This window comes from Paenibacillus glycanilyticus, from assembly GCF_051200795.1.
Lineage (GTDB): Bacteria > Bacillota > Bacilli > Paenibacillales > Paenibacillaceae > Pristimantibacillus > Pristimantibacillus glycanilyticus.
On sequence record NZ_CP195155.1, the window covers coordinates 5,882,396 to 5,939,539 of the forward strand.

57 protein-coding genes (2 of these 57 only partly in view) are annotated in these 57,144 nt (G+C 51.3%); 12 read left to right on the top strand and 45 right to left on the bottom strand.

Features of this window, described 5'->3' with window-relative positions; genetic code table 11:
• The 9 genes from ACR9FF_RS26485 to ACR9FF_RS26525 all read right to left on the bottom strand — a co-directional run.
• Positions 1-329 carry the start of an FAD-dependent oxidoreductase gene (locus ACR9FF_RS26485; protein ID WP_435166562.1) on the bottom strand. The gene continues 1,306 nt to the left of window position 1, outside the view, so 329 of the gene's 1,635 nt are visible here — the first part of the coding sequence; it begins with the start codon at positions 327-329; its stop codon lies beyond the left edge, outside the window.
• Between the two features lie 60 nt (positions 330-389).
• On the bottom strand, positions 390-884 hold the full coding sequence (locus tag ACR9FF_RS26490) for an alpha/beta hydrolase family protein (RefSeq protein ID WP_435172226.1): 495 nt from the start codon (positions 882-884) through the stop codon (positions 390-392).
• Positions 866-1,183, bottom strand: a complete 318-nt coding sequence (locus ACR9FF_RS26495) for a hypothetical protein (RefSeq protein ID WP_435166564.1) — start codon at positions 1,181-1,183, stop codon at positions 866-868. The genes ACR9FF_RS26490 and ACR9FF_RS26495 overlap by 19 nt, the downstream gene beginning before the upstream one ends.
• Positions 1,184-1,214: 31 nt before the next feature.
• Entirely contained in the window at positions 1,215-2,288 is a 1,074-nt protein-coding gene (locus ACR9FF_RS26500; RefSeq protein WP_435166567.1) for an ABC transporter substrate-binding protein, read from the bottom strand.
• Between the two features lie 38 nt (positions 2,289-2,326).
• A complete protein-coding gene (locus ACR9FF_RS26505; protein WP_127492734.1) occupies positions 2,327-2,659 on the bottom strand; it encodes a 4Fe-4S dicluster domain-containing protein in 333 nt (110 codons plus the stop codon).
• A complete protein-coding gene (locus ACR9FF_RS26510; RefSeq protein ID WP_435166570.1) occupies positions 2,656-4,275 on the bottom strand; it encodes an FAD-binding protein in 1,620 nt (539 codons plus the stop codon). Before ACR9FF_RS26510 ends, ACR9FF_RS26505 begins: the two co-directional genes overlap by 4 nt.
• A gap of 98 nt (positions 4,276-4,373) precedes the next feature.
• Complete coding sequence (locus tag ACR9FF_RS26515) at positions 4,374-5,264, bottom strand: ABC transporter permease (protein WP_435166573.1); 891 nt, start codon at positions 5,262-5,264, stop codon at positions 4,374-4,376.
• Between the two features lie 18 nt (positions 5,265-5,282).
• Positions 5,283-6,080 carry an ABC transporter permease gene (locus ACR9FF_RS26520; protein WP_435166576.1) on the bottom strand — a complete coding sequence of 266 codons (798 nt, stop codon included), beginning with the start codon at positions 6,078-6,080 and terminating at the stop codon, positions 5,283-5,285.
• 220 nt (positions 6,081-6,300) lie between these two features.
• Positions 6,301-7,752: an MDR family MFS transporter gene (locus ACR9FF_RS26525; protein WP_127492725.1), complete on the bottom strand. Its 1,452-nt coding sequence runs from the start codon at positions 7,750-7,752 to the stop codon at positions 6,301-6,303.
• Between the two features lie 178 nt (positions 7,753-7,930).
• Between ACR9FF_RS26525 and ACR9FF_RS26530 the strand changes: the two genes are divergently transcribed.
• The gene (locus ACR9FF_RS26530) at positions 7,931-8,617 is read left to right on the top strand and encodes a TetR/AcrR family transcriptional regulator (RefSeq protein WP_435166579.1); all 687 of its coding nucleotides are present in this window, start codon (positions 7,931-7,933) and stop codon (positions 8,615-8,617) included.
• Positions 8,618-8,692: 75 nt separating this feature from the next.
• Here the strand turns inward: ACR9FF_RS26530 and ACR9FF_RS26535 are convergent, their stop codons facing one another.
• From ACR9FF_RS26535 to ACR9FF_RS26545, 3 genes are all read right to left on the bottom strand, one after another.
• Positions 8,693-9,373, bottom strand: a complete 681-nt coding sequence (locus tag ACR9FF_RS26535; protein ID WP_435166582.1) for an SdpI family protein — start codon at positions 9,371-9,373, stop codon at positions 8,693-8,695.
• A gap of 7 nt (positions 9,374-9,380) precedes the next feature.
• On the bottom strand, positions 9,381-9,647 hold the full coding sequence (locus ACR9FF_RS26540) for an autorepressor SdpR family transcription factor (RefSeq protein WP_015847019.1): 267 nt from the start codon (positions 9,645-9,647) through the stop codon (positions 9,381-9,383).
• Positions 9,648-9,804: 157 nt separating this feature from the next.
• A complete protein-coding gene (locus ACR9FF_RS26545) occupies positions 9,805-10,497 on the bottom strand; it encodes a TetR/AcrR family transcriptional regulator (protein WP_248758770.1) in 693 nt (230 codons plus the stop codon).
• Positions 10,498-10,631: 134 nt separating this feature from the next.
• On the opposite strand from ACR9FF_RS26545, the gene ACR9FF_RS26550 reads away from it, so the two are divergent.
• Positions 10,632-11,984 carry an MATE family efflux transporter gene (locus ACR9FF_RS26550; protein WP_435166587.1) on the top strand — a complete coding sequence of 451 codons (1,353 nt, stop codon included), beginning with the start codon at positions 10,632-10,634 and terminating at the stop codon, positions 11,982-11,984.
• A gap of 75 nt (positions 11,985-12,059) precedes the next feature.
• Here ACR9FF_RS26550 and ACR9FF_RS26555 read toward each other — a convergent pair whose 3' ends face one another.
• The 4 genes from ACR9FF_RS26555 to ACR9FF_RS26570 are packed head-to-tail and all read right to left on the bottom strand — an operon-like array spanning position 12,060 to position 14,830.
• The gene (locus tag ACR9FF_RS26555; protein WP_435166590.1) at positions 12,060-12,827 is read right to left on the bottom strand and encodes an ABC transporter permease; all 768 of its coding nucleotides are present in this window, start codon (positions 12,825-12,827) and stop codon (positions 12,060-12,062) included.
• Positions 12,828-13,589, bottom strand: a complete 762-nt coding sequence (locus ACR9FF_RS26560) for an ABC transporter ATP-binding protein (RefSeq protein ID WP_435166593.1) — start codon at positions 13,587-13,589, stop codon at positions 12,828-12,830.
• Between the two features lie 28 nt (positions 13,590-13,617).
• Positions 13,618-14,487 (bottom strand): pentapeptide repeat-containing protein, encoded by an 870-nt coding sequence (locus ACR9FF_RS26565; RefSeq protein WP_127492712.1) that lies wholly within the window; start codon positions 14,485-14,487, stop codon positions 13,618-13,620.
• A gap of 13 nt (positions 14,488-14,500) precedes the next feature.
• Positions 14,501-14,830: a PadR family transcriptional regulator gene (locus ACR9FF_RS26570; protein WP_127492710.1), complete on the bottom strand. Its 330-nt coding sequence runs from the start codon at positions 14,828-14,830 to the stop codon at positions 14,501-14,503.
• A gap of 265 nt (positions 14,831-15,095) precedes the next feature.
• Between ACR9FF_RS26570 and ACR9FF_RS26575 the strand changes: the two genes are divergently transcribed.
• Entirely contained in the window at positions 15,096-16,382 is a 1,287-nt protein-coding gene (locus ACR9FF_RS26575; RefSeq protein WP_127492708.1) for a galactokinase, read from the top strand.
• A 75-nt stretch (positions 16,383-16,457) separates the two neighbouring features.
• Positions 16,458-16,862, top strand: coding sequence for a VOC family protein (locus ACR9FF_RS26580; RefSeq protein ID WP_435166598.1), 405 nt, complete (start codon positions 16,458-16,460; stop codon positions 16,860-16,862).
• A gap of 97 nt (positions 16,863-16,959) precedes the next feature.
• Here the strand turns inward: ACR9FF_RS26580 and ACR9FF_RS26585 are convergent, their stop codons facing one another.
• Positions 16,960-18,354, bottom strand: coding sequence for an ABC transporter substrate-binding protein (locus ACR9FF_RS26585; RefSeq protein WP_435166601.1), 1,395 nt, complete (start codon positions 18,352-18,354; stop codon positions 16,960-16,962).
• Positions 18,355-18,525: 171 nt separating this feature from the next.
• On the opposite strand from ACR9FF_RS26585, the gene ACR9FF_RS26590 reads away from it, so the two are divergent.
• A complete protein-coding gene (locus tag ACR9FF_RS26590; RefSeq protein WP_164775394.1) occupies positions 18,526-18,681 on the top strand; it encodes a hypothetical protein in 156 nt (51 codons plus the stop codon).
• 59 nt (positions 18,682-18,740) lie between these two features.
• Here ACR9FF_RS26590 and ACR9FF_RS26595 read toward each other — a convergent pair whose 3' ends face one another.
• From ACR9FF_RS26595 to ACR9FF_RS26635, 9 genes are all read right to left on the bottom strand, one after another.
• Positions 18,741-19,196 carry a DinB family protein gene (locus ACR9FF_RS26595; protein WP_435166604.1) on the bottom strand — a complete coding sequence of 152 codons (456 nt, stop codon included), beginning with the start codon at positions 19,194-19,196 and terminating at the stop codon, positions 18,741-18,743.
• A 29-nt stretch (positions 19,197-19,225) separates the two neighbouring features.
• Complete coding sequence (gene msrA, locus ACR9FF_RS26600) at positions 19,226-20,338, bottom strand: peptide-methionine (S)-S-oxide reductase MsrA (RefSeq protein WP_435166607.1); 1,113 nt, start codon at positions 20,336-20,338, stop codon at positions 19,226-19,228.
• A gap of 163 nt (positions 20,339-20,501) precedes the next feature.
• The gene (locus tag ACR9FF_RS26605; protein ID WP_201007730.1) at positions 20,502-21,164 is read right to left on the bottom strand and encodes a response regulator; all 663 of its coding nucleotides are present in this window, start codon (positions 21,162-21,164) and stop codon (positions 20,502-20,504) included.
• Positions 21,161-22,387, bottom strand: a complete 1,227-nt coding sequence (locus ACR9FF_RS26610; RefSeq protein WP_435166610.1) for a sensor histidine kinase — start codon at positions 22,385-22,387, stop codon at positions 21,161-21,163. The genes ACR9FF_RS26605 and ACR9FF_RS26610 overlap by 4 nt, the downstream gene beginning before the upstream one ends.
• A gap of 157 nt (positions 22,388-22,544) precedes the next feature.
• The gene (locus tag ACR9FF_RS26615) at positions 22,545-26,639 is read right to left on the bottom strand and encodes a galactose-binding domain-containing protein (protein WP_435166613.1); all 4,095 of its coding nucleotides are present in this window, start codon (positions 26,637-26,639) and stop codon (positions 22,545-22,547) included.
• A gap of 351 nt (positions 26,640-26,990) precedes the next feature.
• The gene (locus tag ACR9FF_RS26620) at positions 26,991-27,272 is read right to left on the bottom strand and encodes a lipid-A-disaccharide synthase N-terminal domain-containing protein (RefSeq protein ID WP_164775392.1); all 282 of its coding nucleotides are present in this window, start codon (positions 27,270-27,272) and stop codon (positions 26,991-26,993) included.
• Between the two features lie 44 nt (positions 27,273-27,316).
• The gene (locus ACR9FF_RS26625) at positions 27,317-28,024 is read right to left on the bottom strand and encodes a glycosyltransferase family 2 protein (RefSeq protein ID WP_435166617.1); all 708 of its coding nucleotides are present in this window, start codon (positions 28,022-28,024) and stop codon (positions 27,317-27,319) included.
• Positions 28,017-29,054 (bottom strand): GDP-mannose 4,6-dehydratase, encoded by a 1,038-nt coding sequence (locus ACR9FF_RS26630; protein ID WP_435166620.1) that lies wholly within the window; start codon positions 29,052-29,054, stop codon positions 28,017-28,019. The genes ACR9FF_RS26625 and ACR9FF_RS26630 overlap by 8 nt, the downstream gene beginning before the upstream one ends.
• On the bottom strand, positions 29,051-30,409 hold the full coding sequence (locus ACR9FF_RS26635) for a UDP-glucose dehydrogenase family protein (RefSeq protein ID WP_435166623.1): 1,359 nt from the start codon (positions 30,407-30,409) through the stop codon (positions 29,051-29,053). Before ACR9FF_RS26635 ends, ACR9FF_RS26630 begins: the two co-directional genes overlap by 4 nt.
• A 122-nt stretch (positions 30,410-30,531) precedes the next feature.
• Between ACR9FF_RS26635 and ACR9FF_RS26640 the strand changes: the two genes are divergently transcribed.
• Entirely contained in the window at positions 30,532-30,981 is a 450-nt protein-coding gene (locus tag ACR9FF_RS26640) for a MarR family winged helix-turn-helix transcriptional regulator (protein WP_127492683.1), read from the top strand.
• Positions 30,982-31,096: 115 nt separating this feature from the next.
• Here ACR9FF_RS26640 and ACR9FF_RS26645 read toward each other — a convergent pair whose 3' ends face one another.
• Positions 31,097-32,221, bottom strand: coding sequence for a nucleotidyltransferase family protein (locus ACR9FF_RS26645; RefSeq protein ID WP_435166627.1), 1,125 nt, complete (start codon positions 32,219-32,221; stop codon positions 31,097-31,099).
• 150 nt (positions 32,222-32,371) lie between these two features.
• Here ACR9FF_RS26645 and ACR9FF_RS26650 point away from each other — a divergent pair, with 150 nt between their 5' ends.
• The gene (locus tag ACR9FF_RS26650; RefSeq protein WP_435166630.1) at positions 32,372-32,875 is read left to right on the top strand and encodes a Crp/Fnr family transcriptional regulator; all 504 of its coding nucleotides are present in this window, start codon (positions 32,372-32,374) and stop codon (positions 32,873-32,875) included.
• Between the two features lie 14 nt (positions 32,876-32,889).
• Here the strand turns inward: ACR9FF_RS26650 and hmpA are convergent, their stop codons facing one another.
• Entirely contained in the window at positions 32,890-34,128 is a 1,239-nt protein-coding gene (hmpA, locus tag ACR9FF_RS26655; protein ID WP_435166633.1) for an NO-inducible flavohemoprotein, read from the bottom strand.
• Between the two features lie 411 nt (positions 34,129-34,539).
• Here hmpA and ACR9FF_RS26660 point away from each other — a divergent pair, with 411 nt between their 5' ends.
• Positions 34,540-35,580 carry an AAA family ATPase gene (locus ACR9FF_RS26660; RefSeq protein WP_435166636.1) on the top strand — a complete coding sequence of 347 codons (1,041 nt, stop codon included), beginning with the start codon at positions 34,540-34,542 and terminating at the stop codon, positions 35,578-35,580.
• 18 nt (positions 35,581-35,598) lie between these two features.
• Positions 35,599-37,410: a vWA domain-containing protein gene (locus tag ACR9FF_RS26665; protein WP_435166639.1), complete on the top strand. Its 1,812-nt coding sequence runs from the start codon at positions 35,599-35,601 to the stop codon at positions 37,408-37,410.
• A gap of 43 nt (positions 37,411-37,453) precedes the next feature.
• On the opposite strand, the gene ACR9FF_RS26670 is transcribed toward ACR9FF_RS26665, so the two are convergent.
• Both ACR9FF_RS26670 and ACR9FF_RS26675 read right to left on the bottom strand, forming a co-directional pair.
• Complete coding sequence (locus ACR9FF_RS26670) at positions 37,454-37,978, bottom strand: hypothetical protein (protein ID WP_435166642.1); 525 nt, start codon at positions 37,976-37,978, stop codon at positions 37,454-37,456.
• Between the two features lie 22 nt (positions 37,979-38,000).
• Complete coding sequence (locus ACR9FF_RS26675; protein WP_435166645.1) at positions 38,001-38,441, bottom strand: GNAT family N-acetyltransferase; 441 nt, start codon at positions 38,439-38,441, stop codon at positions 38,001-38,003.
• Positions 38,442-38,588: 147 nt separating this feature from the next.
• On the opposite strand from ACR9FF_RS26675, the gene ACR9FF_RS26680 reads away from it, so the two are divergent.
• Entirely contained in the window at positions 38,589-39,185 is a 597-nt protein-coding gene (locus ACR9FF_RS26680; protein ID WP_435166648.1) for a YdeI/OmpD-associated family protein, read from the top strand.
• 3 nt (positions 39,186-39,188) lie between these two features.
• Entirely contained in the window at positions 39,189-39,983 is a 795-nt protein-coding gene (locus ACR9FF_RS26685; RefSeq protein WP_435166651.1) for a Nif3-like dinuclear metal center hexameric protein, read from the top strand.
• A gap of 269 nt (positions 39,984-40,252) precedes the next feature.
• Here ACR9FF_RS26685 and ACR9FF_RS26690 read toward each other — a convergent pair whose 3' ends face one another.
• Entirely contained in the window at positions 40,253-40,675 is a 423-nt protein-coding gene (locus ACR9FF_RS26690) for a universal stress protein (protein ID WP_435166654.1), read from the bottom strand.
• Positions 40,676-40,879: 204 nt separating this feature from the next.
• Here ACR9FF_RS26690 and ACR9FF_RS26695 point away from each other — a divergent pair, with 204 nt between their 5' ends.
• Positions 40,880-41,344 (top strand): GyrI-like domain-containing protein, encoded by a 465-nt coding sequence (locus ACR9FF_RS26695; RefSeq protein WP_435166657.1) that lies wholly within the window; start codon positions 40,880-40,882, stop codon positions 41,342-41,344.
• 59 nt (positions 41,345-41,403) lie between these two features.
• Here ACR9FF_RS26695 and ACR9FF_RS26700 read toward each other — a convergent pair whose 3' ends face one another.
• The 14 genes from ACR9FF_RS26700 to ACR9FF_RS26765 form a co-directional block, all read right to left on the bottom strand.
• Complete coding sequence (locus ACR9FF_RS26700; protein WP_201007743.1) at positions 41,404-43,023, bottom strand: extracellular solute-binding protein; 1,620 nt, start codon at positions 43,021-43,023, stop codon at positions 41,404-41,406.
• Positions 43,024-43,095: 72 nt separating this feature from the next.
• Positions 43,096-44,010, bottom strand: coding sequence for a carbohydrate ABC transporter permease (locus ACR9FF_RS26705; protein ID WP_201007744.1), 915 nt, complete (start codon positions 44,008-44,010; stop codon positions 43,096-43,098).
• An 11-nt stretch (positions 44,011-44,021) separates the two neighbouring features.
• The gene (locus ACR9FF_RS26710) at positions 44,022-44,987 is read right to left on the bottom strand and encodes an ABC transporter permease (RefSeq protein ID WP_201007745.1); all 966 of its coding nucleotides are present in this window, start codon (positions 44,985-44,987) and stop codon (positions 44,022-44,024) included.
• 52 nt (positions 44,988-45,039) lie between these two features.
• Positions 45,040-47,817, bottom strand: a complete 2,778-nt coding sequence (locus ACR9FF_RS26715; RefSeq protein ID WP_435166662.1) for a beta-galactosidase — start codon at positions 47,815-47,817, stop codon at positions 45,040-45,042.
• 259 nt (positions 47,818-48,076) lie between these two features.
• On the bottom strand, positions 48,077-49,159 hold the full coding sequence (locus tag ACR9FF_RS26720; RefSeq protein ID WP_435166665.1) for a LacI family DNA-binding transcriptional regulator: 1,083 nt from the start codon (positions 49,157-49,159) through the stop codon (positions 48,077-48,079).
• A 187-nt stretch (positions 49,160-49,346) separates the two neighbouring features.
• Positions 49,347-50,186 carry an ammonia-dependent NAD(+) synthetase gene (gene nadE / locus ACR9FF_RS26725; RefSeq protein ID WP_127492646.1) on the bottom strand — a complete coding sequence of 280 codons (840 nt, stop codon included), beginning with the start codon at positions 50,184-50,186 and terminating at the stop codon, positions 49,347-49,349.
• 22 nt (positions 50,187-50,208) lie between these two features.
• On the bottom strand, positions 50,209-50,835 hold the full coding sequence (gene nadD / locus ACR9FF_RS26730; RefSeq protein WP_127492644.1) for a nicotinate-nucleotide adenylyltransferase: 627 nt from the start codon (positions 50,833-50,835) through the stop codon (positions 50,209-50,211).
• On the bottom strand, positions 50,832-52,331 hold the full coding sequence (locus tag ACR9FF_RS26735; protein ID WP_435166668.1) for a nicotinate phosphoribosyltransferase: 1,500 nt from the start codon (positions 52,329-52,331) through the stop codon (positions 50,832-50,834). The genes nadD and ACR9FF_RS26735 overlap by 4 nt, the downstream gene beginning before the upstream one ends.
• 26 nt (positions 52,332-52,357) lie before the next feature.
• Positions 52,358-53,284 carry a hypothetical protein gene (locus tag ACR9FF_RS26740; protein ID WP_435166671.1) on the bottom strand — a complete coding sequence of 309 codons (927 nt, stop codon included), beginning with the start codon at positions 53,282-53,284 and terminating at the stop codon, positions 52,358-52,360.
• A gap of 81 nt (positions 53,285-53,365) precedes the next feature.
• Positions 53,366-54,157 carry an NUDIX domain-containing protein gene (locus ACR9FF_RS26745; RefSeq protein WP_317981163.1) on the bottom strand — a complete coding sequence of 264 codons (792 nt, stop codon included), beginning with the start codon at positions 54,155-54,157 and terminating at the stop codon, positions 53,366-53,368.
• Between the two features lie 104 nt (positions 54,158-54,261).
• Positions 54,262-55,419 carry a GerAB/ArcD/ProY family transporter gene (locus ACR9FF_RS26750; protein ID WP_435166674.1) on the bottom strand — a complete coding sequence of 386 codons (1,158 nt, stop codon included), beginning with the start codon at positions 55,417-55,419 and terminating at the stop codon, positions 54,262-54,264.
• 28 nt (positions 55,420-55,447) lie between these two features.
• Positions 55,448-55,672: a hypothetical protein gene (locus ACR9FF_RS26755; RefSeq protein ID WP_435166677.1), complete on the bottom strand. Its 225-nt coding sequence runs from the start codon at positions 55,670-55,672 to the stop codon at positions 55,448-55,450.
• A gap of 17 nt (positions 55,673-55,689) precedes the next feature.
• On the bottom strand, positions 55,690-56,871 hold the full coding sequence (locus ACR9FF_RS26760; RefSeq protein ID WP_435166680.1) for a Ger(x)C family spore germination protein: 1,182 nt from the start codon (positions 56,869-56,871) through the stop codon (positions 55,690-55,692).
• A gap of 12 nt (positions 56,872-56,883) precedes the next feature.
• Positions 56,884-57,144 carry the 3' end of a spore germination protein gene (locus ACR9FF_RS26765; RefSeq protein WP_435166683.1) on the bottom strand. The gene runs 1,290 nt beyond the window's last position, so the window shows 261 of its 1,551 coding nt (coding positions 1,291-1,551); the start codon falls outside the window, past its right edge; it ends in the stop codon at positions 56,884-56,886.

The window sequence follows — 57,144 nt, forward strand, 5'->3', positions numbered from 1 at the left end:
CGAACGAACGGATAGCCCCACTGCTCGATCAGCTCCATATTGGTATATACCTGGTCAAGCACCCGGTGAATCCATGCCGGCTCCGCCAAATACCCGCCCTGCTTCATTCGCTCTTCCACGGCACGCTTTCTCATTTCTTCGTCAGACGGCAAATAAAGCAGATTCGTGCCTCCCGGAGCCGTTGCACCGCTGCTGCCAAGGAAACCCTTGTCTGCCAGTACGACCTTGGCGCCGTTAGTGGCCGCGCTCCAAGCCGCCCAAGCTCCGGCTGGACCGCCGCCAATCACAAGCACATCCGCGGTCAGCCGCCGCCCTGCTGAATCACTCATCTTCCTTCCTCCTTATCCCATGAAAAGAGGCACTTGAATTTCTTCAAGCGCCTTTCTCTCTTATAGCAGCTTCTCTGCGAAAAAGTTAATCGTCGCCTGCAGCGCCGTTTGGAGCTGTGCGTTTGCGCCTCCATACGGATGTACCGTATTAAAGGTATGGTCGGCTCCTTGCACCAGCACATATTGCTGATGCGGAGCTTCTTCTTGGAAATAGCGCAGCTGCTCCAGCAGCGGCTCCCGGTCCAGATCTCCCTGCACAATCAAGGCAGGAAGCTGCAGTCCGGTAAAAGCTTCGCGAATGTTGAAGCGAGCTTCATTCCTCTGCCAATCCTCCTGGACCGTCAGATCCAGCAGGCTGACCGTTTCGCCGGCCGGCAGGTGGCGGGATGGGGGAGGTCCTCCATTCCACACCGCCAATGCCGCTATTTGTTCCGGCTTCTCGCTGGCCGTCAAAATGCTGCTTCCGCCTGCTCTGCTGTGGCCAAGCAGCCCAACCTTTGTCCGGTCGGCCGCTTGAGGCTGCGGCAAATCGCCGTTCAATACCGCTCGAAGCACCGTCTCCAAATCTTCAAGCTCCTGGGAGAAGGTTGATGCGGCTGCAATCGACGCTTCCTCCAAGCCGTCTTCCCTGGCAGCAATACGGGAGAAATTGTAGCTGACCGCATAGAAGCTTCAGCCAAACGGCTCGTCACCTCCGGCCAGAATGCCCAGTCCTTATACCCTCTAAAGCCATGACTTACGATAATAACCGGATGCGGCTTGCCGTCATCCAACGTTTTCACTTCGCCCTGCAAACGGATGCCCTTGCTTGAATACAACGTAAAGGACTGGACGGTCAGCGTATCTTTTCCCATATAACAATTCCTCTCCTATCCGATCAATCGGTTACTTCACTTCCCAATCCTCGATCTTGTAATCCTTTTTCGCCAGCCCTTCCTCTACAAGGAAGTCCTTCGTCCCCGTAATCCGCGTAATCCCTTCCGCCGGGAACGGCTCAACTGTAATATCGCTGATCGGGCTTACCTTCTTCGCCAGGTCTACGGTCGTTTTGTTCAGATCGGCAATAAACTGGTAATATTCATCTTCATGTTGCTTTAAATCCTCCAGCGCTTTTTGACGAGCTTCGTTCCACACTTTAGGGAAATCCGGGAATTTCTTCAGGTAGCTCTCCGATACAACCGTTACGCCCGTGCCATGCAGCTCCGGATGCTTGGTGGAATCGTCGATCAGCGTATACCCTTGGCCAAGCAGCTTCTGCGCGGTATAACCCGTGTTGGTCATCGCATCCACGTCGCCTTTAGCAAGCGCTGCTTGAGCGTCCGGGATAAGCATATGGACAAGCTTGTAGTCCGTCACGCCGGCTTGCTTCAGCAGACCAACAACGTAACGGTGCATGTAGGAGCCCTTTTGAATCGCAATCGTCTTGCCCTTCAGCTCTTCGACCGTCTTTGGTCCGTTTGGTCCCGAAATCAAGTAACCGATATTGGTAACCGTCGTTTGATTGATCAGTCTAGTCTTTGCCCCGGAAGCAGCCGCAATAATGGCCGGAGTATCGCCCAAGCCGCCAAAATCAAGACGTCCGCTGATTAGCGATTCCGTCTGGTCAGGACCGTTCGGGAAGCCCGTCAGCTTTACTTCCTCGATGCCGTATTTTTTCAATTCCGCTTGAATGATGCCTTTATAAAAGCCCCAGCCTTCCGCTCCGCCGGGAAGATTCTTATCATTGCTTCCGATGTAACCATAGTTGAGAACGGTCGGCACTTTGCTGTCCTTGTCCGCCGCAGCTGCCGTCTCCGTTCCCGTTGACGCGCTGGCACCGGTATTTGCGCTGTCCTTCGCGTTCCCATTCGAGCTATTGTTGGCTCCGCAAGCCTGCAGCCATGCCGTTGCCATAATCAGCACCGCGATCAGTGCTAGTCTAACCGGTCCGCGTAATCCTCTTTGTTTTTCTCTGCTCATTTGAAACAGACCCCTCTCGGCAATTAAGTATGTGTTGGTTAAAACTTTGCAAACTTCGATAATTGGTACATATAATCATGCGATGCGACCGGCGTCCTGCCTTTGCCCCAGCCGACCTTCTCCCGGTATCCGCCAAGCAGACCCTGCCGCTCCGCTTCCTGCTCGGTAATGCCGATAAGCTGCTCCGAATCCGGCGCAACGTACAATGCGTCAACCGGGCAGTACAGCTCGCACATAAAGCAGGTCTGGCATTCGTCCTGCCTGGCGATAACGGGAATCCCGTCATCGCCCCGGTCGAATACGTTCGTCGGGCATACCGATACGCATTGATTGCAGGATACGCACCGGCTCTCACTGACAACCTCAATCATGGTGCAATAACCTCCTTCTCGGTACGCGCTTCTTCATGGACGGCTTCCGACTTCACCCACACTTGATCCAACCCGCCGCTAATGAGCCGGTAATGCTGGCCGGCATCCTGCGTTGGGAAGTCTTCGCGCTTATGCATGCCGCGGGTCTCCGTCCGGGCAAGCGCGGAATTGTACATCCATCTTGCGGTTGCGGTCATGGCCTGCGCTTCGCGTGCTTTCACCCCGCCTGCCGAACGCTCCACCGCCTGATTCCGCTGATCCTTCCACAGTCCGTCAAGCCGCTGCAGCGAGCCCTTCAGCCCTTGCTCCGTACGGAACAAGTTGCGGTCGTACGGCGCTACTTCCTCCTGCACGGCGCGGACAATCTCCTCCGTCTTCCTCGGAGACGCTGCAGCCGTGCTCGTAATAATCGAAGTAGAAGCACTTTGCAGCTTGCGTCCCGCCGCATGCTCGCCAAGCTTTTTCGCATAAGCGGCCGCGCCTTCCCCGGCAAAAGAACCCGAAGACATCGCCCATGCCGCATTATGACTGCCTCCGCCGGTAAAACCGCCGCAGATCAGCTCGCGTGTTGCCGCATCGCCCGCTGCGTAGAGGCCAGGCACCGAAGTGGCGCATGTCTCGTCGGTAATGCGGATACCGCCAGTTCCGCGGACCGTGCCTTCCAGCCTCAGCGTTACCGGGAACAAATCGGTGAACGGATCAATTCCTCGGCGGTCGAACGGAAGGAAGAAGTTCGTCTGGTTCACCCGCAGCAGCGGCTTGATCTCCTCCGGAGCAAGATCCAGCTTGGCGTATACCTGTTGGCCTTCCAGCAGCTTGCGGGCGATAATAGAGCGGCCGCGCTTCGAACCCGCTCCCTCTACCGGCGTTCCGTCCTCATAATAGAAGGAGGCATAGGAGTAATAGGCGGTTTTCGTCACCGAGGAAAACGTCGGGCTAATCGCATAAGCGTTCGAGAATTCCATGCCCGACAGCTGGGCGCCCGTCTCCGCCGCGAGCAAGTAACCGTCGCCGGTCAGCACGTTGCAGCCAAGCGCCTTGCTTAAGAACGCGCAGCCGCCGGTTGCGATCACAACGGCTCCGACATGCACGGTCCAGGCATCGCCCGTTTGCGTTTGCACGCCGGACGCGCCGCCAACGCCGTGTTCATCCACAAGCAGCTCGAGAGCGGGACTATGATCCAAAATTTTGACGCCCGCTTTTTTCACCAGCTTGCGCATCAGACGCATATACTCGGGGCCTTGGAGTCCCCGCTTGTGAAGCTCGCCGTCATCATCCTTCGGAAAAGGATATCCGGCATGGCCAAGCCGGTTCATATTCTCGTACGTCCGGTCAAGCACCCGGTCCATCCAGCGGTGCTCGGCAAGCCTGCCGCCCATTTCGTAACGGCTGGCTTTCGCCTCCTCGCGCAGCCGATCCTCCGGCTTCACATACCAGACGCCGGTGCCCGAAGGTGCCGTAGCCCCGCTTGAGCCGCAATAGCCTTTGTCGGCCAGAATAACCTTCGCGCCTTGCGAAGCCGCCGTAATGGCCGCCCATGTTCCCGCGGGCCCGCCTCCGATGACAAGAACATCCGCTTGCAATTGAATAGCACCGTTTGGCATTACTATCGACATTTCGTTTTTCCCCCTCGAATAATTAATTGAATATTTCGACTTTTTATCGAGTAAAACAGCCGCTCCGGCGACAACAGCGCGGGAATGCCGTTTAAGCATTAGCCCTTATAGCTGTCTCGCCAGTTCAGCCAGCGAATCTCAACGCTCTTCATAACGGAATCAATGAGCTTGCCGATTACCGCGAATATAATAATGCCAACGAAAATAACGGAGGTTTCCGAGTTCTGTTTGGCCTCATTGATAAGGAAGCCAATGCCGGACCGGGAGCCGATCAGCTCCGCAACGACAAGACCAATCCAGGATACCGCAAGCGAGATCCGCACCCCGATCAGAATATCGGGAAGTGCAGCCGGAAGAATGAGCCTGGTCAGCCGCTTGAGCGGACTGAAGCCCAGAATGCGCGACACTTCGAACAGCTTATTGTCCACATTGCGGATGCCGAGGAACGTGTTGATATAGAGCGGGAAAAACGAGCCGGATACGATAATGGCGATTTTGGACGTTTCCCCGAAGCCAAACCACAGGATAATAAGCGGAGCAATGGCGAGATGCGGGACAAGCCGTAACACTTGAATGCTTGGATCAAGCAGGTATTGGGCTTTCCGGAACAGCCCTGTCAATAAGCCGAACAGGAGTCCCGCGGCCCCTCCGATCAGGAAGCCTAGTCCGGCCCGCCCCATGCTGACGAGCAGATGATGGAGAAGATTTTCCGAGGTGGCCAGCGTCCCGAATGCTTGAAGAATCGAGGCCGGCGACGGCATAAACATAGGCGAGATATACCCGGCCGAAGCAGCGATCTGCCACAAAGCAAGAAGCGCGGCCGGAATCGCCGCCCCTATCGCGATGTCTTTCAGGACGGCTGCCGCAAGCTTGGTTGACCAGCGCCGCTTACGCTTTGCAGCTCCTTTTTCAGCGGTTCTCTCCCCTCCGGCAAGCCCCGCTTCCGGTGCCGCTTGGGGAGAAACAATCGCTTCAAGTGAATTGCTCATGATTTCCTTGCCTCCCTTCTAGCCGTTGTAACGATCCTTCCATCTGAGCAGCCGACGCTCGATCAAGGCGAGCAGCGTGTCGGTGAACAGCCCAAGAGCGGCGAAGATAAAGATGCCTACGAAGACCACCGGCGTATCCGCAAATTGGCGGGCATCCGACATCATGTAACCAATCCCGGAGGTTGAAGCAATCAGCTCCGCAACGACCAGGCCAAGCCAGGATAATCCGATCGACAAGCGTGCGCCCAGGATAATATTAGGCAGAGCCGCCGGCAGGATCAGCCTTGTAATCTGCTTAAAACGGCTGAAGCCCAGCACTCTTGCCACTTCGAACAGCTTATTGTCCACATTGCGGATTCCGAGAAACGTATTGATGTAAAGCGGGAAAAAGGCGCTTTTGGCAATCAGCAGCACTTTAGATTCCTCGCCAATGCCGAACCATAAAATAAACAGCGGCACAACGGCAAGGCTTGGGATCATCCGGATCATCTGAATCGTGGGATCAAGCAGCTTTTCCGTTCGTCGGAACAAGCCAACCGCAAGGCCAAACAGCAAGGCCAGCGAGCCGCCAAGCGCGAAACCAAGCAAAGCCCTCGTCACGCTAATCTGGATATTCGACCATAGGTTGCCTGACGATGCCAAGGAAACGCCGGCCTCCGCAATCGTATAAGGAGTCGGGAACAGCAGCTCCGAAATATAGCCGTAATGCCCAAGCACCTGCCATATGACCAGCAGCGTTACCGGAAATACAAGCGCAAGCCCCGTTAACGTCAGCTTGCCCGGCGTTTTCCCTGCCGCCGCAGCTTGACTGCTCATCTTGATCACCACTTTCCTCTAAAATAAAAAAGAGGCATCCTCATATAAAATAAGAGAATGCCTCCGTTAGAACGGTGGGACGTTTTATTAATTTCGTTAATTCCTATTGATTAACTGTGGTATAAGAGTAGCATGGGGATTTTACACTGTCAATACATCGCGGAAAATTCCTCGTATGCAAAAAAAGCATCACGGCTTTAATGGCCATGATGCTTTTTCATTAAGCTGCGGCTGCAGCGTTTTTGGAACGTTTCGCTTGTTTGCGGATGATAAGGGTGAACGGAATCGCGATAACCGCGATGTAAGTCGCAATCGTAAAGACGTCATTTACGCTAAGCGTAAAAGCGAACAGCGGAATGACCTTTGCGTTTTCCGTGCCGGCTTGCGTCAGATCGGACACATGCGTAATGGTATGGGAAGCGAGCAGCGACGTGAACAAGGCGATTGCAAAGGAGCCGCCTACGTTACGCACCCAGTTGGTAACCGAGGAGGCATGCCCCACCATTTGCGGCGGAATTTCTTCCATGCCGGCCGTGCTTGTTGCGGCAGCGGCAAACGACACGCCAAGGTTACGGACCGCCATCCAGAAAATGACGTAAAAATGCGAGCTGTCCGTATGCAGATGAGTCATCTCGTAGCTGCCGAGAATAATAAGCACAAGCCCGCCGATCGTCATCCACTTGGCTCCGACGCGCGGATACAGCTTGCCGGCAATCGGCATAGCGAGCGCCATGACAAGAGACGACGGCAGCAGAATAAGCCCCGTGTCCATCGGCGTGATTTGCTGCACATTTTGCAGGAATAACGGAACAAGCAGGGTGCCCGAATACAGGCTGATCGTAATAATCGTGTTGGCTACCAACGTAATCGAGAAGCGGTAGTTGCCGAACACTCTCAGGTTAAGCAACGGATTCTGCGTTCTAAGCTCATGCCAGATAAAGAGCACCAGCATAACCGCTCCGAGACCAAACAAGCCAAGCACCTTTGCGGAATCCCAGCCCCATTGCCGCCCTTCGCTCAGGGCAAGCAGCAGCGCTACGCTGCTGAGCACAACGGTTGTAAGGCCAAGCTTATCCAGAACCTTAGCCGTTCCGATTCTAACATCCGGAATCATCGCGATAATAAACAGGATCGCCACGATGCCGATTGGCACGTTCATGAAGAAAATCCAGCGCCAGTCGAACTGCTGAATGAGCCAGCCGCTGAGCGTAGGGCCGAATGCCGGCGCAAGCATGCCGGACAAACCCCAGATACTAACGGCAAACGGTTGTTTTTCCTTCGGAATGATCTGAAAAATAATGGTCATGGTCGCAGGCATAACAAGCCCCGTAAAGATGCCTTGGATAATCCGGAAGGCAATCAGCGAACCGGCATTCCAGGAAAAGCCGCACAATAAGGAGAAAATAACAAACCCGATCATGGCATACAGATAGACGTTCTTGTAGCCGAATTTATCCCCCAAATAACCCGACAACGGCGCGATCGTTCCCAAGGAAAGCATAAAGCCCGTCAAGGTCCACTGCACCGTGCTCAGGTCCGAGTGGAAATCCTGCATAAAGATCGTAAGCGCGACATTAATGGTGCTGATCCCGAGAATACTCAGGAAGGCGCCAAAAAATATGGCAATCATAATCGGCCAGAACCGGATATTCTGGCTGGATGATGTATTCATTTGTTCCTCTTCTCCTATCTCTTATGGCCGAATGGCCTACTGTAGAAATGATCATACTGCAAAAAGTAGCCAAAGTAAACTCATTTACATAAAATTAGTTTAGTTTGACTATTTGGTTCATTTCATTATCCGGCATAATCGTGTATACTCTTACATAGGAAGAGAGGTTGGAACCTTTATGGATACAACGGGTGAAACGCAAAGCTGCAGATATACCGATGAAACGACCAAAAACAAATATGTCGCCAAGCTGTTGCATCCCATAAAGTCAAACGGCTTTCAGGGACTTCGCATGGATGACATCGCCAAGGCGATGGATCTGTCCAAGGCGACATTATATAAATATTTTCCTTCTCGCGACGAGATCATTGAGAGGCTGACAGACCTTTATATTAAATATGCAGTTTGCGATGAAGCAAAGCTGATGGAAGGAAGCCCCGAGGCTTATATCAAGGGCTTTCAGTCCACCTTCTCGCAGACGCTTATTATTGCGAACTACGGCACGGAGCCCTTTTTCCAGGATTTGCGCGAAATCTATCCGCAGCTGCTGGCCTCGATCGAAGTATCGATCAGTGACCGCAACGGGCGGCTTCGGGCGTTCTACGAACGGGGCATGGCCGAAGGGTATATGAACGATTTGAATGCGATGCTTATCATCCTGCAAGACGAGCTTATGTTCCAGAAGCTGCTCGACCCGCATTATTTGATGAGACACAATCTCACGCTTCGGGGCGCCATTTGGGATTACTACCAGATCAAGAAGCAGCAGCTGTTCAAGCCAGACGTGCTTGCCCAGATTAACGATGAAGCGATGTCGGAGAAGGTGGATTCCCTGGTTCGGAAAATTACGTACGGGGTCTCTTAAACAGCAAATGCAGCAAACGAATAAAGGCAGCTATCGGATTCATCACCCGGCAGCTGCCTTTTAAATTTCCCTTATTTACGATTTCTTTTTCGCTCCCGTATACAACAGATAAGAGTACAGATACGGGATAACGACACTTAGTATCATGCTGACGATTAGAACCGCAATGAGCCACTTGGCCGATAGCAGGCATGCTCCTAGTAGCATCAGGATCCCCGCAATAAACCATAACCTTCCGCCCAGCCGATGCGTGCTGCGCCAGTTATTCTCATCCGTGATCGTCCACGGCGTCCGGATTCCCATAAAGAAATTGCTGCGAAGCTGTCCCATTCGGTTGCCGATGATCATCCACATAATGCCGAGGCCGCCAAACACGATATTGACGAAAGGCAGATCATAATCGAGATTTTGCAGCATCATCAGTACGAACACCCCGTGGATAAACAGGCTGATCGTCCACCGCATCAGCGTGTAGTACTCGCTGAACCGGGCATAGTTCTGACGGCGAGGATCGACATTTCGTACTACCGAAAGAAACACTGGAAGCACGATGCCGATACCCGCGTACAAGAGCCACATGTTAGATTTGGCCATTGTGCCGTCCTGCTCGCCCTTGACATTGTAGTGACTGCCAACGACATCCGGCAGCTGATGGTTGAATACAAAAAACACGATACCGAAAATAACGGCATTAACGATGAGCAAAATCCAGTCCTGCTTGCCCCAGCGTATGGTCTGATTCGTTGTTTCGTTCATTTTACGTTCAGTCCCCTTTCGTTCCGAGTATGCCGAGGAACCAGCCCATTGCTTCCTGCACAACGGTCATGTTCAGCGAGTACACCCGGTTTTGTCCCTGTCGTTCTTCGGTCACCAGCTTGGCTTGCTTCAGCAAATTCAAATGATGGGAAATGCTTGGCTTGGAAATATTAAAATGGTCGGCGATTTGTCCGGCGGACAGATCCTGTTCCCTCAGCATTTGAAGAATCTGCCGCCTTGTCGGATCGGACAACGCCTTGAAAGCATCATTCAAGATTTACTCACTCCTTCCGAAGCAACTATTCGATATTTAGATAATATTCTAAATATCGAATAAAAGCAAGCAGGCTTACGCCCTTTTTTCAAGAAAATCTGCATGGGGTCAATCGAAAAACAGCCTGCCGCAGCGGCAGGCTGTCCATCCGTCCTCTCTAATGCGCCGTCTCCTGTTCTTTAATCACCTGCTCAATTCCCGACAGAATCAGCTTCAATCCGAACTCAAACGCTCCGTCCGTCCCCATCAGCTCGAACAGTCCGGTTTTGAACATCCTCCGGAACAGTCCCGCATCCGCCTCGCTCATCGAGTCGAGAAGATGAAGCATCTCCCCGCTTGGCATCTCTCCCTGCTCCTTAAGAATAGCGGAGACATTGCGCTGATGCTCGTAATCGTCCAGAACGAAGTAGAAAACATAGTTCATAACCGTAAGAATAGCCTGTAATTTCTGCTCTTGGTCAAGCGGCGTCGATTCCACGCAGAGCAGCATGCGGTTGGTGAACCGGATGATGTCCGGCTCGTGGGGTAGCGTCATCATCATAAGCTGCGTCGAACAAGGGTAACGGCGGAGCACAATCCGTACCGTTACCGCAAGGCCTGCCAGCTGCTCCTTCCAGTCCCCTTCGGAGCGGTACTCCTCCAGAATCATTTTCGACACCTGGTTGGCCAGACGCTGATAAAGATTCTGCTTGCTCTTGAAGTACCAGTACAGAGAAGGGGCCTGAATGCCAAGCCGGTCGGCCAACCGCCTCATGCTAAACTTCTCAATCCCATCCTCCCCCAAAAGCTCCCATGAGGCATCCAGTATCTTATCCTCCGAAATCTGAGGCTGCTTCTGCTTCTTATTCATTCGTATCCGTCCTTTTATCTAACAGTGTAAGTTTGTTCTTTACAGGTTTATACGTTCATGATATCATCTAACACTGTAAGGTTCAATCTAACACCGTTAGATAAACACAAAACATAAAGAAAGAAGTGATCCAGATGGATGCGCAAAACCTCCATTACTTTGAAAAAGCACCGGTCGCCAAAGCCGTAGCTCACTTCGCCATACCGATGATGCTGGGCACGTCGATGAGCGTCATTTATTCCATCTTGAATGCCTACTTCCTCGGTACGCTTAACAATACCGCCATGTTAACCGCGCTCGCGTTAACCTTGCCCTTATTCGCGATTATAATGGCGCTGGGCAACTTGATCGGCATGGGCAGCGGCACCTTCATCTCCCGTTTGCTGGGTGAGAAACGATATGATGATGTCAAGCATGTCTCTTCCTTCGCGTTCTACAGCAGTTTAGTGCTTGGTCTTATCGTGATTGCGGTTGGCCTCCCGTTAATCGATCCCATCGTCCATGGCCTCGGGGCAACGCCCGAATCCTTCGGATTCACAAAGGACTATGTCACGATTATGCTTATCGGTTCGCCAATCGTTGTCTTATTCTTCACGCTGGAGAACATCGTACGCTCGGAGGGCGCGGCTATCACGTCGATGACCGGTATGATTCTAAGCGTTGTCGTCAATATTATTCTCGATGCTTTGGCCGTCTTCGTATTCCATTGGGACGTGATCGGCGTTGCGTCTGCCACAGTCGTTTCGAACTTGGTTGCGTGTGTTTTTTTTGCTTTCCATATGGGGAAAAAGAGCCAATTCCTGACGATCTCCATGAAATGGTTCAAGGCTACCAAAGAGATTATGGGCAATGTATTCAAAATCGGGGTTCCCGTTTTTATTATGAGTATTTTTCTGGGCGCCATGTCGCTTATCTTTAACCACTATCTTGTCGAGTACGGAGATCAGTCCGTAGCGGCTTACGGCATTTCATCCCGTTTATTGCAGTTTCCCGAATTTATTCTGATGGGCTTATGCGAAGGCGTCGTGCCGCTTATTGCCTTTACCTTCACGGCGAATAAATCGCGCATGAAGGAAACGATCGGATTTACGATCAAAACGATCGTGTCGTTAGCCGTCTTGTTCGGCATTATCGTCTATCTGATTTCCGACCACTTGATTGGTTTGTTTACGAACGATCCGCAGTTGATCGAAATGGGCAGTTACATTTTGCATGTAACCTTCTTATCCTTGTTCATCACCGGAATGACCACGTTGTTCACGGGGATCTTCCAAGCAACAGCGCAAGGAACCGCCGCATTTATTATGTCCATCATTCAAGGAGTTACGTTGATTCCCGTTCTCTATATCGCCAATCAAATGAACGGCTTCCACGGAGTCGTCTGGTCGCTCGTCATTGCGGATACCGTCGCGTTCCTCGTCGGAGCGATCATGCTGTACATTTTGCGGAATAAATTGCAGCCGGACCTAGAAAGCTTAGTCCAATAAGCTATTTAACAAAGAATAAAAGGCAGGATCAGGGTGCTTCACCCCATCCTGCCTTTTTGCTTTTTGTATAGACGGTTACACCTTCTTTTTGTACACCCTCATTGCGAAAACATAAGCTACGAGCATAATTCCGACACACCAGGCAAGAGCGATCCAAATGTCGTTGTGTAAAGGCTGGCCTGCAAGCAAAGCACGGATGGATTCTACGATGGAGGTCACTGGCTGGTTTTCGGCAAACACGCGAACGACGGTTGGCATCGATTCGGTTGGCACAAATGCCGAACTGATAAAGGGCAGGAAGATGAAAGGATAGGAAAAGGCGCTGGCACCGTCAACCGTTTTGGCCGATAATCCGGCTATCGCGGCGACCCAAGTTAAAGCTAGCGTAAACAGAGCGAGGATACCGGCTACGGCAAGCCATGGCAGCACTCCCGCGGACGAGCGAAAGCCCATGATTAACGCGACTAGAATGATGACAGCCACCGAGATAGCATTGGATACAAGCGATGTTAAGACATGCCCCCAGAGCAAGGCGGAACGCGATATCGGCATCGTGTGAAACCGCTGGAATATCCCCTTCTGGACATCGGTGAACAACCGGAATGCCGTGTAAGCTATGCCGCTGGCAATCGCCATCAAGAGTATGCCTGGAAGCAGGTAATTCACGTAGTTATCCGTTCCGGTTTTTATAGCGCCGCCAAATACGTACACGAACAGCAGCATCATGGCGATTGGCGTAATGGTCACCGTAATGATGGTATCCATACTGCGGAAAATGTGGCGCATGGAACGCCCAAGCATAACGCTAATGTCGATGAAAAAATGCTTCTTAGCCGTTTCCATTTACATAGCCTCCTTTTTGCCGATAATCGCGAGGAAGATTTCCTCTAACGACGGTTGTTTCTCGATATACTCTACCTTTGTCGCAGGATACAGCTTTTTCAAATCCGAAAGCGTACCGTTCGCAATAATCCGGCCTTCGTGAAGAATGGCAATCCGGTCGGCCAGCTGCTCCGCCTCCTCCAAATACTGCGTAGTCAGCAGGACTGTCGTTCCGCCGTCCGCCAGCTCCTTGACGACCTTCCATACCTCGATGCGGGCTTCGGGATCAAGTCCCGTCGTTGGCTCATCCAGAAAAATGATCTTTGGTTTGCCGACTAGGCTAAGCGCGATGTCGAGCCGGCGGCGCATCCCTCCGGAGTAAGTGGATGCCCGGCGGTCCGCAGCTTCCGTTAATCCGAAACGCTTCAACATGTCTTCCGCGACCTGGCGCGGATTTTTGAGATATCGCAGCTTGGCGATCATAATCAAGTTCTCGCGGCCGGTCAGGATTTCATCCACGGCGGCGAATTGTCCGGTCAAGCTGATCGCCTGACGCACCTCATCCTGCTGCGACGAGACATCAAATCCGTTAATGGCTGCGGTTCCTCCGTCCGGCGCGAGCAGCGTGGTGAGAATTTTCACTACCGTTGTCTTCCCTGCCCCGTTAGATCCGAGAAGAGCGAAGATGCTGCCCTGCTCTACCTCGAAATCCACACCCTTCAATACTTCGAGCTGCTTGTAGGATTTCCGCAGACCTTTTACTTGAATAGACTTGGTTTGCATGGGGTAACCTCCTTAAAAAAGTTGATATTTAAACAACGGTCACTTTCGACAAATCGGCATCCATGCCTTTGAGGTGCGCGAAGGTTAATTTATCCATGGTTGCGCCGTCGAAGTTAACGGTTTTGATCATGCGATAATACTTCTTCGTCAACGTAAAACCAGGCTGGAACGAGACGTTTTTAAACGTAGCGCCTTTGAACGAAGCTTCGGTTAAAGCCGCTTTTTCAAACTTGACGCCGATAAACGTCTGTCCGTCAAAGCATTGCTTTGTCAGATCGGAGTATTTGAAATCAACCCCGTCAAATAAACAGCCTTCGAATTTCGTTTTTCTAAGATCCGTCAGCGTTAACGTAACGTCGGTCAGCTTCGCCCCCGTAAATTTGACTCCGTCCAGCCCCGATTTACTGAAGTTGGTGCGCACAAGGGTCGACTTGTTGAAGCTGGCATTCGTCAGATCCAGCGCGATGAAGCTGCAGTCCGTCAGGTTCGCTCCGTCAAAATTCGCTTGGCGTACGTCGCTGCTCTTGAACGAGCTGCCGGTCAGATCGGCACCGGAGAAATCGGAGCCTTGCAGCGCGCTGCCTTTGAATTGTCCCTTATGTGCTTTAACGCCGGCAAAGTCGCTGTCCGCCAGGCTGCTGCCGTTAAAGTTGGTGATCACTTGACGCTCCAGCGAGCGGGAGAGGTTGGCGACCTCCAGAATCGTTTGCTCGATGTCGCCAATGCTCTCGATTGTCGTCTTAAACGCCGTTTCGTCGTCCTTGCCCTCCGCTTTGAGCTCGTTGTAGCGCTCTTGCAAATCGGAAAGCAGGTCGGCCTTCAGTTCGGTAACGCTTTTCACCCCGTCGTATGGGGTAAACACGCTGTTCAGATAATCGTTCAATTTCGGATTTGTCATGTCAAATCTCTCCTTATAATAGGTTTTCTAACACGCGTTTCGCATACTCCCAATTGCTTTTGTTGCGGGTGTAAGTCTCCTTGCCCTTTTCGGTAATTCTAAAATATTTGCGACGTCCGCCCTGCGATTCATCGCCCCAGTACCACTCGATGTCGCCGTCGGCCTCCAGCCTCCGGAAACTCGAGTACATGGTGGCTTCCTTTAGTTCATACTCGCCTTCCGAACGTTCGGCAATCAGCTTCACAATCTCGTAACCGTAACGGTCAGCTTCGGACAAGAGCCTTAAAACCATCGTATCCGTATGTCCTCTCAGCAGGTCGGATGTGATTTTGTTCTCGCTCATGCAATCACCTCCATATCTGCATAATAAGGCATACTACTGTGACTGTCAATGTACTTTTATAAACAAAATACTTTGTCACTAATAATCGGGCACATGCCTAACAAAAAAACCGCGCAAATGCGTGGTTTCAGGGGGTAATCGTTATTTAGCTGTTGGCGGTTTAATCCTTCGCGTCCATGTTCCGCCTTTCTGTAAACGCTGCAATCCGATACAATGGACATGATAGCTTCTATTCAAACCGTCAGGACCAGGAGGAACTTTCAAGATGAACGAACAATTCGAACAGCTTTTTTATTCGGCTCAGGCCAAGCAGCTGCTGGAGCAGATGTACGGCAGCGAAGAACGGGAGCAGCAGATCGACAGATACCGGAAATGCATGGAAGGATACGGCACGCAATTCGGCATCACGGAGTCCTTGAAGTACTTCAGTGCGCCGGGCCGTACAGAGATAGGCGGCAATCATACGGACCATAACCATGGAAAGGTGCTGGCGGCTAGTATTCAGTTAGATACGATCGCGGCAGCGGCAGCCGTGGATACCGGGGTCATTTCCGTTATATCCGAAGGTTATCCGGGCATTTCCGTTATCCATCTGGATAATCTGGAACCTCAGGAAGGCGAAGGCGGGACCGCTGCTTTAATCCGCGGTATCGCACACGGTTTCCGGCAGCACGGATACCGAATCGGTGGGTTTAATGCCAGCGTCAGCAGTAACGTTCTTCCGGCGTCGGGACTCAGCTCCTCCGCCTCTTTCGAGGTTCTGGTCTGCCAGATTCTAAGCACGCTTTATAACAACGGGGAGCTTGACGCGGTAATGATGTCGCGGATCGGCAAGCATGCCGAAAACCTGTATTGGAACAAGCCGTCGGGGATGCTTGACCAGATGGCCTGCTCGTACGGCGGTATGATTACCATCGACTTTAAAGAGCCGGCACAGCCTCGGATCGAGCGTATTCCGGGTACCTTTGAAGCAGCAGGCTACAGTCTTGTCATCGTCGGCACCGGCGGTAACCATGCCGACCTGACGAAGGACTATGCTTCCATTCCGAACGAAATGCGGGCGGTGGCGCAAGCCTTCGGCGTAGAGGTATGCCGCGATTTGACGGCAGAGATGATCTACGGACGTCTGGCGGAGCTTCGCGAAACCGCCGGGGATCGGGCAGTGCTGCGGGCGCTGCATTTCCTGGATGAAAACGACCGTGTCGGGAAGCAAGTAGAGGCCATTAAGTCAGGCGAGTGGCAAAACGTGCTGAAGCATATTACCGCCTCGGGTAATTCCTCTTGGAAATGGCTGCAGAACATTTACCAGGAATCGGTGTCCCGCGAGCAAGGCATCGCGATTACGCTCGCCATTACCGAGCGTTTCATCGAGCAGTTGGGCGACGGTGCCTGCCGTGTGCACGGCGGCGGCTTCGCCGGCGTTATTCTGGCCGTTCTGCCGCATGCGGCGGTAGACGAATACCGCGAACTTATCGCACGCACGACGGGCACTGAGCTATTCAAGATTCGCGTGCGCGAAATTGGAGCTGTCTGCTTGAATACGCTCTTGTAATTAAGAAAAAACGCTACTGACATACAGTTGTCAGTAGCGTTTTTTTATACTCGAAATCAGAAAGGATGATCAAACATGAATTTTGCTTCCATACGCATCATTACCGACGACTTGGATCGTCTAGTCGAGTTTTATGAAAGAGTCATGGGCGTTTCGGCCGAACGTCCCGCGCCCGTCTTTGCGGAATTCGTTATGCCGCCTTTTACGCTGGCGATCGGACATTCGCAGACGGTGCAGCTGTTCGGCGCCGGTTCCGCGGTAGCCGCCAATAATCGCTCGGTCATTATCGAGCTTCGCGTCGACGACGTTGATGCCGAATACGAGCGCCTGAAGCCGTTCGTCGGCCAATGGGTAACGGAACCAACCACGATGCCGTGGGGCAACCGTGCCGCGCTGTTCCGCGATCCCGACGGCAACCTGATTAACCTCTTCGCCCCGGTAACCGAGGAAGCGATCAAACGGTTCAGCGGCAGAGGTTGAGGCTGACGGTGAGGCCGAGGGACAGCCGGTCTTATCATAAGACCGGCTATCTCCTATTGCAGGCTCTCCTCACCGAATTACACAGCCATTTGAATTGCTACTCGTTAAGCATTAAATTCACTTTATTCTGCACAAGCTTCGCAACTGACTCAGCCGATTTCTGGCCGCTGAAGAAAAACTCCGATTCTTTGTAAATCATCTGTTCCAAGTCCAAGTTTGATGGGGCGTAGTTCCAATGAATGGCGCCAGAAAGCGCACTCTTCAGCGAGTTCAGCCTATCTTTGCTAACGGTAATCTCTTCTTGCCCTTCCGTTGTTAGCTTGCCTGCTTGCGCCAGCTTTTGCGCCTGCAGATCATAGGCCTTCTGATTAATCGGGAAGCCTCGAATAACCGTCGAAGAGGAAGCTGACGCGGCTTCGTCTTCCATCAGGAATTGAAGCAAATCCCAAGCTGCTTGCTGATGCGCGGAATTCGCGTTAATGCCTACCGTCCCAAGCGTCGTGTAATAGCCGCCCGGGCCATTCTCGTGCGGATGAGGTTTCGTGTAGAGAGTTGGCACCCCCTCTATCGACGCGTTATATACATAATTTTCGAATGACTCAATGCGGGTATCGTAGAAGTAAGTATGCAGATCGCCTTTTGAAAAGGATTCTCTCCCTCCCCCATCCTTGATGATGTCAAAGAGAATGCCTTCTTCATTCATCTGTTTGATCTGGTTCATGTAGCTGATGAATAAAGCCGCGTCGAAGCTTTTCTTCCCCTTCTGCAGCTTGACCATTTGCGCGAAATTCTCGGTTGTCAGCTCGCTTAACATGTAAGATTGCGAACTGTAGAACACGGCGTCCGCGTTCCCCTTTTGCTTCAATTGCTTGGCCGTTGCGATAAAGTCCTCCCAGGACCAGTTGCTGTCGTCAATTGCCACGCCTGTCTTGCCAATAGCAGCCGCATCCCCCTGCAGGGCGTCCAGCGAAAAGTATAGCGGTATGCCGTACAGCCCGCCATCAAGCTTGGCGTTGTCCAATATATTCATGAAGTAGTTTTCCTTGTTGAACGAGGGCGTCGATTCGATGAGCCCGTCCAGATCCAGAAGCAGCTTCTTGCCGGCATACGACTCCTGCGGCAGGATATCGAGCTCCATGAGATCCGGACCCTTGCCGGCCAGAATCTCCGTGTTCATCGTGGTGATGTATTTCTCCTGCAGAGCCGTTACTTCGTCCAAATCCTTGCCGTAGGGGAGCGTCGTTCGGAGCTCGACCTCGACGTTCGGATGAAGCGATTCGTATTTCTTGACGGCGGTTTTCATCTGATCGCTTAGGAAATAAGTGGCGAACGTTAGCTTGACGGGGTCCGTGTCCGTCTTGCTGCCAGTCGGCTGCTGCACGGATATTGGACTTGCAGGAGCATCCGTCGCCCTGCGTTTCGTACCTTCATTGTTACTGCATGCGGAAAGCAGCAGCGTAACGCTCAAAACAATCCAGACCCGGTTCTTCACATTTCTTCCCCATTTCTGCATGGTATTTTATTTAGCTAATCATAATGGAAGGATGTGTCGAACGTTCGGACGGGGTATATCGTACTTGTTAACTTTTATCACTTGTTTAATCTCCTGCCGCCTAGGGTAAACACATAATAGAAGTTACAAAAAATTGAGGCGGTGATTCGAATGTCCGTTCAACAACATGATTATGAAGAACGCCATATCGAGAAAAGGCATGACCCGAGCCGTGTGGCAGCAACCTTTATCAAATACCTTGCTTATGTAATCATTACTTTCGGGGTGCTGTATTTCATTGCGAGATACCTTATACCGATGTTTTAAATGACGGCTTGATACGAACAAAAACCGCCCATTGATAGGCGGTTTTTGTTTTGTCTTTATTATTTCAACGCGTTAAGCATGCCGTAAACGACGCCTTGGTGGTAAAACATATGCAAGGAGGTCGCAATAATGAGCTCGCCGATATTTTCGGCTTTCAGGAAGTTCTCCGGAACCGATTCGTCAAGCCGGTTTTCGAACGTCTCATGCAAAGCTCTGCGGAGCTCCTTCAGCTGTGCGTACAGCACCTCCCATTGCGGCGGCTGCTCGTCCCAATCCGCAGGCTTCGTGCCGTAAGCGAACAGATTATCGTAGCTTCCCGGAAAGATCGGGGTTTCCCCCGCTAGACCAAACACGTGGAATTGCGTTACCGCAAGCACATGCCCCAAATGCCAATGAATATGATTTTTGAAGCCATCAGGAATGACCTCCCGTTTCTCCGGCGGACATTGTCCGAATAACTCAATTAATTGCTCAAGATGTTTATCAAATACATGTAACACAAATTCTTTTCTCATCTTAATCGCTCCTCCATTAAGGTTGTTTTTTATTTAAACAGGGAGGCATATTCCCCGTAGCCTTTTTGCTCCAACTCGGACTTCGGAATGAATTCCAGCGATGCGGAGTTTGTGCAGAATCGGAGCCCTGTTGGCGCCGGCCCGTCTTTGAACACATGGCCCAGAAAGGAATCAGCGGCGCGGCTTTTCACTTCAACCGCTGAATATAATCCGCCCGTTTCATGCAGCACGATGTTATTGGGCTCCAGCGGCTTCGTAAAGCTTGCCCAGCCCGTACCGGCATCGAATTGATCCTTGGAACTAAATAACGGTTCACCCGATACGATATCGACATAGATGCCTTCGTCCGTGTTATTCCAATACGGATTATCGAACGGAGGCTCATCCTGGCCGTTTTGCGTCACTGCGTATTGAAGCTCCGTTAACGTCTTCAGCTTTTCCGCTTTGTTGAATTCTTTCGCGTAGGTTTGCTTGGGGCTGATTTTCACTTCGCGGTCTTTCCCCCAGATCTGATCCAGCGATGAATCGCGAGTGGAAAAAAGGGTATTCATCTTGAACATGTAAGGATGGTTCGCGTAATAGTCCTGATGCTCGGGCTCGGCTTTGTAAAAGGCCGCTGCCGCTTCGATTCTCGTTACGATCGGTTTATCGAACCGTTTGGAAGCCTCCACTTCCTTTTCGGATGCCTCGGCAGCCAGCTTCTGCTCCTCATTCATGTAAAAGATAGCCGATTGATACTCGTTTCCCCGATTTTCGAATTGACCCGTCGAGTCCGTTGGATCAACGTTTCGCCAGAACACCCGAAGAAGCTCGTCATACGAGATGATATTGGGGTTATAATACACCTCAACCGATTCAAGATGTCCCGTTGTTCCCAAGCTGACTTCTCCATAAGTCGGATTATCCGTATGTCCGCCCGTATAGCCGGAATCCACGCCCGTCACGCCCTCAAGCTTTTGGAAAACCTCCTCCATGTCCCAGAAGCAGCCCCCGGAAAATATCGCCTTCTCGTAAGTCGTATTCGCGTTTTCAACGATCGTTTTCTGAATATCCTGAGCCTCTGCTTTGCTAAAAGAACCTTTAAAGAAAAACACCGCGACAGCAAGTACGGCAATCAGAATCGCATACCTCATCAGCTTCATTGCCAACGCACCTCCTCTTCAACTTGTAAACCCATTTTAGCAAGAGGCCGTTGTCCATAAATCTGTGGAAAGTCATGATCTGGCAATAGAAAAGGCATCACTTCGGACAGCTGAAGCATGAATATTTTCATGCCCCGTGCCAAAAGTCATGCCTCCAGGGTTTTTATGAAAGATGACGAACCGCATAAATAGCAGCTTGCGTCCGGTCGCGCAGCCCAAGCTTGGCGATCACATTGGATACGTGATTTTTTACCGTCCCCTCCGTCAGAAAAAGCGTGCCCGCGATTTCCTTATTGTTTAAACCTTGCCCCAATAAAGCCAGCACCTCTTTCTCGCGCTCCGTCAGCTGCTTCAATTCCGCTGGCTCTTGCGCACCCAGAGGATGCGACTTCTCCGGGTTCAATTCGGTTATTTTGACAAACTCTTTGATCAGCATGGACGTAATATCGTGTTGCAGCACGGTACCGCCATTGTAGACGGTTCGGATGGCCCCGATGATCGCCTCGGAAGGCATGTCCTTCAACAGATAACCATGAACGCCATTCTCAAGAACTTTGATAATTAATTCCGAATCGTCGAAGGTCGTCAGGATCAGCACCTTCGTCTCGGGAAAATGCTTGCGTATTAACGCGGAGCCTTCGATTCCGTCCATTCCCGGCATTCGAATATCCATCAGCACCACATCCGGCCGCCATTCCGACACTTTAGCATAAGCATCCTGACCGTCCATCGCCGTTCCGACGACTTCCATGCCGGGTTCGAGGCCGATAATGGTTGCCAGCCCTTCTCTCATAATCCGTTGATCGTCCACAACAAGGACTTTCATCTATAACCACGCTCCATATCTGTCGAAGGATAAGGAAAACGAGCCTCCACGGCGAAGCCTGACGCAGGGTCTAATTGAAACCGCACCTGACCGTTCCACTCCTTCACGCGTTCTTGCAAATTGATTAATCCAAAGCCGGGCTTTAATTCACCGGGCATTTCTCCATCGTTGCGGATGGCAAGCGCAAAACCGCTCTCGGAATAAGATAATAAAATTTCGGCATGACTCGCATGTCCATGCTTCTGCGCGTTCGTCAGGGATTCCTGCACGATTCGATAAGCCGTCAATTGGAGATTGCTTGGCAATGCAACGGGTGTCCCGTTCGATTGGAAGCTCGTGGACACGTTTGCGAATTTCGTAAATTCCCGAGAGAGTCTTTCCAGACTTTCGTTCAAGGAGGTCGACTGGATAGGCTCATCCCGGATAGCTCTGACGGAAAGGCGAACCTCCTGCAAAGAGGACCGAATTAACCCTTCGCTATCCAAGTAAGCTTGGTCGCTGCGAGATGGGTCAACCTGGCTTAACTTGCGTGCCGCCTGCATCTGGACAAGCGCTGCCGTCAGCTTATGGCCAACCGTATCGTGAATTTCCCGAGCAATTCTCACTCTCTCCCGCGAAGCCGCCCATTCTTCGGCCTTGCTAGCGTAATCCTCCAGCTGCTCATGGGATTGCTGGAGCTTTGCGTAAAGCTCCAGCGCTTCCCTGCGGGCACGCTGGTAGAAATGGATGAGCGCTTTTACAATGCATGCAAACACGATAAAGGAACAAGTGATGAAATAACTGTCCGCATCCAGGCGTTTATATAAATACCAATCGATGCTGCCCATCGTGGCCACGTAGAGCACCAGCAGCACAAAGCCTGCGGCAATAAGAACGCGGGTGCTCCGGATAAACATCAGAATGGCTAAAGCGGTTATTCCGATAAACAGATGATTCGGAAAATTCCCGGCAATAAAGATGTATCCGTAAGAGGCCGATACCAAGAAATCGAGAATAAGAAGATATATCAGCCAGTTGGGATTTTTGTTCGTATTGGAGTAAGACAGGTAGACCAGCAGAAATACCGCCGTTGAAAAGACGATAAAGCTAAGTCTCCAAAAAAGCGCGATGGAATGTTCAAAATAAAAAATACCCGATATGACAAGATCAAATACAAGCTTTACGCCAAAAAACCACTTCCAAAAACGTGGGGTTTGCCCAAACAGGTCCACGTCTTGAACCATTAATTTTGCTCCTCCTTCTCCTCCGCGAGAGTCGCATCGGCAAGTATTCTCAAATCATAGAACAGTGGAAAGGTTTTATCAAACTTCTTATATCAGCTTAGCGCCGTAACATGGCAAGGAGACTGTCCCGGGTGGGACAGTCTCCTTCTGATCATTCTTAATAGCCGTATACGTCAAAGCTCCAAAGCGAATAGCCCCACTGCGTGCCGCGCTCCGTTCCAAGCATGCGCACGTATCGGCCATTGCCGTTTACATTCTGGTCAAGGTCGGCGCCCGTCCCCGTCGTTGTGCTGTACAAATCCGTCCAGCTGTTGCCGTCAGCCGAGATTTGCAGCTTAAACGACTTGGCATAAGCGGTCTCCCATTTCAGCTTAATGTTGGTTACCGTGCGGCTTGCGCCAAGATCAACGGTAATCCACTGCGGATCGGTGCCGGTCACCGAACCCCAGCGCGTGCCGGGATCATTGTCCACGGCCGAAGCCGGGACAAACGGATCCTGGTAGGAAGAAGCGGTTGCCGTCTTGCCTACGGACAGTAGCGTTGCATTCGAGGAGGCTGCGGCATGACCGTAAACCTCAACCTCATACAGCGAATAGCCGTAAATCGTACCGCGCTCCGTCATAGCAATCCGGACGTAACGCCCGGTTCCGGTTGCGTTGAAGTCGTCAATACCGCCGTCACCGGTTGTTGTTGCATAAATATCGGACCAGCTGTTACCGTCAGCCGATACTTGAACCTTATACGATTTGCCGTATGCCGTCTCCCAGTTCAGCTTCACTCGGCTGAGCTGCTGCGAGGAGCCGAGGTCAATCGTTAAGGTCTGAGGATCGGCACCCGCAATGGATGCCCAACGGGTCTGCACGTTGCCATCGACGGCATTCGATCCGGCAAAAGGAGCCTCGGTCGACGATACCGTTACCGTTTTGTTCAGCGCTACGTTGGTATCCGTGCCATTGTTGCCGCCATTGCCGTTATCACCGCCGCCGTTGTCTCCGCCGCTGCCGACCGGAGGCCAGCTATCGCCGGAATTGGTGTTCACCATCGGGTTCACCGATACAAGGGATTTCGCGGCTACAACCGCCGTTCCCGTTGTGCCGGCGGCATTTTTAAACGTTACCGTCACGGGGCTTGCCGTCGGGTTCCAGATTTGAGCGGTGTACGCATTGCCTTTCTTGTACACTGTAGCGCTCGTCCAGCCCGTTGCCCAGACCTCCTTCGTACGCGTGCCAAGCGTCTGCATGTTGTGAACGAACCAATACGTGTTAAAGATTTCGTTCTTCTGCATGTTGGTTGCGCTCCATTTGTTAATGACCGCCTGCGGATCGCTTAACGCCTGAATCGGCCACACGATATGATACCAGTCCGTCTCCGGACCGCCGTTATCGGCTACGAAACCGCTGTACAGTCCTGCTGCTTTGCCCGGAACAAGGCTGTAGCTTGTCAAATATTCCGATGTCGGGAGCCAATGGATCCCGTACACGTATACCGGATCTCCGTTGAAGAAGGTGCCGAAGAAGTTGGATGCTCCGTACACTTGTCCGACCGTTTTGTGCGTATATTGCGGAATCCAGTTGTCGCCGTCATAGTTGAACCAATATTGCATCACCGCGTTAAGCTCCGTCGTGAAGCCGTAAATCGCGGCGTTGCGGAAAGCCGTATCGCCGTTCGTTAATGCCCACATGTATTGGCCAACCCATCCGAAGAGCGATTCGCCTGCCGCTTCCTGGTTGTTGCCGTTGTCGTTATCCGCGTAACCGCCTGCCCATGAATGGCCTTCATAAGGGTCAAAGCTGCGGAAGAACGGGAACATGGTATCCGTGCGCGAAGGGTTCGCGTAATCGCGGACGAGGTGATCGATCATCGGACCGTATTGCGTCTTGAAATCGTTGTCGAAGGTCGCAAGCACGGCAGATGCAAATACGTAGTAACCGTACGTGAAGTGATGGTCGGTAATGCCGTTATTCGCGCCGAACTCGCTGGACTTGTAATACGTTGTCCCCCAATCGGAGTTATAGTACAGGAAATAGTCCGGTTCGCCGTTCGTGTACGTATACCAGTCCGTCAGGATCGTCTTGATCCGCGACAGGAATTTATCCCGGTAAGCCGTCTCGCCAAGCTCATTAGCCGCAAGAACGCCCATGGCAAGCGGATGGAGCTTCTTGCCTTGCCAATAAGCGTCGGCAGCCATCAGGTTACTGGTTGTTTCTTCGTCCAGAGCCTTCAGGTAAGAGACCATCAGCGACTTGTCGTAAGCCGAATCCGTAGGCTCCGTGAACTGAGGCACGATACCGTAGAAGCGGTCGACCGTCGTAAAGGTATTGCCTTCGCGCACTTTCAACGTACCGCGGACCGAAGGATAAGACAGTGCGGTAAGCGGTGTCGAAGACACCTTCCATTGATGCGGCAGAAGCGTTGTCAGCGCTTGATTCGAGAACCCGGTACGCTTCAGAGCCGTTGTCAGCGTGTAATCCGTTGTCACCTGCGAAGTCGATTCGTTATAGCTGTAATTCACTTTCGTGTCCGTTACGAAGGCATAAGCATGCTGGTAGTAGTAGTTTAGGTTTGAAGCGGACGGCAAAGCGGCAACCGACAGATAATTGCCTCCGCTGCCGAGCTGGATTTTGACCTTAGCCCCAACCTTCTTGAATACCGTTCCCGCCGGCGCGAAAATTCCGTAGTAACGCGTATAAGATGCGCCGCTGCCGTCCGTGTTCACCAGCTTCACGCCGATATGGTCGGCTGTCAGCGTAGCTCCTTCGGTCGTCAGGACGGAGTTGCCGTTGTCGTCGAACAGCTGCGTAATCAGCGAGGAATAAATCTCAACCGAGCTTGGATCGGCAAAGGTATTGTACACGTAAGGCGAGCCTTTGACGAAGGTCGATTTCATTTTGTCCGTGGCATCGTCGCTTACAACCGCGTCTACCGACCAGTCGCCGTAACCCGTCACGCGTGTTTGCAGCTTGGACGTGTTAATGCTGTTAGACATGACGTACAGATCGGGATTGCCGTCGGCATTTACCGCTCTGCCGTCCGAGGACAGCCATCCCGCTCCCGGATTGAGGATGCCAAGCCCTTGCTGGAAGTACTTCGACTTGAGCGGCAGCGTTACGAGATAATCGCCGTATGGCTTGATCAGAATCGACTGCCACCAGTCATTCGAAGGGATCGGAGTCGAGATGTTCGACGTCTTGTTAGCCGGATATTTCGGCTGCGGCATATGAATATCGTTGGTCAGATAGCTGCCGGAGCCCGATTGCACGGCTGTTGGCGTTGGCAGCGCCGGAATGGAATACGTTGGCTGCGGCTGGCCAGCGATATAATCGTAAACCTCGAATTCGAGAAGCGAATAGCCGAAGCTTGTCGCGCGGCCGATCCCGTCCATCCGAACGTAACGCCCGTTCGTATATAGCGGGATTTCCTGTTTGCCTCCCGCAAAGTGAAGCTCGCGATAGACGGTTGTCCATTGCGTGCCGTTATTCGATACTTGAACATCGTATGCCCGTCCGGCTGCCGCTTCCCAGTTGAGGACCACCCGGCCGATCTGATGGGCGGAGCCCAGATCGACATAGATCCATTCACTGTCTGTTGCGTTGGACGACCAGCGCGTAGCCGCATTGCCGTCAACCGCATTGGACGCAGCGGTTGAGCCCGGAGGCAAATAGGCGGAATTTTCAGTCGATGATACCGTTACCGGTTTGTTCAGCGCAACGTTAGGACCGTAATCCACCGGTGGGGCCGTAGAGCCGCCAGTCCCGTATACTTCGAATTCCAGAATGGAATAACCGTAAGCCGCAAGGGCACGCTGCGTGCCTAATACCCGTACATAGCGGCCGGTTCCCGTTAACGCAAGGTCATCGGTGCCGCCGTCTCCCGTTGTTGTCGAGTAAACGTCGTTCCAGGTCGATTCATCGCTGGAAACCTGGATTTTGTAAGCTTTTGCATAAGCGCCTTCCCATTGGATTTTCACGCGGTCAATCGTGGCGTTTGCGCCAAGATCGACATAAAGCCATTGCGGGTCCACGCCCCATTGGCTTCCCCAGCGCGTGCCGGTTGAACCGTCCACCGCAAGATTCGCCGCGTTGCCTCCTTCCACGGAAGAGGCGTATGCCGTTTTATTTTGGGATAATAAATATGAGCCCGCCGCATGTACTTCACGGATAAATACGGACGATACAAGCGAGACCAGCATGACCGCGCATAGCGTCAAGACCAGCAGCTTTCTCGTCGCCCTTTCCCGATAAACCGTATACATTCGTCTATTTCCTCCCTCATTCGCAATAGTTGTTCATGGCCGTACTTGAGCTCTAGCCAATCGCGTGATTTGCCCCCTTCAGTCCTCCTTCCTCAATCAACGATTACTGGCAACGCTTTCATCGCCATGCACCGATTAGTATAATGCCGCAAGCGTTAGGAAGAACATGCCAATATTTAGCGATTTATGCCAAGATATCTTGGGCTTGTCCAATCAATAAAGGTGATGTCCTATCTCGCTTTCTGGAGCAGGTTAAGATCCTTCAGGGACTTTAACCAGCTTCATGCCGCCAATAAAAAAGCACTTAAGGTCCCCAAAGGGCCTTAAGTGCTTCTCCATTCAAAGCTTTTACTACATATCCACCGAATTGCTGTTCGCGGCCTGCACTTCGGACTTGCGGTTTAGCATAATGTTGCGGAAATAGATAAAAACGCTGGGCAATTGGCCCAGCAGAAAGACAGGATCCTTGCGGTATATCGCATAAATAGATAAGACCGCGCTGCCCAGGATGCTGTAGACCCAGAAGGATAGCGGAATGACGGTTTTTTTCGCTTTTTCGCTCGCCAGCCATTGGGTAATGAACCGCATCGTAAACATGATCTGCCCGATAAAGCCAAAAATTATCCAACCCATGTTGCCGGCCGACACATTGCCTATAATCGAATGCCACCACATAATTAATGGCCTTTGATCTGATAGCGAATAACCCGTTTGCGGAGCCAGCCAATAACGATTGCGTCCATAAGCCCCACGAAGGCTCTGTTGAATACGCCGTATTTGGATACGCCATGCTGTCTTTCCTGATGGGATACGGCTACCTCGATAACCTTAAAGCCGTTAATCTTCGCCAGAGTCGGGAGAAAACGATGCTGGCCCTCGTACAAATAATAGCTGTCCGCCACCTCGCGCTTCATCAGCTTCATCGGGCAGCCGGTATCGTAGATCTGATCGCCGGTCAGCCAGTTGCGGACGCCGTTGCCAACTCTGGAGGATACCTTCTTCACGACGGTGTCTCTGCGCCGCACACGCTTGCCGTTCACGAAATCCATATTCGGAATATAAGGCATCAGCTTAAAAATATCCCGCGGGTCCGTCTGCAGATCCGCGTCGATCAGCGCAACCAGCTCGCCGGCCGAGCCTTTGAGGCCAGCGTAGATCGCAGCGGTCTGACCGCAGTTTTTCTCAAAATGAATGACTTTTACGTTGGAATCCTGCTCCGCCAGCTCATCGAGCAGCATCGCGCTGCGATCCTTGCTGCCGTCATTGACGAGGACGATTTCGTAGCTCTCTACTTTATCTTTAACCGCATTCGTAATCGCCTCGTGCAGCAGCTTAATATTTTCTTCTTCGTTATAGATTGGCGCAACGACCGATAACTTAACCATGTCTATTCCCCCTGTACCATGTAACAAACTTGTGTATTCCTTCAGCAAAATCGGTCTGTGGGTTGTAGCCGAACAGCTGATTCGCCTTGGATACGTCGGCATAGGTCTGCTCCACATCTCCCGGCTGGTTGGGCAATGTACGAATAAGGGCTCTTTTGCCAAACTCCTGTTCCAGGCTGGTAATCAAATCCCGGAGCGTGATGGTTCGGTTCGTGCCCAGATTCACAACCTCATAGAGATTTTCCATCCGTTCCACATACGACAAGGCGCCAAGAATACCCGCGATTATATCGCCGATATAGGTATAGTCCCGCCTCGAGGAGCCATCGCCGTACATCGTCAGCTCTTCGTCCTTGTCCAGCATCCCCGCGAATTTGTGAATGGCAAGGTCAGGCCGCTGCCGCTCTCCGTAAACCGTGAAGAAGCGCAGCATAATCGTATCGATATGATGAAGATGATGATACGTATGTCCCAGCACCTCGCAGGCTTTCTTGGTCGCCGCATAAGGCGAAATACTGTAATCCACGACATCTTCCTCGGAAAATGGCACCTTCCTATTATTCCCGTACACGGACGAAGAAGAGGCGCAAAGCCATTTGCGCACGCCATGCTTACGCATCACCTCCAGGATATGAAGAGTTCCCTTCACATTCACATCCTCGTACAGAAGCGGATCCTCAATCGACGGCCGAACGCCGGCCATTGCCGCCAGGTGAATAACGGCGTCGATTCTCTCGCTGGCAAATACGGCTTCAAGCTCGTCCATGCTGCGGATATCCGCCACAACCAGCCGGTAACCATCCGATTCGACAACCGCCTGAAGCGTGGCCAAATCGCCATCCTTATCCCCCGAATAGGTGAAAGGAAAATCCGACCTTGTACTATTCAGGATATTCCTGATTTTGGTTTTATAGTCGTAGACGTCATTGAAATTATCGATATTGACGACACGATGGCCTTGAGCCAGCAGCTGCTCGCAAAGATGGGAGCCGATAAAACCCGCTCCTCCGGTTACGCAATACGTCTTCATTGTGCCTCCCGCAATGGATACCCGTGCTCGCTTGCGCCCACCGGGTAGTATTTGAACCATTGAAGGACGGAAGCGTCCCCCGCAAACATATTCCGCATATCAAAAAACGCGTTCCCTCGCATGCCGCGGGCGATTTTCTCCCAATTGGCAGCGCGGAACTGCTCCCATTCGGTCATCAGCACAATCGCATCCGCCTGCTGCGAGCATTCCGCCTCGCTGCCGCAATATTGGATGCGGCCGTTCAAATCCGTCCAATAAAGCTTCGCCTGCTTCATCCCTTGCGGGCAATAGACCTTAACGGCAGCTCCTCTGCCGAGCAGTCCCTGAATAATCTCGTAGCTGGGGGAATAACGGATGTCATCCGTATCCGGCTTGAAGGTAAGCCCCCATACCGCAACGGTTCTTCCTTTCAAGGTCCCGTCAAAGGATATCGCCTCTTCGATCTTGCTCACCATCTTCGCCTTCTGCTTTTCATTGGCTGCTATGGCCGCACGCACGACGTACAGCTCCTCGCCGTTCTTCCTGCCGACATCCACGATTGCCTGCGTATCTTTCGGGAAGCAGCTGCCTCCATAACCGGGGCCTGCCTGCAGGAAATGCGGCGAAATTCTGTCATCCATGCCCATGCCCGTCGCAATGTCCTGAATTTTCGCGCCAACCTTTTCGGATAATAATGCCAATTCGTTAATAAAAGAAATTTTGACCGCCAGAAAGGAGTTTGACGCGTATTTAATCATCTCGGCAGTTTCCCGGTTCGTGAATAGAAACGGGACATCCTGCTCAAGATGAGTAGCGTAAACCTTCTTCAGCATTTGCACCGCCTCGTCGCTCTCCGCGCCGATCACAACCCGGGATGGAGACAACGAATCGCTGACAGCCTTGCCTTGTCTCAGGAATTCCGGATTAGAAGCGACGTGAGCCCGGTACGGGGTGCCTCTGAGCATACCGTCCAGATACATGGCAATGCTTCTGCTTGTTCCAACGGGCATCGTTGATTTGCTGACAATCACTTTATGACCGTTGATATGTTTGCCGATCTGCTGCACCACATCCCAGACATACGACAGGTCCGCGCTGCCGTCTTCCTTGGCGGGCGTTCCCACCGCAATGAACAGAACGTCGCTTGTTTGAACGACTTGCTGCGCGCTTGCCGTAAAGACGAGATTACCGGCGCGAAGACCGCTTTGGAGCAGCTCTTCGAGCCCTGGCTCGTAGATTGGAGAAATGCCCTGGTTCAGACGCTTGATTTTCTGTTCGTCTACGTCCATGCAGGTAACCCGGAAACCATAACTGGATAGTACAGCACCATGGACAAGCCCAACGTAACCCGTACCCATCACTCCTACGTTAACCATCGTTCCACCCCATTATTTTGGCGTTAAATAATTAGTTTACCAACTTAACTATAATCATAATAATGAGAAGTATGATATATTTCAAGTATAAACAATTAACAACTTAGGAATTGGGAGTAGGTATGAACAAAGACAACCATCAGGAGACCATCCAACGTTTGAGGGAATCATTTACCCGTTTTGCGAAAGCCGAGTGGAGACAAAGATCGGTTAACGGTCTTAACAAGAGCGAGCTTCGCATTTTGTTCTGCATCATGATGAATACCGATGTCGATAATCCTAAAATCAGAGTATCCGAAATCAGCAGCAAGCTGCTTGTCACTACCCCCACCGTCACCCAGCTTCTCAAGAAACTGATTGCCGACGGGCTTGTCGAACGTACCGTAGATCCGGATGACAGGCGTTCCGTGGGAATTGAGCTAACTCCAAAAGGAGAGCAGATTGCGAAGGAAGCGGACGAGCAGCTGAACCAGCATCTCAGCGGCCTGGTCGAGCACCTGGGCGAGGAGCAAACGTTAATGCTCTCCGACTTATTAACGAAAGCTTACAACTACTTTAACGAAAAAGATTGAAAAAGAGAGGGATATCCCTCTCTTACTTACATATTATTAAGATTTTTCATAGAGTATGACTTTGATTTACATGGTGAATTTCTGTAAGAGGGATTTTCCGTGTTGTTAATGCCATTTAGGTTACATCCCAAACCCGCTCGATATGCGTGAACGCAAGGCCATTAAAGCTAAGCTTATGAATATCCGGCATGCTCAGCTGCTGCCAGAATGCAAAGCCGTATTCCGGCTTAAAGGCCTTAATCATTAAGGCCATAAGGTTGCCGTGCGTCCCGATAGCGATTGTATCTCCCTGATAACGACGGAGTACACTCTGTAGAGCCTGTACCCCTCGATGCTGTGCGACAAGATTCGATTCGCCACCCGGCCAGGAGAAGGCTTCCTCTTCCCATACCTTCCGGATGGCATAATGAAAATCATCCTGCGGCCGGTCCGCCAATAACCGTTCCCGAAAGTCTTCCTCCACTTGAATAGTAAGACCTCTACGCAACGCTAACGGCTCGACCGTTTGAAGCGCCCGTTTGTACGGACTGGAGATAATTGCCGAAATCTGTTCGTCCGCCAGAAGATCGGCGACTTTTCTTGCCGCTTCCTCTCCCTGAGGAGATAACGGCCGGTACAACTCTTCGTCTGCCTTATAGACGGAGTGCGCATGCCGAACCATGTAAACCTGAGTGAGCGCAGCTTCTGCCTTATTCCATCTGCTCTTCCAATTCTTCTGTAGAAGACGCTTCTCATAGATCGCCATAAGCGCTGGCGACTGCTTAAAATGCGGCGTAGGCCGGACAACGAAGCCCAGCAAATCCCGGATTCCGTGAGGTGCCGACAGCACGACGCCGTTCTGCCCGTCCAAGGTCAGACCAAGAGCGGTAACCGTCTCCGGAAACTTGGACATGGCATCAACGGCGGATGAGTACGGCTCAATATCGTTCACCAGATGCATTCTCGCTTCGTTTTTCACCGACCAAGGCACATCCGGCATGACGTCTCTCAGCTTCTGCTCGAGCGCTTTTTCTTCCGCTTCATCCGTTTGGGAAGGATCATAATAAATCAGATCCACATCCGGCAGCGCGAACTGCTCCGTATAACCATGCAAATAATCCCATACCTTCGACCTTACGAAGCCCGCGCATACCCACCAGTCCGGCAAGTTCAACGATCCCGCCGTATGCAGCACCTTCATCATCCATTCGTCTTCAAGCACGAGATCTATGATGTCCTGTTCATTCTCCAACTGTCGCAAGCCATCCCTCCTATCGAACGCAGGTTCTCCTATTAGGATACAAGAACTGGAAGGCAATGCAACATGAAAATTCAATCTGTCGTATAATGAAATAAAAAAAGCGAAGCCCGGCTTCAGGCTTCGCTTGTTCATATGGAGGCTTTACCGCTTATGATTTTGCATAAAGGCGAAACGTTATTTCTGCAGGGCCAGTCGGGACCTCTCTTCCATCTGCGCAGCGGGCTGCTCAAAATTGTACGCGTTCACCCTGACGGCTCGCAGATTCTGGTCAATATTATCGTGCCGGACGAAATCATCCCGCATCATTCCCTCATCACTCCTAACCCTTACTTCGGCACCGCTATCGCAATCGTCACAAGTGAAGTGGATATTTACCCCGCTGCCGCCTGGTACGAGGAGCTTGAACAGCACCCCGAGCGCTATCGTTCAATTGGGCTGCAGCTGCAGGATAAGCTTCGCATGATGCAGCAGCGGATCGATCAGTTGACCGCGATTGCGCCGGCGGACAAGCTGTCAAAGCTTGAAGCTTGGTTCGATCAGTACATTTCTCCGGAGAAGCTTACCGATGTCCTGACCCAGGACGAGATCGGACAGTTTATCGGTCTCCGCCGGGAGACGATCAACCGATTGCTGCGGGCCAAGAAGGAACGCTGATTGGAAGCAGCCGGTTACTTGGCAACGGGTTCTTTTTCCGCCTCATCCAGGCTGCCCTTTGGTCCAAAAAATTCGTAATGAATATCTGCCGCAGGAACTCCCCATTCGAGAAGCTGGCGGTTGATATGAGCCATAAACGGCGTTGGTCCGCAGAAGTAGTAAACGGCATCCTTGGACGGAATAACTTCCTGCAGCCACGGAAGATCCACATAACCTTCTTTGTGGTACGTTCCCGCATCCTGCTCCGTTGGCTGCGCATAGCACCAGTAAGCTTTTGCTTGCGCTGCTTGACCGATCTTCTCCTCTACCTGCTGCTTAAGGGCATGGAGTTGCCCGTTTTGCGCCGCATGAATGAATGTGATGGGACGGTCGGAGTTCGTATCCACAAGCGTATTGAGCATGCTGACCATCGGCGTCAAGCCAACCCCGCCGCTGATCAATACCACTGGACGCGTATCCTTCAGATCAAGCGTGAAATCACCGGCCGGTGCGGACAGCCAGAGCACATCGCCTTCCTTCACCTGCTCATGCAGGTAGACCGAGACAACGCCGGCTTCCTTGCCTGGCTGCGAATCCTCTCTTTTGACCGAGATCCGGTAATACGGCTTGCCTGGCGCATCCGATAGACTGTATTGACGGATATGAGTGTTCTTCTGACCGGGAATGCTCATCTTTACGCTTACGTATTGACCCGGCTCAAATGCTGCAATCGCTCCGCCGTCCTCCGGCACCAGGTAGAAAGAGGTAATCACATGGCTCTCCTGAACTCTGCGCTTGATGCGGAAAGCGCGGTAACCCGCCCAGCCTCCCTGCTGCTCTTCGGCTTCCTTGTACATCTCCGCTTCCACGCTGATAAACACATTCGCGATAACGCCGTAAGCTTCGGCCCATGCATTCAAAATCTCATCGGTTGCGGCATCGCCCAGCACCTCTTTAATGGCCTGCAGCAGGTTTTGGCCGACAATCGGATATTGGTCTGCCGTAATGCCAAGGCTCCGATGTTTGTGCGCGATCTGCTTCACGGCCGGCAGAATGGTTTCAAGCTTATCGATATAGAGGGCAGCGGCATAAACGGTATTCGCCAGCGCGGTCTGCTGTTTGCCCTGTCTTTGGTTAGCATGGTTAAATACATTCATAAGCTCGGGATGACTGGCAAACAATAATTGATAGAACCTTTTCGTAATAGCCGTCCCATGAACCTCAAGCACCGGTACAGTCGATTTAATAATGGCTATCGTGTTTTCATTCAGCATGAAGCTCTCCCCGCTTTCTTCAACTTGTTATGTTCAAAGTATACGGAAGAATGGCATCCCGTTGGTGTGATTCCAATCACACTAAATCAGAACGATATGTGAAAGGAATCACTCAGGGATAGATCGCCTTTCCGTCCTTGTTTAGTCCGATGATGTCCATCGGCGCGTCGACCTGCTTGTCGTAGTAGCTGAACCACAGTCTTACGCCGCTTTCGTAATTTCCCTCCCCCGTTCGAGCAGCCGCTTAACAGCATGAATGATACGGCTAGTAAAACAATGCTTCCTCTCAACTTCTAATTAACCTCCTTATTGGAATTAAATAACATACAAATATAACTGTTTCTTCTCTTATGGGTACAACCCCTCTTTGCTATAATCGGTTTAGAAAATAAACGCTGCAAGGAGTTGTCTATGAATATTGCCTCACCCGTAACTGCAACGCAGTTGATGGATGTTTTGCTTAATGTCTCCGTTATCCGTCCCGTCTTTATCTGGGGAGCACCCGGTATCGGAAAATCCTCGCTTGTCGAAAAATTCGCAAAGCAAGTGGGTCTCCCCTGCGTATCCCTTCTTGGTTCGCAGCTGGCGCCTGAAGATATTATCGGCGTTCCTCAAATTAGAGACGGCAAAAGCCAATTCTGTCCTCCGGCCATGATTGCCCGCGATGAACCCTATTGCTTGTTCCTCGATGAACTTAACGCCTGCTCGCAGGAAGTGCAAAAAGCCTTCTACAGCCTGATCCACGAACGCCGGATTGGAGATTACCATTTGCCCGCAGGCTCGATCGTAATCGGTGCAGGCAACCGCGCCCAGGACAGCGCCATTGTCAAACCGATGAGCTCCGCCCTGATTAACCGGATGTTCCATGTTCAGTTAAATGTCTCGTTCAAAGATTGGATCGGCTGGGCTTACGAAGCATCCCTGCATCCGACCGTGATCGAGTACTTGGAGACGAGACCCGATCATTTATGGAGCGCTCCGTCTAAGAGTGAAGAGACCTTCTCGACGCCACGCTCCTGGCATATGCTCTCGGATGCGCTGCATGAATTCGGAGATGCGATTACGCCCGAGCTTGTCGGCATTTTGGCTAGCGGTGCGCTTACTCCCGCGCACGCCGTACAATTTAAAGCCTTTTACAAAAATCGAAGCAGCAAATATCAGCTGAATCAGATTATAGAAGGAAAAGTAGGTTTCCCTGCTGATCCGGAGGACCGCGATGTTCTCTATTTCCTTGCCCAGGCATTCCGCTCCCAGATCGTCAAAGAGCTGCCGGCTCATAAAGAGCAAATTCGAGAGTCTCATCGTCAATTTGCGCATAACGCCAAAAAGCTGATCAAGGATTTGAGCATGATCTCGTTTGAAATTGCCCAAATGGTCGTAGCCAAGCATGAGCAGGAGGACAATATTCCGGATTGGCTGAGATCGTCCGGGACTTGCCCAGACTTGCCGTGAAGGACCGGTGATTGCCCGATGCCCAAAAAAACAAAAATAGCAGATCCGGCCACAAAACAGGTAAACGAGGCTATTCAGTACATATCCGATCATCCGATTTTCTCGCCGCTCTCTTCCCGCGTCCGCATCATCCGTCAAGAAAGCTCCCCTTACCCGGAGACAGGGTGGGCTAAAGTTACACTCCGAGGAACGATCTACCTTCATCCCAAAAGACGCGGGGAAACCTCCGAGTGGATCTATGTGCTCGCCCATTGTCTTTTGCATCTCGGACTGGGGCATTTCAAGGTCAAACACGAAAAGCCGCATTATTGGAATGCCGCCTGCGATGTTTATGTAGCCCGCTTTCTTCAAGATTTGAAAATAGGAACTCCGCCTGCCGATATGGAAACAAGGTTCGATCTTCCGGTACGGGATGAGCAGCAGCTGTACTCCTATTTCATGGAGCGCGGATTGCCTCCGGCGCTAAACTTCGTTGGCACGGCCGGCCCTTCTGTCGGTGATATGGAGTATAACGATAAAGAATCCTATTTTTATCATTACTCCGGCAAGGAACCGGATTGGGAAGCTTATTTGGCAAAAGGTCTGGCCAATGCCGTGACGAGAGCGGTCAGCGTGGCCGGCGGACACCTGGACTCGATCACCTCGGAATCGGCTTCGCTTACCGCCGCAGCCAGAGCCAAGCGCTGGTTTATCGATCACTATCCGCTGCTTGGGGCGCTTGCCGCCGGTTTTAAGCTTATTGAGGATGCACAGCTTTGCCAGCGGCTCCAAATCTCTATTGCCGCGATTAATGTCGTTGACCAAGTCATTTACATGAATCCGGCTGCCGGACTTACCGATGATGAGACGCTTTTCGTCATGGCGCATGAGCTTCTGCACGCCGGACTCCAGCATCATGAGCGCTGCATGGGGCGCGACCATTATTTATGGAATATCGCCTGCGATTATGTTATTAATCTCTGGCTTGTCGAGATGAAGATCGGGGAATATCCGCGCGTGGGTTTAATGCTGGATCCCGAGCTGAAGGGGCTTAGCGCCGAATCGATCTATGACCGGATGGTCGCCGACATACGTGTTTACCGCAAGCTGGCGACGCTGCGCGGAAACGGATTAGGCGATATTTTAGATAACGGGTCGCCCGGATTCCGGGATGCCCGTGAAGGACAACGTCTGGACGATTTCTGCCGCAATGCGATGCAGCAAGGCCTGATCTATCACGAAGAACAGAGCCGCGGTTATCTTCCTTCCGGTCTGGTGGAGGAGATCCGCGCCTTAGGCCAGCCCCCGATCAAATGGGATGTTGAGCTCGCCAGATGGTTTGACCACTATTTCACGCCGCTCGAGAAGAAGCGGACCTACTCCCGCGTCTCGAGGCGCCAGTCTTCCACGCCGGATATTCCAAGGCCGCTATGGGTTGACTCGGGCAGCGCCGAGGACGGGCGGACGTTTGGCGTTATTTTGGACACCTCGGGCTCTATGGATAAAAAGCTGCTTGCCAAATGCCTTGGCGCCATTGCCAGTTATTCCGCAGCCCGCGACGTGCCGATGGCCCGCATTGTCTTCTGCGATGCCGCCCCGTATGACGCCGGTTATATGTCTCCGGATCTGATCAGCGACAGGGTGAAGGTAAAGGGACGCGGTGGCACCATTCTGCAGCCGGCTATCGATCTTCTGGAGCGTGCCGAGGATTTTCCGAACAACGGCCCGATCTTGATCATCACCGACGGCGAATGCGACCGGCTGCGCGTTAAGCGGGATCATGCTTATCTGCTGCCGAAAGGCAAGCATCTGCCCTTTTATCCGAAAGGCCCCGTGTTCCGGATTGATTAACGTTAGCTTACTTCTCTCTAAACCGTACGTAGCTTGGATAAGCTTAGCGGTTGTTATCAAACCATCTCGTAACCGTAAGCTTTTTCGTAAACCCCAGATACTTATATTTAACCGTAACGCTGTGAACCGCCCCCTCTTCAGCGGAAAAACGAATTCCGTAAAGAATGGGCGTATGGGCTTTTTTCATAATAGCCTTCTTTAACTCGTCACCGGCAAGAGCCGGGTAAATGGATGAATCGTGTATTCCCATAAATTCGATTTCCGGAACAGGCTCAGCCAGCACCTGCACAAACTGTCCGGAATCATAAGTAATGCCTAACTGCACGGGGACGGATGGGGAAGCTCCGTTAATCGTTACGCTAACGATATCGATTTTCTGCAGGCCCTTGTTAACCAGACCAACAACATACTCCGGAGGTTTTCCGTCAGGGGGCGTAAAGGTGGACATCCCATCGTTCACTAGCGGCTCCGTTTGCCGATACCATATGCCTGCTGCTGCGGCCATCCCGATTACGATGATCAGGCAGCCATACACGATCATGCTCGTTAATCGTTTAGCGGGTTTCAATTTAACCCTCCTAACCTTCCGGTTACGGCTTCGCGATAAATCCCGTTTTGATTCCTTTTACAAAACCGGCCTTTTCGTAAAAAGTAAGGGTACCCTCTTGTTTGGAGCTTGTCAGCAGCATCACCTTATAGCAATTTTGCTTCCAGGCGATAGCAAGCGCCTCCCGCAATACGTCGGTTCCGTAGCCCTTCCTGCGGAAATCGGAATGGGTAACCACGTTTTCGATCAGTCCGTATGGCCTTGCCCCTCTTGTTAAATTCGGAATAATAATCAGCACGCAGGCTGCCGCTATCCGACCGTCCGCTTCTACAACCAGATAATGCATGTTGCGATCCTCCCGGATCTGACTCCACAATTCTTGAACATCCGAAGCCTGGAGCTCCGGATCGTTCGGGATCAAATGACGGTATAACTCCAGAAGCTCCTGCAGTTCATGCTCCCGAATAGCTCTAACTTGGCTCATTGCTCCGCTCCCCGCTTTCGCTCACCCCCGCCGTATACGCGGGTGGTACCACCATTTTATAGGAAAAGTTTGTAAACTCAAGACTTATACGGTTGCTTCAGCAATGCTATAATATTGGAAGGAAACGGCATAAAGGAGTTTTGTACAATGAGCACAAATGAGCTGCCTATTCTCCACTTCCCGGACCAGCCGGCTTTCGAGCGCTGGCTCGCCGAGCAATACGATCAGTCATCCGGCATCTGGCTGCAGATTTCGAAAAAAAATGCGTCCCTCCCCTCGGTTACTTACCATGAAGCGCTGGACGTTGCCTTATGCTACGGCTGGATCGACAGCCATAAAAGAAAGCATGACGAAGAAAGCTGGATTCAGCGTTTTTCGCCAAGAGGTGCAAAAAGCATTTGGTCGCAGATCAATAAAGATAAAGTCGAAGTCCTTATCGCCGCGGGAAAAATGCAGCCAAGCGGTCTTAAGGCCATCGAAGCGGCGAAGCAGAACGGCTTATGGGACAAAGCGTACGAATCGCAGTCCAACGCTTCCATTCCGGAGGATTTCGCCCTTGAGCTGGCGCGCAACGAGAGGGCTGGGCAGTTTTTCGAGACGTTGGACAAGCAGAACCGGTACGCGATATTGTTCCGCATTCACAATGTCAAAAAGCAAGAGACTCGGGTGAAGAAGATTCAGCAATTTATCGAGATGCTCGAGAAGGGCGAGAAAATATATCCAAGCAAAAAGGAAGGAAAGTAATTTATGCCGATAAAGGTTCAGACCGTAATTGATGCCTTGCGATCATCGGTTCCCCCGATTCCTGACACGGTGGATGTTCTGATGGCCGGCAGGCCCGATGCCGAAGTAACCGGTATTGCCGTGTCCTTCATGCCAACCCAACAGGTGATTGAACAAGCGGCCGCGGCGGGAGCTAATCTTCTGATCACGCATGAACCTCTCTCCTACAATCACCGGCATGATGAACAGCTGATCGGGAACGATCCGGTTTTTGCGCAAAAGCTGCAGCTTATTGATGAGAGCGGAATCGCGATTTTCCGATACCATGATTACTGTCACCGTAAGCAGCCTGACATTATTATGACAGGCTTATTGTCCGCGTTGGAATGGGAATCCCGCTTGGCCGAAATGCTGCCTATCGCCGCCATTCTCGAGCTTTCGCCTATGACGGTCGCGGAGGTTGCCGCGCATGTGAAGCAAAAGCTTGGCATGCCTTTCCTCCGGATAACGGGCGATCTCTCCACCCCGGTCAGCCGTGTGGGCATTCTGGTTGGTTACCGGGGAGGCGCTTCAACCGCTATTCCGTTTATGCGCGACCATAATCTCGATCTGCTTATCGTCGGGGAAGGTCCGGAATGGGAAACGCCGGAATATATCCGGGATGCCGCGCATCAGGGTCGGGCAAAAGCCTTGCTGACACTGGGCCACGCGGAGAGCGAAGAGCCCGGCATGCGCGCGTTAAGCGAAGAATTGAAGCTGCGGTACCCGGAAGTCCCGGTGGAGTTTTTTCCAATCCAGCCGATTTTCAGGATCGCGTAGTGGAGACTAGTGCTTAACGATGTGCCACATCGTTAACGACTGACTGCTGCTACTTTTTCGGCGCCTTAACGATGTGAAACATCGTTAAGAGAGCTGCTTTTATGCGATATGGTGCGAATTCGATCCCTTTCCGTCGGCTTAGCGATGTGCCACATCGTTAAGCATCAACGAAAGCTCATCTTCCGATCTCTTAACGATGTGCCACATCGTAAAGGGACCAAATACGAAAAAAGGCTGCCCGCCGGGCAGCCTTTTTAGCTCAACATCTATTATTTTACAAGCAGGACCGGACAGTGAGCATGCTGGGATACTCCATGGCTGACGCTGCCAAGCAGAATTTCCGAGACAAGTCCCACGCCGCGGCTGCCCATGACAATCAGGTCGCAACTGCGCTCCTTCGCGGTATTGCAGATGAGAGTGGACGGATCGCCGTCTGCTCTAAGCAGCGTGTAATCTACTCCGGAGTCTCTGAGCTGAGCAGCGGCCGCGGAAAGCACTTCATTCTCTTCCTTCTCCAGCATCTCCCCCACATCCACATAAACAAAAGCCTGACTTATTGCGACGCGTCCCGTAACGTGAATCACAGACAGCCGTATCGGCGCATTGATCGCCTTCACCAAATGGATCGCGTGATCAAGAGCTTTGCTGGCCTGCTGCGAACCGTCGACGGGAACAAGGATATGATTGTACATAAGAGATGCCTCCTTCAAAATATAATCCCTAACTTTTTAATACCCACTTCCAAGCTTGTTCAAACCTTCTTTCTATAATTAGCATACTCCTCAATAATATTAACGTCAACGTAAACGTTATGAACAAAACTTACCCTTTACAAGCGAACGTATATTCGTTATCCTAATTATGGTTATATTTACCATGTATGGGAGGTATACATTTTGCGTACTTATCAGATCGACAGGATTGATCAGGAAGAGCTCAAGCTGGTTAGCTATTCCATTAGGGAAAGCCTTAACAACGTTCTGCAGTCGCGAATGGTTGGCGTATTGCGCGAGCAGCTGGCCGAACGCAGGAATGAGCTGCCGAATCGGAATAAGGAAGGCATTTATTTGATTCAGATCTATAACCAGGATGGCCAATGGACGCTTGACACTCCCTACCAGCATGTGGTTGCTTTCGAAGTAAACGCTTTTGAGAATATTCCCGCCGACATGACCACTTATACTTTACCTTCAGGACAATATACGAAAATCATTCATGAAGGCCCGGAATCAGAGATTGGCGATACGTATGATTATATTAATAACACGCTTGGTGCTAGGCCTATCGATATCGAATATTGGAAAGACATCTATTCCTTGGACCGGCATGATTCCCGTATCGATATCCTTATTCCCGGCTAAGCAAAGTTAAAAAAACCGGGATCCGACGCTTGGCGTCGAATCCCGGTTTCCTATACCGCTTATTGACCGGATTCCATTTTTGCTTTGAATGCATCCATTTGTTTTTGCAGCTCGGCAAGAACTTTATCGTAGCCTGCTGTTTTCAGCTTGCTGCGGAATTGTTCAACCGCTTTGACTGGGTCGCCTGCTTTACCGTAAGCGATAGCTGGACCCATCTCGCCCGTTACTTGCGTAATCGCTGTCAGCTCGGCTTCAACCGGTGTTTTGTCGAATACGAATTGGCCGTAAGGGTAAGGTTTTTTGATTTTGTCATACTCAGCATAATAGGTTTCTTCGAGTTGATCCCATGTCGTTACGCTAGGAATCTCGAATTTGTCGACACGGCCGCCCCAGAAGTCGGAGTAGAAGCCGTCTTTTGTCTCGTCATAACCGGCTGGTTGTTGACGTTTGCCGTCTTTGACTTCGTACTGTACGCCTTCAATACCGTAGTTGAGCAGGTGGTAAATTTGCTCGTCGTTGCGGATCAGGTCGTAAGCCATCAAAGCGCGCTCAGGGTTTTTGCTGTGTGCGCCAACGGAAGTACCGCCGTGAGTGATGGACAGCTCAAGCAGGTTGTTGCCGCCTTGGCGGGCAAACGGGAACATTTGCAGATCGGAACCCGGTTGGTCTTTATCCATTTGGACGCGGAGACCGCCAAAGGTTTGCGTATGATGCTGGTCCAAACCTGTCAGGCCGGCACGCAGCGATGCACGGGTATCGTTTTTGTTGTTCAGTACGTCTTCACGCCAGAAGCCTTTGTCTGCCCATTCTTTCATCATCGTTGCGTATTTCACCATGGTATCTTCGAAGACAGGGCTGTTAACGGTATATTTCTCGTCATACGATTTGGTCGTGAATACCGGCAGGTAACCTGTCGAGATTGGCAGTTCAAGGTTATCCGTGTAGGAAGTATCAAATCCGCCGAATGTGCTTGTTCCGGAAACCGCATCCCAAGGGATTACGTCAGGCTTGTTGTCTTTAATGTATTGAAGATATTTGCCAATGCCTTCCCAGTCTTTAATTGGCTCTGTAATGCCTGCTTCTTTCGCCCAGTCACCGCGGTAGAAGAAGCCGTGGTTAACCCATTGCGTATATTGATCTTCAGGAATGAGGACGATTTTACCGTTGTATTTGGACTCCGCCCAATCTTCTTGCGGAATCGAATTATAGGTTTGAGGCGCATATTTAGGAAGCAGATCATCCAGGTTCATGAAGGCGCCGCGTTGAGCGTTGCCCCATGTATCAAGCCAGTCGGTACCGATCGTAATCAGGTCGATTGGTTCGCCAGAAGCAAGCGCAAGGTTGTATTTCGTCTGCCAGTCCGTCCATTCGATCCATTTCCATTCCAGCTCGGCATTGATTTTTTCCTTCATGATTTTATTCACTTCGGCAAGAACTTTTTCGAATTGGCCGTTTGTCGGCTTGTTGCCAAGCACCATATAAGTGATTTTAACGAACTTTGAAGTGTCAACCGCGGCATCGCCGCCAGTGTTTGTTGATCCTTCCGTGTTGGTGCTTGCGTTGTTGCTTGGTTTAGCGGAGTCTGCTGGTTTATTATCTTTGTTGTTATTACCGGAGCAGGCTGCCAAGCTGGAAGCCATCAAAATAGAGAGCAAGATTGCGGAACTTTTCTTAAACATGCACGTCTCCCCTTTGTTTTTCATTATCGGGCTTTGCCCGTTATGTGAAGAGGCCCCTTGGCCTTCGGCACATCAACCTTTAACTGCGCCCACCGTGATACCTTTAATGAAGTAGCGTTGCACGAAAGGATAGAACAGGATAACAGGTCCTGTTGCAACAACGGCCGTTGCCATCTTCATGGACTCGAGCGGCACATCCCGAAGCGAGACGTTGGAGGCTGCCGCGGAGTTGCGGACAAAGTCGGCGCTGGTAACAACGTTATATAAGAAGAGCTGGAGCGGACGGTATTCCATGTTCGGCGACAGGAACAGCATCGAGTTATACCATTCATTCCAGTAACCAAGCGCGATAAACAAACCGATTGTCGCAAGAGCCGGAGTCGTCATCGGCAGGATCAGCCGCAGGAAAATCGTAAAGTCCCCTGCTCCGTCGATTTTGGCCGATTCCGTAATGGCATGCGGGATGGAGCGGACAAAGCTTTTCATCATAATGATCAGGAACGGACTGAGAAGCCCTGGCAGCAAGACGGCCAAATAATTGTCCTTCAGGCTCAAATATTGAGTGACTAGCAGGTAGAAAGGAACAAGACCGCCGGAGAACAAAGTCGTAAAGTAAATAAAGAACGAGATTCCGTTCCGGTAGCCAAAGTCCGGACGCTGCAGCGCGTAACCGGTCATCGCGACAAGGAACAAGCCAATAGCCGTACCGGCCACGGTAAGCAGAATCGTTACAATGTAAGAACCTACGATGATGTCAGGATTCTCGAATACGATTTTGTAAGCAAAGGTACTGAATTCCTTCGGCCAGAAGTTAAAGCCAAATTTCTTGATCGCCGACTCCGTTGTAAACGAAGTACCCAAAATGAGAAGGAACGGCAGCAAGCAGCAAAGCGCAAAGATGGAAATCACGACGTAACCAAACGTTCTGACAATGACTTCGCTCGCATCTGTCCGAATGCTTCTGGATTCTACGATATTCTCTTCCATGTCAGCACCCCCTAGAATAACGAGTTTTCTGGCGACGTCTTTTTAACGAGCCAGTTGGCCGTTATAACGATCACGAAGCCGAATACCGATTGATATAAGCTAACCGCACTGCCGATAGAGAAGTTGAAGTTCGTCATAAGCGAACGGAATACGTAAGTTTCGATAATATCCGTCGACGAGTACAAGGCCGTATTGTTTGCCCCAACCAAGTTGTAGAACAAACCGAAGTTGCCTTTCATAATGCCGCCGAGCGAGAACAGCAGCAAGATGATGAACGTTGGCTTAAGCCATGGAATAACGATGTAAATGATCCGTTGGAAAGCGTTTGCACCATCGATCTCGGAAGCTTCGATGATCTCGTTATCAAGACCCATGATAGCTGCGAAGTACACGATGGAACCGTAACCTGTTGACTGCCATAAGTAGGTTATTACGATAATGAACGGCCATACGTGAGAATTGGAGTACACTTTGACCGGATCCATGCCGAGAGATGCAAGTACATGGTTCAGCAAGCCGTAATCATAGCTGAGAATGTTGTAAGCGATCAGACCGATCAGAACGGCCGAGATAAAGTGCGGGAGGAACAATAACGTTTGAGCTACTTTCTTAAACCATTTGCGGCGCAGCTCGTTTAGCAGGATAGCTACGAATATTTGCAGCAAATTTCCCAGCAAGATAAATGCGAGGTTATACGCTACGGTATTAAAGGTCAGCCGCCACAGGTCGCCATTCATAACGAGGAAGCGGAAGTTGTCGAAGGCGACAAACGGACTTTTGAATATGCCGTCCGCGTAATTGTACTGAATGAACGCCAGATACACGCCTGGCATCGGCAGATAAGCAAATACAATAAAGAATGCAATTGCCGGCAAACACATCAGAAGCAAAGTTTTATTGTTCCAGAATCGTCTCAGCCTGCCTGAGCTTTCCGTACGCGGCTTGCTCTGGATGGCTGGTTGTATAACCTTTTCCATGTGAAGACCTCCTTACCCATTACCAATTAATTTCCAGCCTTATATCTTCCGGCTAGACCTGTTGAAGCCTGATGGCATCCAGCCTGCAAGGTGCTGTTTGATCTACGGCTTCCAAGAGGATGACAAGCTCGCCTTCCTTCTTGTTAAACCAGACGCCCGGCAAGTAAACCGACTGCGGATTGCCGCCGGTAATAACCGGCCGGTCCTCTCCACCGGATGTCCAAATCCGTCCAACGATTCGTCCTTCGAGAAACACCGTCAGCTTAATTCCCGCTCCGGAAACCGCTGCGCGCCAACCTTTGCCGTTATCCGAATTCGGAATGGTGCTGTACAGCCATGCCGTCTTACCAGCATCGAGCTGCACGGGAAGCTCCGTAACATACGACTGTGAACGAGCTGCATTCGCATGGGCCGATAGCTCGGGCTCTTCCGCCCCGCTGATCACCCAGTTCGCTGCCTTGATTCCTTCATACATAACCGCTCTTCTTCCGGCAGGAAGCCCAATGACTCTCTCCAGGAAGATGGCAAGCTCTGCAGGCTGCCCGGCTGTGAGATAACCGGAGAGATCAAGATAAGGATCAAATGGTCCTACATCACCAGCCTGCTTCCCATCGACAAACACCTTCGCCGTCGACTGCATCCCTTCGAAGTGAAGGATCCACCTGTCAGCTTGTTCTCCGGGAATAAAGCTTTTCCGGTAATATTCGAAAGCGGGATGATCCGGCGATAGCCAGCCGCCCAGGTTCACAACCGGCCACAGCTTCCGGTCAGCCTCCGCCGTAAGTTCAGGCCGAATCGTTCGGTCCGTTGCGCGGTACACGCTCCAATTACGGCTCATCTCATGCTGCCCTGTTACTAGCGTCATGCCTGTAAGACCTTTTAAAGCGTTAAGCTTTAAGCCCGGCAGCCTGGAATCATCGAAGTTGGAATGTCCCCAGATTTCCGTTCGGGCAACCAGCTTCCCTTGCGTCAACCCTTCTTTTAACGGAAGATAACTGCTGCTTCCGCCCGGAACCGCAGTTCCAACGTAATGGCCATCCGCGTAAAGCGATATCACATCGCTGCCGTTTTGGATCAGCACACCCTCTGCTTTATCCGCTCGGTCAGCCGGAACAGCTGCTTCGTACCAGCCATACCCTCGATAAATCTCGTTTTGTTCCAGATATGCGGCTTCCGTTCTCGATTGCCTTGACTCTGGCAGGGTCATCGGCTCCGCTCCATTCAAGGAGCTAAGCTGCCAATTGCTGACCTCCGTTTGCTCTTTATCAGCAGATTGAACTTCTGATGAACAGGTGTGCAATAACCCTTCTTCATCCAGATCATCCATATAAAGCGCTTTTACTTTATCATGGATCGCAATTGTCAAAATGTCTCCGCTGCGGGTATTGATCCGGCATACGGCATCCGATGTTCCATCAAACTTGATGCTTAACCGTCCATCCTGCATGTCTGCCGAGCAGTTCTCGGATTCAACGGCAGCTATCTCTTCGCTGCTTAACCGAATTTGACCGGCGCTTTCGGTATGGAACGCAAGTACCAGGCGGCTTGTCGTTTGCTTCGCATAGTAAAGCTCCGCTGTCGATAGCTCCAATGTTCCTTCCAATCCCCAGCCTGCTAACGGAACCTGATTCGGCAGAGCCAGCGATCGGCCTCCCCGCAGAACAAACGAATCCGAACTGGCAATTGCAAGTTCCTTATCCTCGTCATCCAGATTCGTCAGGAACAACAGTTGGCCGCCGTCCTTCAGATTGAGCACATACGGGCCGGCAATGTTATTCCATTGACCAGCGAGAATGAGATTCTCATCCGCTGCTCCGGTTGCTGTCGCTTCTGCCAGCTTGCTTCCGTAAGCTTCGATTAGTCTGCCGAGCAGCCTGCCTTCGTAAGCTTCCTCCCGGATATGCCCTTCCGGCGAGATCATTCCGCCGAAATCATAATCCGATGTCATAAAAGCAAGCGGCTTACCCCAATTGTTCGTAGCGTTCGTAAAGCCAAAATCCGTACCCGATACCTGAAGGTAAGGTCCCAGCAGCTTAGCGCCGCAGCCGAGCAATCGGCGAAGCAGATAATGCGCGCGGTTTGTCTCGGTTACGAGGAGAGGATAACCAAGCTCCTCCATGAGCCCGCCGTAATGGAGCACCTTCGACTCGAACTCGGGATCCCGGTCATCTGGATAAAAGTTGCAGGTTGGGGCTACTCCCTCTGCAATTCCTGCGGCTTGGAGCAATCCGCCTTGACCGGCGCAGGCGAACAGCGGAACCGAAATCCCATGCGCCAATACCAAATCTCTTAATGCGCCGATATACCCCTTTGGATCCTTGCAATCATAGAAATCGAGCTCGTTATCCAGCTGCACCGCGATAACCGTTCCGCCTTCGTCTGCTTGGTAGGCTTTGAGAAGTGGGATGATCCGGTCGAACCAGGCAGCTACCCGGGATAGAAATACAGGATCATTCTGCCGAATCTCGACGCCTTGCGCCAGCAGATAAGCAGGAAGCGCGCCTCCGTCCCATTCGGAACAAATGTAAGGTCCCGGTCTTGCGATCACCCATAACCCCGCATCTCTTGCCGCTTCGAGGAAGGCTTCGACATCGCGCTCGCCGCTGAAGTCCCATTCGCCTTCCCGCCGTTCATGATAATTCCAAGGGAAGTAAACATCGATACTGTTGTAGCCATAGGCTTTCAGCTGTTCCATCCGTTCCTTCCACAGCAGCCTCGGAATCCGGAAGTAAAAGAGCGAGGCGCTTAAGAGCAGCTTGGGTTCTCCGTGTATACGTACTGCATCTGCCTCGAACTGAACTGCCGATATCGCCTGTGTATCCAAACCCATTCTAGACGACCCCCGATCGATAACATGTATCCCGTTTCATGAAACCCGTTTCATTTTTTGATAAAAATAAAATACACATTCGATCCGAAACAACATGAACTGTCATATTTACGGTATTCTTACGTGCATTTCATGGGAAAATATGATGATAGCCGATTGCATTGAAACGGGTTTCATTTTTGTTCGAACCGTGCATTGCTTTGACACCTTGATAATAAATCAGACATGAAAGCGTTGTCAAGAAAGTTTTTTGAAATATTTATCTAAATATTCCATTTGGCCCATGTAGCCTTGAGCCTATTGGCGGAGCCGTTGATTCCCGAATGACCAACTCCGGTCTCAGCTTTGCCCTCCTGTTTACCTTGCTTTTGGCAATCATCTTATGCAGCTGCTCGGCCGCGTATTTCCCGATGTCATAACACTTAAGGGACACCGTCGTCAGCTCCGGAATACTGTTGGATGCGTACGGAACATCGTCAAAACCGACCAAAGACAGATCCTCCGGTACCCGCAAGCCGGCATTATAGGCAGCTTTAAGAGCACCAATGGCGATCAGATCATTCGCGCAAAACACAGCCGTTGGCCTCTCCGGCAAGCTAAGCAAATAATTCATGAACAGCTTGCCCTTCTCCACGGTAAAACCGCCTTCCAGCAGCCATTCTTTCCGAACCGTAAGCCCATTTTTCTGCATCGTCTTCACAAAGCCCTGGACACGCTGAAGCGTATTGGCCATGCTCTGGTAGCCGCCGGCAAAGGCGATATCCCGATGGCCGAGATCGATCAGATGCTGCGTGGCAAGCTCGGCTCCCTCCCGCTCGTCAACGCAAACGGAATGAATGTTTTGCCCGGGCAAATGGCCGTTTATAAGCAAAGTCGGCACGCGCTTGCTGATATCAACAACCTCGCTGACCATAGCTTCGCTTGGCTTGGCCAGGTTAATCCGGCCGCCAATCATCACGATGCCGTCTACCTGCTTCTCCATCAGCAGGCTGAGATACTGCGATTCGCGCTCGTATTGCTCCTTCGAATCCCCGTTTGTCGAAACGGTATCGCATAGAAAGAACGTGTAGCCTTTGTTTCTCGCCTCTTGCTCAAACCCGGCCAGTACGGACGGAAAGAACGGATTGGTAATGTCCGGCAAAATAATCCCGATCATCCCCGTCTCCTTCTTGGACAGGCTTCGAGCTAATGCATTAGGCTGAAACTGGTACTTGTTCATCAATTCCACGATGCGATCTCTCGTTGACTTTTTTACGGGGGCCGTATTGTTCAAAACCCGCGATACCGTTGCAACCGATACATTCGCTTCCTTCGCAATGTCATACACTGTAACCGGTTTCAAAAGTTATCACTCCCCAATCCATTAGCTGATCACCAGTAGAATAGCAGATTTTTTCGAAAATAAAAACAATCTCTTGCAATTATTTGGATTTAGTATTAATGACCTATACCTTTAACGCCGCTCAGCATGACAAAAAGCCTACCCGCCACTCTTGCGAATGCCGGATAGGCTTCGTGCCTTGAAGCTCTTATTTTCCGTCAACCTTTTTCCACCAACGGTCAAATACAGTCACCGGCTGCTCCCGTTTATGAATCGTCCGGATATACCAGTTTTCGATCTTTTGCCGCTCGTCTTCGCCAATTTCCTTGCCTTCCAGGTAGTTGTCGATATCGTCGTAAGTTACGCCCAGAGCCACTTCGTCGGCAAGCTGCGGCTTATCCTCTTCAAGGTCTGCGGTAGGGGTTTTCAAGTACAGATGCTCGGGGCAGTTAAGCTCCTTCAGAATCTGTCTTCCCTGCCGCTTGTTGAGACGGTATAACGGAGTCAGATCCGCCGCGCCGTCGCCAAATTTCGTATAAAAGCCCGTGATTGCCTCGGCCGCATGATCCGTTCCGACGACCAGCCCATTCTCCTCCGCCGCAATCTCGAACTGGGCGATCATCCGCTCTCTAGCCTTCCGGTTGCCTTTCGTGAAATCGCTCAGCTTCTTCCCTGTCCGGGCTTCGTATTCCGCTGCTCCGGCGTCAACGGCTGCCTTGATATTAATCGTGATGAAGCCCTCGGCCCCGATAAAAGCAATCGCATCCTGCGCATCCTGCTCATCCTTTTGGTTGCCGTAAGGCAGCCGGACGGGGATAAAACGATAGGTCTTTACTCCCTCTTCATCGTTTAATTCATTCATCGCCATTTGGCAAAGCTTGCCGGCAAGGGTCGAATCCTGTCCGCCCGAAATACCGAGAACCAAGGCGGTTTTTCGCGCAAAGGTTACGTAATCTTTAATAAAATCCACCGTTCTCCGGATTTCCTCCTGCGCGTCAATCTGCGGTTTTACTCCCAATTTCTCAATAATTTGCTGCTGCAAGGTCATCGCCAAGCGCCTCCTTTGATCGTTAAATGCGGTACAAGCTGTTTTGCTTAATATAGTCATAACACGAATCCGGCAGCAAATATCTCGGCTCCCCGCCCCGGCTGAATTCATCCCGGATGTAGGTCGAGCTGATCTCCATGGCCAGCCCTTTGCTCATCAGCTGGAACCGTCCGTCGTCATGATTGCGGAGCAGCGGCGAACGGGAGATTGCTTCCGTCATGTCGATTCCATTACGTGCCATTATGATAAACTTATTTTCCTCAATCAATTCCTTCTCATGCGACCATTTGCCGTCGGCGATATCGACCAGAAGATCCGCGCCCATAATAAAATACAGCTCATCCTCCGGATATTGCTCGCGGAAATGCCTCATCGTATGGAATGTGTATTGCATGCCCGCAAGCACCGTAAGCTCGTAAGGATCAAAAACAAACTTCGGATTATCCTGAATCGCAAGCTTAATCATATTCACCCGATGCTCGTCGCTAGTGTTCGTTTTCTTGTCATGGCGCATGCTGGAGGAAGGCAGAAAGATCACTAAATCCAGGTTTTTGCGGTGCGCCACGGTCGAAGCCGTCCATAAATGCACATTCGTGATCGGGTCGAAAGAAGATCCGTAAATGCCGATTTTCCGAGGTTTTGTCGTCATGTCTCCTTGGCCACTCCTTCCGCTTTCTCCTTCATCGCATGGATGAGATTCATCTTGTTGTCCCAGCAGCGCTGGCTTAGATCAACCGGATAATCCTCCGGATTCTGGTTCCGCTTGTATTCGTCCCAGAGCAGCTCCAGATTTCCTTTGGCAAAAGCCTGCACCTCATAAAGCCCGGGAAGCTCGTAAACCAGCTCTCCGCCCAAGAAAATATCCGCATGAAGCTCTCTCGCTTCATAATTCGTTACGAATTTGCTGATGTAGGTGTACACTGGATGGAACATCTTGAGGCGTCCTTCCTCCTGCGGCTTCTCCTCTTCCAGCGCGATATAGTCGCCCTCCGAGCGGTGATTCACCAGATTAATGATCCGGTACAGCTTTTTCCTTCCCGGAGTAGTCACTTTCTCGGGATTGCCCGAAATTTTGATCGTATCGACCATTTTTCCAGTATCATCTTCGATCGCCACAATTTTATAGACTGCGCCTAAAGCCGGCTGATCATACGCCGTAATCAGCTTTGTTCCGATACCCCATGCATCGATAACCGCACCCTGCGACTTCAAATTCAGGACCGTATATTCATCGAGATCATTCGAGGCATAAATTCTGGTCTCTTTAAAACCCGCGTTGTTCAGCAGCTTGCGCACTTCCTTCGACAGATAGGCCAGGTCGCCCGAATCAAGCCGGACTCCTTCGAACAAATCCTTGATGCCAAGCTCCTTCACGACTCTGATCGCGTTATGAATGCCCGATTTAAGCGTATCGTACGTATCGATCAGGAAGACGCATTTGCGGTTCATCTGCTTCTGCCGCTTCGCGTAACGTAGGAACGCTTCGTATTCGTCCAGCATCGCTTGCACCATCGCATGAGCATGCGTGCCCGATACCTTTGCTCCGAACCTTTTGCCGCAGCGCACGTTCGAGGTCGCATCGCAGCCGCCGATGATAGCAGCCCGCGAGCCCCATAGCGCGGCGTCCATTTCATGAGCGCGGCGCGTGCCGAATTCGAGAAGCGGCGCATCTCCAACGGCATTGCGGATTCTCGAGGCTTTTGTCGCGATCAGCGTCTGGTAGTTTACGATATTAAGCAGCGCCGTCTCGATAAACTGGGCTTCGGCCAACGTGCCTTCCACCCGGAGGATCGCTTCATTGCCGAAGACCAGCTCTCCTTCGCGCATGGCGGTAATTTTGCCGGTGAAGCGAAGCTGCTTCAGGTAAGCGAGGAAATCCTCTTCATAACCAAGCTCATCATGCAGATAGGCCAGGTCCGAATCGGTGAATCCGAAGCTTTGCACATATTCGATAATCCGTTCCAGTCCCGCAAAGATCGCATAACCGTTCCCGAAAGGCAGCTTGCGGAAAAAGAGTTCGAATACCGCACGGCGCTCGCTCATTCCTTCCGCCCAATAAGTCTCCACCATATTAACCTGGTATAAGTCCGTGTGCAGCGCAAGGCTGTCGTCCGCGTATTTGTTGATTTGCTGTACGTTGTCCATGTCCCGTTACCTCCGTAGGCTTATGCTTATATCGTCAGGCCTTCCGCTGTCGCAAGCTGAATGCCGTATCGCTTAACTAGCTCCTCCATCGCCGTGTCCGTTAAAGCTTCCGTACCTGGAATCGGGCTCGAGCAATCCATCAGCAAATGAATGCTTTCGGTCAATACCCGGTTCTCGGCATGATGCTCCAAAATATGCTTCAGCGTATCGAGTACGCAATGCGAGAGTGCCTGACCGGCGATATAAATTTTGTTATAATCCGCGAGGCTGTCCAGAAAAGCCCGGTTGGCGTCGCTTGCCACGCCATCCTCCCGGTAGAACGCGCCATACATTTCGCTTAACGGATCCTGTCCTTTTTCCAAAATAACCGGCGTGCTTCTTCTGGCCACCGTATGGAAGTAAACAAGGTTCATGAATTGGCTCTCGAACTCCACGCCGCTTGTACCTTCCAGGCAGTGGTAAGGCCAGATTCGGAGCTCTCTCTTTCCTCCCGCCTTAAGCTCATGAAGATAAGCAAGGCTTCTCGCCGGCGAAAAGACCGGCGTCCAATCCCCATTGATGACCGACTCTACCGTTATGACCGTCTCTACAGGTGCGGGGTGCTTGCCATTGCGGTCAATCCACCAGCAAGGATGAAAAATCTGCAGCGGCGTATGGACGTCTTTGGTCAGCGCGATTTGTGTGATTTTATGCAAATTTCTATACATAAATTTTCCAAGCCGAATGGTATCCTGAATCGACCCGGGAACCCCCAAGTCTCCGCCTTCGATGAAGCTGTTCTGCTGGTCGATGACCAGCAGAAGCATTTTCTCATGATCCGCTTCTGAAGGCGGAAGCTGCTCTTTTGCCGCTTCTGCCAGCACAGCATTCATAGTGGCGCTGCTTTTCCCGCCAATCTCGGCCTCCCGGAACAAACGATTAAACGAGGTAACAAGCTTATTATTCGTCGTCATTGCTAGCCACCTCCTCTTATTCCTTATTTCATGTTTTATGAAATAATAAAGTTAAAAAGAACAGGTATTGTGACAATACCTTTAGAAGTAGATCGACTCCAGAGGTTCTCCCTCTTTGAAACGGTACAAAATCGATGGTCGCTTGGAGTTTCTTGATGTGGTTTTGGCTTCGCCGTCGATTCGAACGACTTCGATAAACGGGAGGCGTTCGGCACGGTTCCGGAATGTCGAATACTTCGCTACCTTCGGACTGTCCGTAACGGTTAAGAGCACGCTTTGCAGCTCGCTTAACGTAAATTCCTGCGGCAGGAAGCTGCGCGCAACCGTCGAGAGCAGCATATCCTTTCGAATCATTTCGTAAGCATCCGCAATCACTTCGCGATGGTCAAAGGCAAGCTCCAGCTCTTTAATCTCCTCGATCGTAAAGAGCGCCACCTCCTCCGCATCGTCGGCGGCCTTGCGTTTCTCGAGATAATCCTCCGGTACAATCGCGTAATGGGCATTGGAGATGATCCATCCCCGCTTATCCCGGCCCAGCTTGTCATAGACCCCGTAATGCCGGATATGAATCCCCTCTACACCGGTTTCTTCGGACAATTCGCGCTTCGCCGCTTCGTAGGCAACCTCCTCGGGATCGATAAAACCTCCCGGCAGCGCCCACTTCCCGCCTTCAATATTCGGACTTCCTTCACGGTCATGCCGTGCCCGGCGGATCAGCATCAGCTTCATCGTCCGCTTCGGCGGCTTATTAGGCGCGATTGGCTCGCTAATGATCGTAAATACCGCTATATCGCTCGTATAGCCATCCGGTGTCCGGTATTTCTTCGGATCGTAATGGGCGAGGACTTCTTCTTCGGAGTTGTAACGGGCCATTCCTGTCACCTCAATAATATTTCATATTTCATGTTTTATTATTTATAGTGTCATATTAACATGATCCCGCGGAAGGAACAAGTGTTTTTTGGAAAATCATTCGCCTAATTTTTCTGCGGCTGTTGCTGCTGTTGTTGGCCCTGCGGTTGCTGTCCCTGCACCTTCGGCGGCTTCTGTTTAACAGCCATGATAAGAAATAGCATGATGAGCGGCAGAACAAGGAAAAAGGTCAAATCAAACCAAGGGTAATAATCAATCAGGATCTGATTGTAGGTTGTAATGTTTGGGGTCCCCACCACCGTGCAGACAAGCAGAATCATGCCAAGCGGAATAGTCAGCATCTTGCTCTCTTTCAACTGAAACACCTGTGCCAGACCGGAGGTCAACGTACAGAAGTGAATAAGCGTTTTGTAGAATACCGTGATGACCCACAAAAAGGCCATCACGGCCTCAATCCGCTCCAGGAAATGGCCAATCATAATTTTCTGGGCAAGCACAAAGGTCGGATAATACTTGGTCTCCATGAGAGCTGGACCTAACACGAGTACGCTAAGAAGAACAATAAGAAACAGGACAATGCCACCAGCTATAAATCCTTTCTGTATATGTTTGGTGAGCTTGCCGTTGCCTTCAACGTAAGGAACAAGCATAAGAAGCACAGCCATTTCGACAAATCCCGTACAATACGCGGGAAGCGCCCCGTTGATAATCGGCAAGAATCCCCTCGCCATAACAGGAAGCATATTGGGCCATTTAATCTGTGGCATCAGCAGAACGACAAGAAGCACAAACAGTCCCATCATGACCGGAAACAGTATTTCTCCCATTCTCGCATAAGCCTCAATGCCATAGCGGTAAGCGATAATAATGACAGCCCCGAAAAACAAAATAATCGCGTTAACCGGCGTTTCCGGCATTAATTGCAGCGTCATGAACTGACTCATCTCGCTAAGCAGCGTCAGGATGCACATAAACGACGAGAATATAAAAAGGAGGAAAAAGAAGCCCCCAAACCATAAGCCTAATCGTTGCCGGATGGCTTCATACAAACTTACCCGCTGCAGCCTGTTGGCAATAGCCGCGAATAACCCTCCCGTGAGAATACCGGCAAATAATGCAAGCAGCATCGAGAGCCATGCATCTTGTTTGGAGGAGGCGGCCGTAATCGTGGGCATAATCAGAATCGAGTCGCCAACGGTACCGATCATAATCAAAATCGTGAACTGTCTAACCGATATTTTCGCATTCGAGTAAATAGACATTTCGAACCTCCTCCTCCCTTCTTTTCCTCTAGAATGATTTTGAAGTCCCCATCCAGCGGAACATCCATTTGACAAGCATAAACGGGTTAGGGAGCGAAAGCTGAAGCATCAAAAGACTGTACAAAACCGTTCCGAACAGCAGAAGGACAAGGAATACAGAAAGCTCCCGGAATTGCTGACGGCGAATTAGCCCTGGACCCTCCAACCAAAAAGCGCCTGCCGCCAAAGCAAGAACCGCCAATACGGATGTCATTCGATCCCCTCCCTTTCTTATCTGATCGTACTGTTCTCTATCGTGCCGGTATCCCGAATAAACATCTTAATTTTGTACGTCACCTTAAGCTGTGGAAAATACTCCTCACGCCACTGATCCTTTACCCGATTCCAGTAGGCGGGATGCTCCTTCTCCATCTGGGTGCCAAAGCCGAAAATATCCGACTTTAATTCCTTGGCCCGCTGGACGGCGGCTTCCACATTGCCCAGGATGGCTTGCTTGGTCTGACCCTCCAGCTTCTTGATCGTATCGGGATTGGACAGATCAACGTCCGTGCACGTTCTCTCGACGATATTCCCTTCCGTTCGGATCGATACCTCAACCTCTGGATTTCCGTTTACTACCTTGGTTTTGATTTTAGAGTTCGAGGAAGTCACTTCAACTCCTAAATATCGCTGTTCCCCGCATGGTACAGCGATCGAAGTACTATCCAGATTATTCGTAATATCGGTATAGCCCCTGCTCTCCTTCTCGTTCAGCCAGCCAATCAGCCTGTCTTCCTTAAAAGCTGCAATGCCCGAATATCGGAAGCGGCTTGGCGGCAAAAACTTTTCTACGTTTTGTTTCGTTTCCCCGACTGCGGGGCTGCCGATGACCCGTATGCCGGTTAACGCAATCTCGCTTCCTTGCGAAGAAAGCTTGTTTATCGCTTCGTCCAGCGTTACGGCAATAGTAGGCGCCCAGTTTCTCTCCGAGGTCTGCAGCGACTGCTGCATGCTGTAGCTAGGCAGCTTCTCTACGGGCGTATATAGCTTAAGAACATTCTCCGCTTTCGTTCCTTTGGCCACGATAATATTAAAATCCATTCTTGCTTCGTTATCGCGGGCAACATTGTCAATGATTTCGTTTATGCCTCTTCTTGCCGCTTCTTCTCCAATGACATAAATCTGCAAATGCCCGGCATATACTTTGCGCGGCGCTTCCGCCGTAACCGCTCTTGCCGCTTCGAACAGCGTTTTCCCTCTCCCTTGAAACAATGTACTTGGAGGACGGTCGCCTCTTTTTTGCTGATTGGAGATTTCGCTCGGGTTAACGACTTGAAACGACACGAGATAATGTCCGTCCTCCCAATCTACCCCAACGCCAAGCACAATCAGAAGTTCGTTCAGCTCCCGCCTGCTCCAGCAGCCGGTTAGCATAAGAAGGCATAACATCGAAATGGCAAATTTGTAGAGCATGATGTCGGCCTCCTAATTCTTTCGAATTCTGCTCGAGTCGGTTTTAAGAGAGGTTTCCGGTCTTTTGAACATAAGCCATCTAGGCAAGCGGAATAAGGCATCCTGCATATCCGTTTTTATAAATGGCGACAACGGTGCCATAAACGGCTCTCCGAAGGAACGCAGCGCGCACAGATGGAGCATAAGGACAAAAAAGCCCATTATGATGCCAAAGAGCCCAAAGCTTGCCGCCACGCCCATAAAGGCAAACCGGAGAATGCGCACCGGTATCGA

Excerpts from the sequence above, each read along its gene's own strand:
- ACR9FF_RS26495 (WP_435166564.1), bottom strand. The coding sequence starts at position 1,183 with ATGGGAAAAGATACGCTGACCGTCCAGTCCTTTACGTTGTATTCAAGC.
- ACR9FF_RS26500 (WP_435166567.1), bottom strand. The coding sequence starts at position 2,288 with ATGAGCAGAGAAAAACAAAGAGGATTACGCGGACCGGTTAGACTAGCA.
- ACR9FF_RS26505 (WP_127492734.1), bottom strand. The coding sequence starts at position 2,659 with ATGATTGAGGTTGTCAGTGAGAGCCGGTGCGTATCCTGCAATCAATGC.
- ACR9FF_RS26510 (WP_435166570.1), bottom strand. The coding sequence starts at position 4,275 with ATGTCGATAGTAATGCCAAACGGTGCTATTCAATTGCAAGCGGATGTT.
- ACR9FF_RS26515 (WP_435166573.1), bottom strand. The coding sequence starts at position 5,264 with ATGAGCAATTCACTTGAAGCGATTGTTTCTCCCCAAGCGGCACCGGAA.
- ACR9FF_RS26520 (WP_435166576.1), bottom strand. The coding sequence starts at position 6,080 with ATGAGCAGTCAAGCTGCGGCGGCAGGGAAAACGCCGGGCAAGCTGACG.
- ACR9FF_RS26525 (WP_127492725.1), bottom strand. The coding sequence starts at position 7,752 with ATGAATACATCATCCAGCCAGAATATCCGGTTCTGGCCGATTATGATT.
- ACR9FF_RS26530 (WP_435166579.1), top strand. The coding sequence starts at position 7,931 with ATGGATACAACGGGTGAAACGCAAAGCTGCAGATATACCGATGAAACG.
- ACR9FF_RS26535 (WP_435166582.1), bottom strand. The coding sequence starts at position 9,373 with ATGAACGAAACAACGAATCAGACCATACGCTGGGGCAAGCAGGACTGG.
- ACR9FF_RS26545 (WP_248758770.1), bottom strand. The coding sequence starts at position 10,497 with ATGAATAAGAAGCAGAAGCAGCCTCAGATTTCGGAGGATAAGATACTG.
- ACR9FF_RS26550 (WP_435166587.1), top strand. The coding sequence starts at position 10,632 with ATGGATGCGCAAAACCTCCATTACTTTGAAAAAGCACCGGTCGCCAAA.
- ACR9FF_RS26555 (WP_435166590.1), bottom strand. The coding sequence starts at position 12,827 with ATGGAAACGGCTAAGAAGCATTTTTTCATCGACATTAGCGTTATGCTT.
- ACR9FF_RS26560 (WP_435166593.1), bottom strand. The coding sequence starts at position 13,589 with ATGCAAACCAAGTCTATTCAAGTAAAAGGTCTGCGGAAATCCTACAAG.
- ACR9FF_RS26565 (WP_127492712.1), bottom strand. The coding sequence starts at position 14,487 with ATGACAAATCCGAAATTGAACGATTATCTGAACAGCGTGTTTACCCCA.
- ACR9FF_RS26570 (WP_127492710.1), bottom strand. The coding sequence starts at position 14,830 with ATGAGCGAGAACAAAATCACATCCGACCTGCTGAGAGGACATACGGAT.
- ACR9FF_RS26575 (WP_127492708.1), top strand. The coding sequence starts at position 15,096 with ATGAACGAACAATTCGAACAGCTTTTTTATTCGGCTCAGGCCAAGCAG.
- ACR9FF_RS26580 (WP_435166598.1), top strand. The coding sequence starts at position 16,458 with ATGAATTTTGCTTCCATACGCATCATTACCGACGACTTGGATCGTCTA.
- ACR9FF_RS26590 (WP_164775394.1), top strand. The coding sequence starts at position 18,526 with ATGTCCGTTCAACAACATGATTATGAAGAACGCCATATCGAGAAAAGG.
- ACR9FF_RS26595 (WP_435166604.1), bottom strand. The coding sequence starts at position 19,196 with ATGAGAAAAGAATTTGTGTTACATGTATTTGATAAACATCTTGAGCAA.
- msrA (WP_435166607.1), bottom strand. The coding sequence starts at position 20,338 with ATGAAGCTGATGAGGTATGCGATTCTGATTGCCGTACTTGCTGTCGCG.
- ACR9FF_RS26605 (WP_201007730.1), bottom strand. The coding sequence starts at position 21,164 with ATGAAAGTCCTTGTTGTGGACGATCAACGGATTATGAGAGAAGGGCTG.
- ACR9FF_RS26610 (WP_435166610.1), bottom strand. The coding sequence starts at position 22,387 with ATGGTTCAAGACGTGGACCTGTTTGGGCAAACCCCACGTTTTTGGAAG.
- ACR9FF_RS26615 (WP_435166613.1), bottom strand. The coding sequence starts at position 26,639 with ATGTATACGGTTTATCGGGAAAGGGCGACGAGAAAGCTGCTGGTCTTG.
- ACR9FF_RS26620 (WP_164775392.1), bottom strand. The coding sequence starts at position 27,272 with ATGGGTTGGATAATTTTTGGCTTTATCGGGCAGATCATGTTTACGATG.
- ACR9FF_RS26625 (WP_435166617.1), bottom strand. The coding sequence starts at position 28,024 with ATGGTTAAGTTATCGGTCGTTGCGCCAATCTATAACGAAGAAGAAAAT.
- ACR9FF_RS26630 (WP_435166620.1), bottom strand. The coding sequence starts at position 29,054 with ATGAAGACGTATTGCGTAACCGGAGGAGCGGGTTTTATCGGCTCCCAT.
- ACR9FF_RS26635 (WP_435166623.1), bottom strand. The coding sequence starts at position 30,409 with ATGGTTAACGTAGGAGTGATGGGTACGGGTTACGTTGGGCTTGTCCAT.
- ACR9FF_RS26640 (WP_127492683.1), top strand. The coding sequence starts at position 30,532 with ATGAACAAAGACAACCATCAGGAGACCATCCAACGTTTGAGGGAATCA.
- ACR9FF_RS26650 (WP_435166630.1), top strand. The coding sequence starts at position 32,372 with ATGATTTTGCATAAAGGCGAAACGTTATTTCTGCAGGGCCAGTCGGGA.
- hmpA (WP_435166633.1), bottom strand. The coding sequence starts at position 34,128 with ATGCTGAATGAAAACACGATAGCCATTATTAAATCGACTGTACCGGTG.
- ACR9FF_RS26660 (WP_435166636.1), top strand. The coding sequence starts at position 34,540 with ATGAATATTGCCTCACCCGTAACTGCAACGCAGTTGATGGATGTTTTG.
- ACR9FF_RS26665 (WP_435166639.1), top strand. The coding sequence starts at position 35,599 with ATGCCCAAAAAAACAAAAATAGCAGATCCGGCCACAAAACAGGTAAAC.
- ACR9FF_RS26675 (WP_435166645.1), bottom strand. The coding sequence starts at position 38,441 with ATGAGCCAAGTTAGAGCTATTCGGGAGCATGAACTGCAGGAGCTTCTG.
- ACR9FF_RS26680 (WP_435166648.1), top strand. The coding sequence starts at position 38,589 with ATGAGCACAAATGAGCTGCCTATTCTCCACTTCCCGGACCAGCCGGCT.
- ACR9FF_RS26685 (WP_435166651.1), top strand. The coding sequence starts at position 39,189 with ATGCCGATAAAGGTTCAGACCGTAATTGATGCCTTGCGATCATCGGTT.
- ACR9FF_RS26690 (WP_435166654.1), bottom strand. The coding sequence starts at position 40,675 with ATGTACAATCATATCCTTGTTCCCGTCGACGGTTCGCAGCAGGCCAGC.
- ACR9FF_RS26700 (WP_201007743.1), bottom strand. The coding sequence starts at position 43,023 with ATGTTTAAGAAAAGTTCCGCAATCTTGCTCTCTATTTTGATGGCTTCC.
- ACR9FF_RS26705 (WP_201007744.1), bottom strand. The coding sequence starts at position 44,010 with ATGGAAGAGAATATCGTAGAATCCAGAAGCATTCGGACAGATGCGAGC.
- ACR9FF_RS26710 (WP_201007745.1), bottom strand. The coding sequence starts at position 44,987 with ATGGAAAAGGTTATACAACCAGCCATCCAGAGCAAGCCGCGTACGGAA.
- ACR9FF_RS26715 (WP_435166662.1), bottom strand. The coding sequence starts at position 47,817 with ATGGGTTTGGATACACAGGCGATATCGGCAGTTCAGTTCGAGGCAGAT.
- nadE (WP_127492646.1), bottom strand. The coding sequence starts at position 50,186 with ATGACCTTGCAGCAGCAAATTATTGAGAAATTGGGAGTAAAACCGCAG.
- nadD (WP_127492644.1), bottom strand. The coding sequence starts at position 50,835 with ATGACGACAAAACCTCGGAAAATCGGCATTTACGGATCTTCTTTCGAC.
- ACR9FF_RS26735 (WP_435166668.1), bottom strand. The coding sequence starts at position 52,331 with ATGGACAACGTACAGCAAATCAACAAATACGCGGACGACAGCCTTGCG.
- ACR9FF_RS26740 (WP_435166671.1), bottom strand. The coding sequence starts at position 53,284 with ATGACGACGAATAATAAGCTTGTTACCTCGTTTAATCGTTTGTTCCGG.
- ACR9FF_RS26745 (WP_317981163.1), bottom strand. The coding sequence starts at position 54,157 with ATGGCCCGTTACAACTCCGAAGAAGAAGTCCTCGCCCATTACGATCCG.
- ACR9FF_RS26750 (WP_435166674.1), bottom strand. The coding sequence starts at position 55,419 with ATGTCTATTTACTCGAATGCGAAAATATCGGTTAGACAGTTCACGATT.
- ACR9FF_RS26755 (WP_435166677.1), bottom strand. The coding sequence starts at position 55,672 with ATGACATCCGTATTGGCGGTTCTTGCTTTGGCGGCAGGCGCTTTTTGG.
- ACR9FF_RS26760 (WP_435166680.1), bottom strand. The coding sequence starts at position 56,871 with ATGCTCTACAAATTTGCCATTTCGATGTTATGCCTTCTTATGCTAACC.